Source organism: Taklimakanibacter deserti (assembly GCA_003574785.1).
This window is the reverse complement of sequence record QORU01000003.1, coordinates 393076-447564: the sequence shown is the minus strand read 5'-3', so window position 1 is coordinate 447564 and position 54489 is coordinate 393076. Positions and strand designations below refer to the sequence as shown.

Sequence of the window (54489 nt, the reverse complement as noted above, 5' to 3'; positions counted from 1 at the left end):
CTAGCAACGCCTTATCCTTTTGGTTCGCCATGATCGAAGCTTCACAACTCACATCGGCAAAATCCCTTCGGCATGGATTCTTCACCCGCCAGGGCGGCCATTCCTCGGGCCTCTTCGCTTCGCTGAACTGCGGCTTCGGATCGGGCGACGACAAGCAGGCGGTGGCCAGGAACCGCGCCGCCGCCGGCGAAAGGCTCGGGGTCGCGAACGATAAGCTGCTCACCGTATGGCAGTGGCACAGCCCCGACGTCATCGTCGCCGAAACGCCCTGGAACGTGCTCAAACCGCCCAAGGGCGATGCCATCGTCACCACGAGCCCCGGCCTTGCCATTGCCGTCCTCACCGCCGATTGCGCGCCCATTCTCTTCGCCGATGCTGAAGCGGGCGTCATCGGCGCGGCGCATGCCGGCTGGAAAGGCGCCCTTGCCGGTGTCAGCGATGCAACCATTGCCGTCATGGAAGAGAAAGGAGCGCGGCGCGAGCGCATCACCGCCGTCATCGGCCCGACGATCTCGCGAGATGCCTATGAGGTCGGCCCCGATTTCGCCACTCAGTTCATCGCCGAGGCCCGGGACAATGCGGATTTCTTCACGCCCTCGCCGCGCGCCCGCCACCACATGTTCGACCTGCCGGCCTATCTCAAGCGCCGCCTGACGCGGCAAGGTGTCGGCGAGGTCGTCGACATGGGCCTGTGCACCTATGTCGACGAAGATCGTTTCTACAGCTTCCGCCGCGCCACGCATCGCAACGAAAAAGACTATGGCCGCCAGATTTCCGCCATCGTGCTGTCGCGCTGACAATCAAGACATCGAGTGAGGGGTTATGGCACTGCATTTTGATCGCAAAGAATACCGGACGCGCATCGCCAAGGTGCGCCGTGCTCTGGAGGCAGAAGGGCTCGACGGCCTGCTGATGTTCCAGCAGGAGAGCATGTATTATCTCACGGGCTACGACACTTTCGGCTTCTGCTTCTTCCAGTGCCTCTATCTCGGCACCGACGGCAAGCTGGCGCTCCTGACCCGGGCACCCGATTTGCGCCAGGCGCAGCACACCTCCATCATCGAGGACATCCGGATCTGGACCGACGCCGCCGGCGCCAAGCCCGCCGAGCAACTGCGCGACATGCTGGCGAGCCTGGGCGCCAAGGGCAAGCGCCTCGGCATCGAGACCAATTCCTACGGCCTCACGCATTTCAACGGCAAGGCCGTCGATCAGGCGCTTTCAGGTTTCTGCACGCTTACCGAGGCGACCAACCTCGTCGATCGCATCCGGGTGGTGAAATCGGACGCCGAGCTCAGCTATGTGCGCAAGGCCGGCAAGCTTGCCGACCTCGCGCTCGAGGCCGGCATCGAGGAGACCCGCGCCGGCGCCGATGAGGGCCGTATCCTGGCGGCCCAGCAAGCGGCGATTTTCGCCGGCGGCGGCGATTACCCGGGCAATGAATTCATCATCGGTTCCGGCCGCGATGCGCTCTTGAGCCGCTACAAGGCCGGCCGCCGCAAGCTCGCGAAACGCGACCAGCTCACCCTCGAATTCGCTGGCGTCTACCGCCATTACCATGCGGCGCTGATGCGCACGATCGTCATCGGCAAGCCCGGCAAGGCGCATGAGAAGATGGATGAGGCCTGCCGCGCCGCGCTCAAGGCCTGCGAGGCGGTCCTGCGCCCCGGCAGGACCGCGGGCGAGGTGTTCGACGCTCATGCCCGCGTCATGGACGAGCATGGCCTGAAGGCGCACCGCTACAATGCTTGCGGCTATTCGCTGGGCGCCAAATTCACCCCGAGCTGGATGGACTTTCCGATGTTCTTCACCGGCAATCCGGTCAAGCTCGCGAAGAACCAGGTCTTCTTCCTGCACATGATCCTGATGGACAGCGTCACGGGCCACGCTTTCAGCCTGGGCAGGACTTACATCGTGGGCCGTGATAAAGCTGAGCCCTTGTCAAAGTATCCGTTGCGGATGATCCTGCGCTGAGGTCATGGGAGACGTTCTCACCATAGGTCCAGCCCGGTTGCGGCAAGGCACCGTCCTTGTACTAATGGTCCTGTGCCTGGTTTTGCTTGCCGCCTGCGGCGGCGGCGGGTCGAAGCCTTTCGCCAAGGGCGAAGGGACGCCAGGTCCAAGCGGCAAGACCGTGCCGCCGATCGCGCTCGTTCAAGTGACGGGATTGCCTGCGGCGAAGCTTGCCCAGTTGAAGGACGCGCTCGCCATTGCCGCCGGCAAGCGTGACATGGCGATCATCGACAGCAAGCTCGACAGCTCCACTCTCTCGCTGACCGGCAGCTTCACCATGGTTCCCGATCCCTCGGCGGTAAAGCTCGGCTACAATTGGACGCTGACCGATCCCAAGGGCACCGTGCTGCACACGATTTCGACCGAGGAAGTGGCGCCGGGGGCACCCGCGGGCGATCCGTGGCTGCAGGTCACGCCGACGGTGATCCAACGCATTGCCGCCTATACCGCCGAGAGCCTGTCGAGCCGGCTGTCACAGCTTGGCTATGCGACGGAAGTGGGCGGCATCCCGCCGCCGCTCGAGACCTATGCCAAAGCCGGCCCCGATGCCGACAAGGATATCGATTACGAGACGCTCTATGGACCAGGGAAGGGACCGACGGCCGTAGCCGAGGCCCAGCCGCCCGCGGAGGGCAAGACTGCGGCCCTGGCCGCCGCCGAAGCCGAGCCTGCAGATGACAAGGTGGTCGCGACGGCGGCCAAGCCCGTCAAGGGAGATGGCAGTGGCCGTAAGCAGATCGGCGCCGTCGTCGTCCTGCCGGTGAGCGGCGCGCCCGGCACCGGCAATGCCGATTTGACCAAAGCCATGCGCCAGACCCTGGCCGATGCCGGATGGCCGGTGCTGACGAGCCCCCGCGAGGATGCGCTCACGATTCTGGGCCATGTGAAGCTTGGACCGAAGGCGGCGAAGAGCCAGGAGGTGGCGCTGGCTTGGACGGTCAAGACGCCGGACGGCAAGACGCTTGGCACGGTGAAACAGGCCAATAAGGTGCCCGTGGGGTCGCTGGAAGGCGGTTTCGGCGACAATGCGCTCTTTGCCGCACAGGCAGCTGCCTCCGGCATCTACGACCTGGTCAAGAAATACCGCTGATTTCCTTGAGGGTTAGAGTTTTCTCGCAGCTGTGGAATGTTAAGGAAAATACACCACCTGCCCTTTGCGCCAGGCCCGACCTGTTGATATAGAGCCGCCAGAGATTTCCTGCCAAAGAGGGCCGGCCCTTCATGAAAATCATCAGCGGAAACAGCAATCGGCCGCTCGCCGAAGCCATTTCCTCTTACCTGAACCTGCCGCAGGCGAAGGCGGTGGTGAAGCGCTTCGCCGACATGGAGATCTTCGTCGAAATCCAGGAGAATGTGCGCGGCCAGGACGTGTTCATCGTCCAGTCGACGTCCTTCCCGGCCAACGACCATCTTATGGAGCTTTTGATTATCGTGGATGCGCTGCGCCGTTCTTCCGCGCGCCGCATCACCGCCGTCGTCCCCTATTTCGGCTATGCCCGCCAGGACCGCAAATCCAGTCCGCGCACGCCGATCTCCGCCAAGCTCGTCGCCAATCTGATCACCCGGGCCGGCGTCGACCGGGTGCTCACCCTCGACCTGCATGCCGGCCAGATCCAGGGCTTCTTCGACATCCCGACCGACAATCTCTTTGCCGGCCCGGTTCTGGTGCGCGATATCAAGGACCACTATGACCTGCGCAACACCGTCGTGGTGTCGCCCGATGTCGGCGGCGTGGTGCGCGCCAGGGCGCTCGCCAAGCGCATCGGCACGCCGCTCGCCATCGTCGACAAGCGTCGCGACCGTCCGGGCGAGTCGGAAGTGATGAACATCATCGGCGACGTCAAGGACCACTCCTGCATCCTGATCGACGACATCGTCGATTCAGGCGGCACCTTATGCAACGCCGCCGATGCCCTGCTGGCGCAGGGAGCGAAGGATGTCGCGGCCTATATCACCCACGGCGTCCTGTCGGGAGGCGCCGTCGCGCGCATCACCTCATCGAAGCTCAAATCGCTCGTCATCACCGACTCGATCCAGCCGACGGAAGCGGTGAAGGTCGCCCGCAATATAAGGGTGATCTCGATCGCCCCCTTGATCGGCGAGGCAATCGGGCGCACCGCGCGCGAGGAGTCGGTGTCGAGCCTGTTCGACTGAGCTGCTTCGGCCCCCATGACGATCGACATTGCCGTTGAACGCTTCCACAGCGCGCATCAGCTTCTCGGCCGGCATTTGCGGCCCTCGCCGCTGATCGAGCTGGACCGGGTCGCATCGGTGGCAGGCCATGCCATCATGGTCAAGGCCGAATGCCTACAGCCGACCGGCTCATTCAAGGTGCGGGGCGCCCTGCATGTGCTGGGAGGCCTCTCGCAGGATGAACGCCGCCGCGGCGTCATAGCCTATTCGACCGGTAATCACGCCCAGGCCGTCGCCATGGCTGCTCGCCGTTTCGGCACCTCGGCGGTCATCGTCATGTCGCCTGACGCGCCGAAGCCCAAGATCAAGACCACACGAGACCTGGGCGCCGAGATCCTGATGGCCGAGCCTTCATCGGCCGCGCGGCGCACGCTCGCCGAGCAGATCGCGCATGAACGTGGTTTGAAGCTCGTGCCGCCTTTCGATGATGCCGATGTGATCACTGGCCAAGGCACGATCGCGGTCGAGCTCACCCAGCAGATCGCGGATGCGGCAGCGGTGCTCGTGCCCATTGGCGGTGGCGGTCTGATTTCGGGCATCGCCGCGGCCCTGAAGCAGCTCAAGCCGGCGATACGGATCCTTGGCGTCGAGCCCGAGCTTGAGAATGATGCGGCACAATCTTTCCGCGCGGGGCAGCTCGTGGCGCTCCCTGGTCCGAGCGCCAGTAGCGCCGATGCGATCAAGGTCCAGAAATTGGGTGACCTGACCTTCCCTCTGATCCAGCGCCATGTCGACGACGTCGTCACGGTCACGGAAGAGCAGATCGCCCACGCCATGCGGGTGGCGCTGGCCAGCGGACGCTTATGGCTCGAACCCGCGGGCGCGGTCGCCCTTGCCGCCGCCTTGGCTTTCGGCGGGCTGGCCGACCGACGGGCGCCGCTGGTGGCGATCGGCAGCGGCGGCAATGTCGACCTGGCACGGGCCCATGCGCTCATCCAGGCCGCGTCGCAAGGAGATTGATATGGCTATGCGCTTTGCATGGCCGTGATCAAGGACCGTCTATTCGGTTCCTCACTATTCAGCAGCAACCCGGGGCCGTGCTGATTTTTTTATTGTGACCGGCTTCAGCCCCAACCCCAATGCCTTCAACACCTTGAGTACAGCTGCGAAGCTTGGATTGCCGTTCTCCGAGAACGATTTATAGAGGCCTTCTCTGGTAAGCCCGGTTTCCCTGGCCGTCTTCATCATGCCATGTGCGCGGGTGGCGGCACCGATGGCATTGGCAATGACGACATGGTCATCCAGGTTCTCTTCGAACACGATTTCGAGGAATTGGCGGATCTCTTCCGGGGTACGGAGAAATTCAGCCGCATCGTACTTTGAGAATTTCTCGGCCATAGGGTTCATCCCTTCCAGTCTTGAGCGATCTGCTTCGCCCGCTTGATATCGGCGGCCTGCGTCGATTTATCTCCACCGCACAGCAGGAAAACCGAACCGCGGCGCACGAAATAGACCGGTATCCAGGGCCATAGTGAATTCTCAGTTCGCTGACACCTTCACCAACCGGGGCGACATCACCCATATTGCCTGCTTGCAGGCGGAGAATACGGGCTGATGCGAAGCCGGGCTTGGTGATCCCGGAGGTTGTTCAACCAGTCCGCAAAGGCTTGCGATCTGAGGATTTCAACCATGAAGAATGTAAATCACAGTTCACGGCGTGTGTAAACCATATTTTACAGTATCTTCCGAGACAACCTTCTGCCAACTCGGGCATTGGCCCCCGGATAGTCCCGGGTTGCTTCTCCGGGGCTAAATCTGTATATCCGCCCGCGCGTGGACGCCGGTCACCCCTGGAGGAAGGTCCGCGCAATCCATATCCAATCGGAGTTGAGAATGTCCAAGATCATCAAGCTTAAGGCCACGGCGCGTGGCGGGGCTGGCAAGGGGGCCGCCCGGGCAGTTCGCCGTCAAGGTCTCGTCCCCGGCGTCGTTTATGGCGACAAGAAGGAGCCCCAGAATATCTCCTTCGTCTATAACGAGTTGCAGCCGCATGTGAATACCGGCCGCTTCATGTCGACCCTCGTCGACCTCGAAGTCGACGGAACGGTCGTCCGTGCCATCCCGCGCGACATCCAGTTCGAGCCGGTGCGCGACTTCATCAGCCATGTGGACTTCCTGCGTCTCGGCAAGAACGCCCGCATCCATGTCGAAGTCCCGGTCCACTTCAAGAACCACGTCGACTCGCCCGGCCTCAAGAAGGGTGGCGTGCTCAACATCGTGCGCCATGAGATCGACCTCTATTGCCCGGCCGACTTCATCCCGGACGAGATCCTGATCGATCTCACCGGCCTCGAGATCGGCCAGTCGGTCCACATGACCGCGGTGAAGCTGCCGGAGAATGTGACCTCGGCAGTTCGCGAGAAGGATTTCACGATCGCGACGATCGCCGCTCCTGCCGGGCTCAAGGAGGAAGAGGAAGAAGCCGCTGCCGCTGCTGCCGCGGGCGAAACGCCCTCCGCAGAAGTCCCGGCGACCGCCCAGAAGGCGCCTCCCGCGGCTCCGGGTGCGGCTCCTGCCGCCGGCAAGGATGCCAAGGCTGCCGCCGCGGCTCCCGCCGCCAAGGCCGGCGCTCCGGCGCCTGCCGCCAAGGGTGGCGACAAGAAGAAGTAACCCTGCGCCTCCCGTTCCCGAGGGGACGGAAAGGTTTGGGAGGGCTCAATGCTTCTTCTGGTCGGGCTCGGCAATCCCGGGTCCAAATATGCGGCCAACCGGCACAATATCGGCTTCATGGCGGTGGACGAGATCGTCCGCCGCCATGGCTTCGCAGCGTGGCGCAAGCGCTTCCAGGCCGAGACGGCGGAAGGCACGCTCGGCGGCGAGCGCGTCTTGGCGCTGAAGCCGCAGACCTACATGAATGAATCGGGCCGCGCCGTCGGCGAGGCGATGCGCTTCTACGATCTGGCGCCCGATGACGTCGTCGTTCTCCATGACGAGATCGACCTGCCGCCGGCCAAGGTCAGGCTCAAGACCGGTGGCGGCAGTGCCGGCAACAACGGCATCCGCTCGATCGATGCTCATATCGGCAATGACTATCACCGCGTGCGGCTCGGTGTCGGCAAGCTCGAGGTGAAGGGCACGGCTCATATGCATGTGCTGGGCGATTTCAGCAAAGCCGACAAGGCCTGGCTCGAACCGCTTATCACGACGATCGCCGAAAATGCCCCCCTGCTCGCGGCGCATGATTTTGCGACCTTCCAGAACCGGGTGCATCTGGCGCTCAACCCTGAGCCGGAAAAACCGAAGCCCGTCAAAAAGGAGAAAGAATAATGGGTTTCAAATGCGGCATCGTCGGCCTGCCCAATGTCGGCAAATCGACCCTGTTCAACGCCCTGACGCAGACCGCGGCGGCGCAGGCCGCGAACTATCCCTTCTGCACCATCGAGCCCAATGTCGGCGACGTCGGCGTTCCCGATGAGCGGCTCGACAAGCTCGCGGCGATCGCCAAGAGCGTGCAGATCATTCCGACGCGCCTGACCTTCGTCGACATCGCCGGGCTGGTGCGCGGCGCCTCCAAGGGCGAAGGCCTCGGCAACCAGTTCCTCGCCAATATCCGCGAGGTCGATGCCATCGCCCATGTGGTGCGCTGCTTCGAGGATGGCGATGTCACTCATGTCGAAGGCGGCGTCGACCCTATCCGCGATATCGAGACGATCGAGACCGAATTGATGCTGGCCGATCTCGACAGCCTGGAGAAGCGGACGAGCACTCTCGAAAAGCGCCTGCGCGGCGGCGACAAGGAAGCCAAGGAGCAGTTCGACCTCGTCAAGCGCGCCCTCGTGCTGCTGCAGGAGGGCAAGCCCGCGCGGCTCGTCGACAGGAAGCCCGAGGAGGAGAGAAACTTCCGCATGCTGGGCCTGTTGAGCTCGAAGCCCGTGCTCTATGTCTGCAATGTCGAGGAGGCGTCGGCCGACAAGGGTAATGAATATTCCGCGCGGGTCATCGAGCGTGCCAGGGAGGAAGGCGCCGAAGCGGTCGTCGTTTCGGCCAAGATCGAAAGCGAGATCGCAGTCCTGCCGGCGGCCGAGCAGAGGGATTATCTCGACACCATGGGCCTTACCGAACCCGGCCTCAATCGCGTGATCCGCGCCGGCTACGAGCTTCTTCATCTCGTGACCTACTTCACCGTCGGGCCGAAGGAGGCCCGCGCCTGGACCGTCACAAGGGGCACCAGGGCGCCGCAGGCAGCGGGCGTCATCCATACCGATTTCGAGAAGGGCTTCATCCGCTCCGAGACCATCGCCTATGACGACTATGTCGGTCTCAATGGCGAAGCGGGTGCGCGCGACGCCGGCAAGCTCCGGCTTGAAGGCAAGGACTATGTCGTGCAGGACGGCGACGTCCTGCATTTCCGCTTCGCCAACTAGAGGACGCGATGGCCGATCTTCTCCATTATGAGGATTTCACTGTCGGAAAGAGCACCGATCTCGGCGCCTATCGGGTGACGGCGGAAGAGATCAAGAGCTTCGCGCGCGAATTCGATCCGCAGTTCTTTCATCTTGACGAGGATCGCGCCAAATCTTCCGTCCTCGGCGGACTTTCGGCGTCGGGCTGGCACACTTGCGGCATCCTCATGCGCCTGATGGTCGACGGCTATCTCGGCCGCACCGCCGGCATGGGCTCGCCCGGCCTCGATGAGGTGAAGTGGCTGAAGCCCGTCTATGCCGGCGAGACGTTGCACGGCCGCATGACGGTTCTCGCCAAGCGCCAGTCCAAGAGCCGGCCGGAAATGGGCCTCGTCACCATGCGCTGGGAGGCGCAGTCGGCCGAGGGCGAGACCAAGATCGACATGACGGGCATCAATCTCATCAAGGTGCGCCAGCCATGATGGGTCTTTATTACGACGAGACGCATGTCGGGCAGAAATGGCAGCTCGGCTCCTATCATTTCACCCGCGAGGCGGTATTGCGTTTCGCCCGCGCCTATGATCCGCAGAGCTTCCATGTCGACGATGCTGCCGCTGCCGACAGCCATTTCGGCCGGCTTGCGGCGTCGGGCTGGCACACCGCATCGGCCTGGATGCGCTGCTATGTCGAGGCGGACGAGGCGTCGCGCAAGCAAAGGATCGCCCGCGGCGAGGTCCTGCCCGAGCACGGCCCCTCCCCCGGCATCACCAACCTCAAATGGATCAAGCCGGTCTATCCGGGCGACACCGTCACCTATTGGATGGAGATCATCGCCAAGCGCGAGATGGCGTCACGGCCGCGCTGGGGCCTCGCCACCAAGCATAGCGAAGGCTTCAACCAGGATGGCGAGCTGGTCTTCGCTTTCGACGGCAAGGTGATGATCCAGCGCAAAGGTGCTTGATCTCCGGGCTTGCCCAAATTCGGGCATCATGCTGACATGACGCTATGTCAGGCTTCGGCAGAAGTCGGAGTGTCGGATGCGCGCAGGACGGCAGGCGGTGCGGAAGGCCTTGGCGGGACTTATCCTGCTGCTCGCCTGCCTGTTCGCCCCCCTCGCCTCGGCGCAAGACGCAAAGCCCCTGAGGGGCGTGGCCCTTGCCATCGGGCAGAGCGACTATTCGAAGAGCGACGTGTCGCCTCTCGAGAATCCCAAGAACGACGCGCGTGAGATCACCAAGCTCCTGATCGACCTGGGTTTCGAGGCGAGAGCCGCCCTCGATCTCGACGCTGAGCAGCTCGAGCGCCAGATCGGCCGGTTTGCGGAAGATGCGAAGGGCGCCGATGTGGCGGTGCTCTATTATTCCGGCCACGGCGTCCAGGCCTCGGGCGAGAACTATCTCATCCCCATCGATGCGGGCTATTCCGGCCTGGCGGATCCCGAAGCGGATTTCATCTCGCTCACCCAGATCCTCAATCAGCTGCGGGCTTCCGTCCCGGTCGTCATCCTCCTGCTCGATGCCTGCCGCAACAACCCCTATGGCGCGGTCGGCCTTGCCGACACGAATGTGAAGGAGACGGACGACAATCTGGCCATGGTGCTGGGCTTCGCGTCGGCGCCGGGCACGGTCGCCTATGATGATCCAAAAAGCTCGAACAGCCCCTATGCCGCGGCCATTCTCCGGCATCTGGGCGCGCTGAAGGGCGCGTCGCTCGGCGACGTCATGACCATGATCACCGAAGAGGTCTATCTCAAGACCCGAGGCAAGCAGAGGCCCTGGGTGAATATGAGCTTGCGGCGACTGCTCTATTTCGGCGAGGCCGCGCCCACCGCCGCCACTGATGATGATGCCTTGCGCGACCAGGCGCGCCGCGAGCTGGCGCTCTCGATCGCGGCGACCCCGCAATATGTCAGGGCGGAGGTCGAGAACCTCGCACGGAGCGAATCCCTGCCGCTCGATCAGCTCTATGGCATGCTGAAGGAGCTGAAGGTCGATACGTCGGCGGGGCGCGATGAGCTGGACGAGCAATTGCGCAGGGGTGCGGAGAATCTCGGAAAGCTCTTGGCCGAGAAGGCACTGCCCTTGCGCAACGATCCGAAGCTGATCGAGCTCGCCGGGCTGGCGGACCGGGCCCAGGCGGAAGGCGCCATCGCTCTTGCAAGGGACTACCGCGGCAAGGCAGCCATGCGCGCCGATGAGCTCGACAAGACGCTCGACCGGCGCGAAGCGGAAGTGATCGCCGACCGGATCGAGCTCGCCTCGACCTATGCCGATTATGCCGCGACCGCGACCCTGGCCTTCGACTTCCGACTGGCGGGCGAGCAATACCGCAAAGCCTATGAACAGGTCGAAGGCAAGGACAATGCGCTGGCCTTCAAATACAAGCTGGCCGAAGCCGATGCCTTTGCCGACCATGGCGACTATAAGGCCGACGATGAAGCGCTCAGGCAATCTTTGGCCCTCTATGCGACGGCTCTCCTCGCCGCCGAACGCGGCAACAACCGTGACAATTGGGCTCTTGTGCAAAACAATCTCGGCAACGCCCTTACCAGACTGGGCGAACGAGAGGTCGGCACGGACTCTCTACTCAAGGCGGTAACAGTCTATGAGGCGGCGCTGACCGAATGGACCATCGACCGCAAGCCGCTCGCTTGGGCCGCAACTCAGAACAATCTCGGCACCGCATTTCAGAATCTGGGCGAGCGCGAAGCCGGCACGACCTTTCTGTCCAAGGCGGTGGCAGCTTACCAGGCAGCGCTCACCCAGCGCAGGCGAGAAAGCACGCCGTTCGATTGGGCCATGACCCAGAACAATCTTGGCAATGCCTTTGCCAGCCTGAGTGAGCATGAAACCGGTGTTGCCTCCATCAACAAGGCGGTAGCCGCCTATGAGGCGGCTCTTGCCGAATTGTCGCGCGAGCGAACGCCGCTGCCATGGGCCTTGGTCCAGTACAGTCTCGGCACGGCTTTCACTAGACGAGGTGAACGTGAAACCGGCACGGACTCTCTGCGCAAGGCGGTGACGGCCTTTGAGGCGGCCCTCACCGTGCGGACGCTTGAACGCTTGCCGTTCGATTGGGCCTTGACCCAAAGCAATCTCGGCTATGCCTTTACGAGATTGAATGAAAGGGAAAGCGGCACGACGTCCATTCGCGATGCAGTAAAAGCCTATGAGGCGGCTCTGACTGTCCTGACGCCCAAGACGGCACCTCTGAATTGGGCCACCGCGCAGAACAATCTCGGCTCGGCCTTGCGAATGATCGGCGAACAGGAAAACGACACGCGCTCTCTGCGCAAAGCGGTCGCGGCCTATGACGCGGTGCTTACCGTATGGCGACGCACTGACGTACCGCTGAAATGGGCCGCAACGCAGACCAATCTCGGCAATGTCTTGTCGATATTGGCCGAGCGTCAAGGCGACACAGCCCTTTTCTCCGAGGCGGTAGCGGCCTATCGGGCCGCTCTTACCGTTCAGACACGCAAGGATGCGCCGCTGCATTGGGCCACGACCCAGAGCAGACTGGGCTCGGCATTGCTTACGCTCGGCCTCATGAACGGTGACCGGCGAATGATTCTGGATGGACGGCAAGCGACCGAAGCCGCCTGGGATGTCTACAGATCGGCGGGGCATACGGCCTATGACGATTATTTCCGCGAGCAGCTGCGGGCCTTCGATGCTGCACTTGCGGCGCCTCCACAATGAATGACCGACGGCGAGGTTGGAGATGAGCACAGATCCCGGCATACCCGACAGAGACCAGCTGCGTCTGGCGCGCGCCCACGCCAAGCAAGTCATGGCGAGCGGCGTGCGGCGCAATGAGCTTGCCGACGACTTTCGCCACAATGGCCTCGATCCCGGATTGGCGCCGCTCGCTTTGCGCTATCTCGATTTCGAGAACTCCCTGCGTCACCGCAGAGCCGGCCGGGAGCATGTCACTTTCGGGCTGTTTCCGCTCGTCGCCGGGGCGATCTTCTTCTTGATCGTCATTGGCACCATTCCGGCGCTCGGCATCGTCAGCGTCTTGCTGGTGTTCTGGGGCATCTACCAGATCATCCTCGGGCTCGTTCATCATATGCGGGTCGACCGCGAGCTCGTCGCCGCGACCGATTTCCCCTATTCCCTGGGCGAGGTGTGGACGCCCGAGGAGCAGCTTGCCGAAGCCGCCAGGGCCAACGAAGCCAAACGCACGGTCGGCAATTTTGTGAAGTATTTCGGCTGGGGCGCAGGGGCGCTGGCGCTGGTGCCGGCCCTTCTCCTCTCCATGACGGACGCGCTCGGCGACTGGACACCCCTCTTCGCATTTGGCCTGCTTCTGCCAGGCGCTGCGGCAGCCGCGAGCTATATCGCGCTGCGCGTGCTGCCTGGCGCTTTTGCTCTCGACATGGAGGCTCCGGCGCCGCAGCCCGTGATGGCGGCGGCTGCCGACGGGCCGGTCGAAGTCTACGAGGTGCCCAAGCTTGCCGACCCTCCGGACATGACCGAGCGCGCCATCGCCACGGCCGATCTGGACGAGGCCTGGACGGTAAGCCCCCTCATGGCCGGTCCGGAAGGAACCTCTCCTGTCGACGGTGTTCTCTATGCCACCGAAGCCGGCTTCGTCTTCCTGCCGCAACTGCCTGACGAGCCGCTGTTCTCCACCGCGACGCTGCGCAAAGTCGCCCAGTCCGGAGCCGTCGACATTATCGCCAAGGCCGCCGGACCGCTGGAGCCGCTCATCGGCCTTGCCAAGGACGCCTCGAGCACCGTCGAGCGCGATTTGCCGCCGGCACAATATGCATTGCTCGCACGCACCCTGCAGCATCCCTCGCACTTCACGCTGCCATGGCTCCAGCTCGTCAAGACCACTTACGATCCATCCAAACGCCTCATGACGCTGGAACGCGAGGATGCCAAGGGAGCCCGCACTGTGTTCAACGTGCACAGGGTATCGGGCGAAGTCGCGCATGGCGCCATGATCACGCGCTTCCGGCGTGAGTATGCAAGAGCCATAACCCAGTCCGCTGAGCCGTCGCTCGCCAGGATTCGTGAGGCGCTGCTGCCCGACTATCAGCGCATTTATGGCGAGAGGGTGACGGAGCATCTTGCCGCCATCGAAACCGAGGCTCAGCACCGCGTCAGCGCCGACTTCGCGAATAATCCAAAGCCATACTTCGACGCCGTGCGCGCCGCGATGGCGCCGGTGCTCGACGCCTTTGCGCGCGTGCCGGGATTGAAGGCTCTCTATCCCGGAATTTACAGTCCCCAACAGGTCGCGGCCTAAACCGGGATCTCCACCACCGCGCGCAGGCCGCCGAGCGGGCTTTCCTCGAGCTTGATGTCGCCGCCATGCGAACGGGCGATGTCGCGGGCGATCGCAAGCCCGAGCCCGGTCCCACCCTCGTCCTGGTTGCGCGCCTCATCGAGCCGGAAGAACGGCCGGAACACGTCCTCGCGCATATTGGCCGGAATCCCCGGACCATTGTCGTCGACCGTGATGCGCAAGCGGTTGCGCCGGGTCTTCGCCACCACGGCGATCATTTCGCCGTAGCGTGCGGCATTGGCGATCAGGTTGACGATCAACCGCCGGAACGCATTGGGCCTGACCTTGGCGATGAGATCCTGCGCCACGTCGATCTTCAGCTTCGAATGCGGGCGGGCGCCGGTCTTCGCCGCGCCTTCGATGATTTCCGCGATGTTGCGCGCTTCGGCCTTCTCGCCGCCGGCGCCGCGCGCGAAGTTCATATAGGCTTCGAGCATCGTCTGCATTTCCTCGACGTCGCCCTTGAGCGCCGTCACTTTCGCATTGTCGCCGAGGAAAGCGAGCTCGAGCTTGAAGCGGGTGAGAATGGTGCGCAGGTCGTGACTGACGCCGGCCAGCATGGCGGTGCGCTGCTCGACATGGCGTTCGATGCGCTCCTTCATGTTGAGGAAGGCTTGTGCCGCCTGGCGTACTTCCGCCGCCCCGCGCGGCGCGAAGTGGCTGACATCATGGCCGAGGCCGAAGCCGCGCGCCGCATGGGCGAGCTCGAGGATCGGCTTGATCTGCTTGCGCAGGAAGATGATGGCGATGACCAGGAGGATGAGCGAGGAAATGAACATCCAGATCAGGAGCTGATTGGTGTTCGCCGCATAGGCTCGATCGTCATCGGCCAGAAAGCGGAAGATCGTGCCTTTCTCGGCTTCGACGCGGATCTCGACAAAACCCGGATTGCTGCTGCTGTCGATCCAGAAGGGTCGGCCGGTCTCGTGATCGAGATAGCGGTTGAGGCGGGTGTCGACCAATGACAGCCACGGCGCCGGCACCGGCAGCGGCAGCACCGAATCGCGCTCGACGCTGAGGCGCAGGCGCAAGCGGTCATTCGTCATCGTCTTGAGGTCTTCGATCGCCCTGGGCGTCTTGTCGGTGCGGTCATAGAGCTCGATGATCAGCGAGATTTCGCGCGCCAGGGAGCGGGCAAGGACCTTGGTCACGCTGTCCCAATGCCGGTCGAGGACGATGCCGACCATGATGCTTTGCAAAAGCACGATGGGGATCACCACGATGAGCAGCGAACGCTGATAAAGTCCGGCTGGCAGGTAACGCTCGAGCAGGCGGTTGAACCGCCAATAGAGCGTGTGCGGCTCGATCTTCTTGTCGGTCTCGGTGATGGCGCTCATGTTCCTGCACTCTCAATCGACATGGAGAGTATAGCCTGCCCCGCGCACCGTTTGCAGATAAACCGGATTGGACGGATCCTCCTCGATCTTCTGGCGCAGCCGGTTGATCTGGACGTCGACGGTACGCGCATTCTCCTCCGCGCCATCGGGGGCGAGCTCGGTGCGCGTGATCGGCCGGCCGGCGTTCTGGATGAACAGCCGCAGCAGATCGCGCTCCCGCGTCGTCAGCTTGACCACCTCACCATTGCGCCGGAGTTCGCCGCGCGCCACGTTGAACAGGCATTCGCCGAAGCGTACATCGATCCGCTGGTCGACCGGCGGCGCCGCCCGGCGCAAGAGGTTCTGTACCCTGAGCAGCAATTCCCGGGGCTCGAACGGTTTCGGCAGATAGTCGTCGCTGCCGGCCATCAGGCCGTTGATCCGGTCCTCGATTTCCGAGAGCGCCGACAGCATGAGGATGGGAACGCTCTCTTGCGAGCCGCGCAGCGCCTGCGCCAGCGCCGTCCCGCTCTCGCCCGGCATCATGACATCGAGAATGAGAAGGTCGAAAGCGAGCCCGCGCATCTTCTCGCGTGCCACCGCGGCGGTCGGCGCCACGCTGACCCTGAAGCCGTTATCCGCGAGATAGGACTGCAGCAGTTCGCGTATGCGGCGGTCGTCGTCGATCACCAATATATGCGGCTTGTTCTCGGTCATTCCCTCGCCTGCGATTTGCGGGTCCTGAGCCATTCACTGACACCTTTGCGGTTTTCCGGACTGATCAGATGATAAAGCACCTTGCGGTAGCCGGGTTCCGTCTCACCGCCCGCCTCGCTCAGCGCGCGGATGATGCGCTCCGCCTGCGGCGCCATCAAGGTGAGGCGCAGGCTTTCGCCTTCCTTGGTAAGGAACAGGAGACGCTGCCTCCGGTCGAGGTCGCCGGGACGCTGATAGACCAGGTCCTTCTCGATCAGGTCGCGCAACACCCGGCCAAGGCTCTGCTTGGTGATGCCGAGAATGCTCAAGAGCTGGGCCACCGTCATGCCCGGACTGCGGCCGACGAAATGCACCACCCGGTGATGCGCGCGCCCGAAGCCCCATTCTGAGAGGATGGCGTCGGGATCGGAGGTGAAATCGCGATAGGCAAAGAATAACAGCTCGATCAGGCTGACGATCTCCTCGTCGCTGGCATCACGGTCAGAAATTATGTCAGCCATATTGACGTATTTTCCGAAGTTTGTTACAAGTCGTCACAGTCGCAAGAAACCTTGTTGCGTCATTGTGGCCGAAAATTTGGACAGCCGTGATGACATATAGGCCGAACCGTTGCTGCGTGCAAAAATGCCCGTGGCAGCCTGAAAATTGGGAGACCAGCCATGTCGATCGTTCCTTTTGACCAGCGCGAAGGCGTTATTTGGATGAACGGCGAGTTCGTGCCGTGGAAGGATGCGAAGGTCCATGTGCTGTCGCACGGTCTCCACTATGGCAGCGGCGTCTTCGAGGGCGAGCGCGCTTATGGCGGCGAGATCTTCAAGCTGACCGAGCATACTCAGCGCCTGTTCGACTCGGCCGAGATCCTCGACATGAAAATCCCCTATACCGTGGCCGAGATCGACGCCGCCTGCCGCGAGACCTTGAAGCGGCAGGGCTTTTCCGACGCCTATGTCCGCCCGATCGCCTGGCGGGGCTCGGAGATGATGGGCGTCGCCGCCCAGAATACGAAGATCAACGTCGCCATCGCCATCTGGCAGTGGCCGGCCTATTTCGATCCGGCCCAGCTCGAAAAGGGTATCCGGCTCGACATCGCCGAATATCGCCGCCCTGATCCCATGACGGCGCCGTCGAAGGCCAAGGCCGTCGGGCTCTACATGATCTGCACGATCTCCAAGCACAAGGCAGAGCGCAAGGGTTATGCCGATGCCCTGATGCTCGACTGGCGCGGCCAGGTGGCCGAATGCACCGGCGCCAATATCTTCTTCGTCAAGAACGGTGAAATCCACACGCCGACGCCGGATTGCTTCCTTGACGGCATCACCAGGCGGACCGTCATGGGTCTCGCCCAGAAGCGCCAGATCAAGGTGGTCGAGCGCGCCATCATGCCGGACGAGCTCAAGACCTTCGACCAGTGCTTCATCGTCGGCACCGCGGCCGAGGTGACGCCGGTCGGCGAGATCGGCCCCTACAAGTTCAAGGTGGGCGATCTCACCCGCACTTTGCGCTCGGACTATCTCGACGAAGTGCAGCCGAAGAAGAAGGCAGCCTGATCATTCAATCCTTGCGGGCGCGGCCGAATTGCGCCCGCAACTCATCCTTGGCGCGCTCCAGTAACGCCTTCCGTGCCTTTGGCAGATCCTTGCCGCCGCGATTGACGTAAAAGGTCAGCATCGACATGGCCGAGCGGAAGGCGCTCGCCTTCCGCCGCTTGCTGTGCTCCGCCGAACGCTTCAATGAGGCAGCGATGCGTTTCGGATTCTTCCAGGTGAACACGCCCTTGTCGAGATCGAGCGCGTCGCTCTTCTCGGTCACCTGCTGCGACCAGCGTTTCTTGGAAGCTGTGGTCATCATCAACCTCCTCTCTCTTATGCCGTCAACCGAGGCAGGTGAGAGAGGTTCCGATTGGCGCCAAAACGTAGCTGACGCTACTTGGAAAAGCCGATCACGCTGTTGCGACCTTGTCGATGCCAGCACGCTTGGCGCGCTTGATGAAATCCTGGTCAAAGGTCACGAAAGTATCGCAGTTATTTGCCGCGGCAAGGTGAAGTGCGTCGGCAAAACCCACGCCGTTTTCTGCGTGGTCGAGAGCTTGAACAACCATTCCAAGGTCTTCGACGGATACTCTTGGCAAGCCGGCAAAGGCCCGAAGAGCCTCGCATACTTCAAGTGCCGAATATCCGTAGACACTGCGAAGCACCCATTCGCATTCGAGCACCACCGTACGACTCAAGAAGATGTCATTCTCCTCAATCAAGGCGCGCGCCTTGTCCGATTGTTTGGGATGATCCCCCGTCAGGTAACGGATGACTATATTGGTATCAACCGCGATCATGCTGGCGTTTTGCTTCCGCCAGGACTCCGGCGTTCATTTCCTCAATGGTCTTGGGCCGACCTCGGTAGGCCAGCATTCCGAATACCTTTTTCGGGTCGGTTCGCGGAACGAGGCTGGCGGCCTTGAGAAGCACACCTTCGGGGGTCTCTTCGACGACGAGCTCCGTGCCGGCATTCCATCGCCGCTTCTCACGAATAGCCTTGGGCAGAATGACCTGCCCCTTGGTGGAAACCCTTGTTTTGCGTTGTTCGGCCACCGACATCCGCCTCACTCCTGTAAGACAAAGGTAAGATAGGCCATCTGGAAGGCAACTTCAAGGGAGTTAACGATTCCCACAGGTCAGCAGCCAGAGGAGCCACAAGCCCCAAGCCATGAGCCCCACAAACACAAGCCCGAAATAGGATCCGTTGTCGTAATAGTTGCTCTCCAGCACGTAGAAATCGAAGGCTGGAAAAAAGACAATGAACAGCAGCGAGCCCCATAGGAACGGATCGCGCAACAGTCGCCGCATGTGGTGAAGCCGTTAGCCCCCCGTTACCGGCGGGAAGAAAGCGATCTCGCGCGCGCCCGCGATCGAGGCGTCGAGCGGCGCATGCGCCTGGTCGATGGCGGCGCGGATGATGCGCGGGTCGGCGAAGGCCGAGGCATAGGCGTCGTCGCGGCCTTTCAGGAAATCGATCAGTCCACTGACGGTCGTGACGTCGGCCGGGATGGCGATGTTTTCCTCCGCTTTGCCGATGATCTGGCGCATGCGGGCGAAATAAAGGAGTTTTGTCACTTGTCGTCCATCACATGGCCGATGCCGGCACGGAAATAGTCATAACCCGTATAGAGTGTCAGGGCCGCGGCGATCCACAGGCAGAACAGGCCGAATTCGCTGACATAGGGAACGATCTTGTCGCCGGCGGGTCCGGCGATGAGGAAGCCGATGGCGACCAATTGCACGGTGGTCTTCCATTTGGCGACCTTGGTCACCGGCACCGAGACGCGCAATTCCGCCAGGAACTCGCGCAGGCCCGACACCAGCACCTCGCGCGACAGGATGATGATGCCCGCCCACAGATGCGCGCCATCGATGGTGCGGTCGGCGGCGAGCACCAGCAGCACCACGGCCACCAGGACCTTGTCGGCGATCGGATCGAGCATGCGGCCCAAGGCCGATTGCTGGGCCCAGCGCCTGGCGAGATAGCCGTCGAAGAAATCGGTGATCGCCGCGGCGATGAAGAGGGCGAGCGCTGCCCAGCGCGCCACATCGCCGCCCCACAGGATGAGGCCCGCCACGACCGGCACCGCGACCAGCCGGCCGTAGGTCAGCAGATTGGGCAAGCTCAGCGCATGGCGCTGGCTTTCCTGCTGGGCCAGTTTGGTCACCGTATCGCTCATGGACCGCCCTCGTGGAAGTGATCATAGATAGCCTGGGCCAGAGCGTAATTCACCCCTTCGACCTTTGCCAGATCGGCAAGGCTGGCCCGCGCCACCGCTTTGGCCGATCCAAAAGCCTGCAATAAGGCTTTTTTGCGAGTCGGGCCAATGCCTGCGATCTCGTCAAGCGGATTGAGCGCGATCGCCTTGGCCCTTTTGGCCCTGTGGCTGCCGATGGCAAAGCGATGCGCCTCGTCCCTGAGCCGCTGGATATAGTAAAGCACCGGGTCGCGGGCCTCGATCATGAAGGAGGGCTTCTCCGGCACATAGAAATGCTCCCGGCCGGCATCCCGGTCTGGTCCCTTTGCGACACCCGCGATACAGAGATCGGCAATACCGAGATCGGCCAATACGGCGCGCGCGGCATTGAGTTGGCCCTGGCCGCCGTCGATCAGCACGAGATCGGGCCAGGCCTGCGGCTGGTCGGGATTGGTCTCATTGGCGGGCTCCCGTTCACCATGTTCCTTGAGGAGCCTCGCGAATCTGCGGGTCAGAACCTCGCGCATCATGCCGAAATCATCTCCTGGGGTCAGGTCTTCGGCCCTGATATTAAACTTGCGATATTGCGATTTGAGGAAGCCTTCCGGACCTGCCACGATCATGCCGCCGACCGCCTGGGCGCCCTGGATATGGGAGTTGTCATAGACCTCGATGCGCCGCGGCGGCTCGGCTAGGCCAAAGACCCGGGCGACGCCGGCCAAAAGCTTTGCCTGCGAGGAGGATTCGGCCAGCTTGCGGCCCATGGCCTCGCGCGCATTGGTGACGGCGTGGTCGACGAGCGCCCTCTTCTCGCCACGCTGCGGCACCGCGATCTCGACCTTGTGGCCGGCATGGGTCGCGAGCGCCTCCTCCAGCAGCTCTTTTTCTTCGATCTCCTGCGAGAGCAGGATCAAGGGCGGGATGGGCTTGTCGTCATAGAACTGCGCCAGGAACGAGCCCAGCACCTCGGCCGCCGGCAATGACTTGTCGGCGCGCGGGAAATAGGGGCGGTTGCCCCAATTCTGCCCGGCGCGGAAGAAGAACACCTGGATGCAGGTCTGCCCGCCCTCTTGCGCGAGGCCGAAAACATCGGCCTCGTCCACCACTTGCGGGTTGATGCCCTGCTCGGAGGTGACGAAGCTCATCGCCTGGATGCGGTCGCGATAGCGTGCCGCGCTCTCGAAATCGAGCTTCTCGGACGCCTCTTCCATCAGCTTGGCGAGATCGGCCTTCACCGTCTTGCTCTTGCCGTTGAGGAAGGCTTCGGCCTCTTTCACCAGCTCGCTATAGGCTTCGAGCTCGATCTCGCCCGTGCAGGGCCCCGAGCAGCGCTTGATCTGATAGAGGAGGCAAGGCCTCGTGCGGTTCTCATAGACGCTGTCGCTGCAGGATCTGAGGAGGAAGGCCTTCTGCAGCGCGTTGATGGTGCGGTTGACGGCGCCGGCCGAGGCGAAGGGCCCGAAATAGCTGCCCTTGTGCGAGCGGGCGCCGCGATGCTTGACGATCTGGACGACCGGGTGGTCCTTGCGGATCAGGATATAGGGAAAGGATTTGTCGTCGCGCAAAGAGACATTGAAGCGCGGCCGCAATTTCTTGATCAGATTGGCCTCGAGGAGCAGCGCCTCGGCTTCCGTCTCGGTGGTCACGAATTCCATATTGGCGGTGAGCGAGATCATCGCGGCGATCCGGCTGGTATGGCCGCCGAGCCTGATATAGCTCGCCACCCGGTTCTTCAGGCTGCGCGCCTTGCCGACATAGAGGACGTCGCCCTTGCCGTCGAACATCCGGTAGACGCCCGGCCGGTTCGGCAGCGTCTTCAGATGCGCACGGATGACATGGGGGCCCGGGCCCTCGCCCATGCCCTCCTCGGCCTCATCCGCGATGATGTCCTTGGGTTCGTCCATAGGGCCCAATATCGTGATTCCAGCGGGTTTCCGCAAATATCACGATAGGCCACCCGGAATTGGCAGGACGCCAACGTCAAGTTCAGGCGGCGGCCTGGCCTATCCTCACCGCATAGACATGGTCGACGAGGCCCCAATCCTTGGCCTCTTCCGCCGTCATGAAGAAGTCCCGGTCGAGGGTGCGCTCGACCTCTTCGGGACTGCGCTTGCAGTGCTTGGCATAGAGCCCGATCATGCGCTTCTTCATCTTGATGATATCCTCGGCATGGCGCTCGATGTCGGAGGCCTGGCCCTGGAAGCCGCCCGAGGGCTGATGCACCAGGATGCGGGCATTGGGCAGCGAGATGCGCCGGCCGGGTTCGCCCGCCATCAGCAGGAAGGACCCCATCGAGGCGGCGAAGCCCATGCAGACGGTCGAGACCGGACATTTGATATATTGCATCGTGTCGTAGATGGCGAAGCCGCTCGTCACCACGCCGCCCGGCGAGTTGATGTACATCGCGATTTCCTTGCCTGGGCCCTCGGCCTCGAGGAACAGCAATTGCGCGCAGATGAGTGCTGACACATTGTCGTCGATCGGGCCGTTGAGGAACACGATGCGCTCGCGCAGGAGCCTGGAGAAGATGTCGAAGGAGCGCTCGCCGCGGCTCGACTGCTCGACGACGATCGGAACGAAATTGGTCATGCCGCCCTCATCATCATGGTGGTGTTGTTGTTGTCATTGGCGGCCCGCGCCATCGCAAAACCTTCATGCACGATACGCAGATGCGTGCCGCCTCCCTCCATCGGACTGAGTTCGAAGGTGACGACCGTATCGAGCCTGTTACCCAGGTCGTCGCGTTCATCGCTGCGCCAGGAGCAGCGCAACAGCCTTTCGGGCTCGGCCTCGATGACTTTGCAGTCGACATCCTCCGGCACCAGCCAGGCGGCAGTGAGTTCAGGCTCGGTCAGCGCCCGCCACACCTTGCCCGGCTCATCATCGAGATCGCATTCGGTGACGATTGCATCATCGACCTTGGTTTCGCTGCTCATGGATTCATTCCCTTCAGAACGTCTTTCAGTTTCTCGACCCGCTCCGGCCAGAAGGCGCGGTAGCGCTCGATCCAGCTCAGAAGCGGCGCCATGCCTTTCGGCTCGGCGCGATAATAGGCAAAACGGCCTTCCCGCCTTTCGCTGACAAGCCCTGCCACCTTGAGCGCCGCCAGGTGCTGCGAGATGGCGGGCTGCGATACGGCGAAATGACCTTTGAGCTCGCTGACGCTCATCTCGCGCGCCGCGACGCGCTCGAAGACGGCGCGGCGGGTGGGGTCGGCCAGGGCCCGGAATATCTCGGTTTCGATCATGGCCATCATATAAGCGGATACTTATGCAAAAAGCAAGGCCATCACAATCCGGCGAGGTCCGTCCTTCCGCGTTGCCGCAAAGGCGTCAGGCATTAAGTTGGGAAGGACGGCCCATGGAGGATCGCATGCTGAGACAATGGACAGCCGCTTCCCTGTTTCTCATCGCCGCGACGATCGCCGCCTCGGCCCATCACGGCTGGGGCAGCTACGATTCGACCAAGAAATTCACCATCGAGGCGGCGGTCGAGATGGTGGCCTGGCAGAACCCGCATGCCCATGTGATGCTCAAATACGAGAATGCGACCTGGGAAGTGACCCTGGCGCCGATCTCGCGCATGCAGCGCCGCGGCTTGAGCGAGGAGATGCTGAAGACCGGTGCGGTCATCAAGGCGGAAGGCTATCCTTCGACCCGCCGTGAGCACGAGATGCGGGCCGAGCGCATCACCGTCGACGGCAAGGTCTATGAGATGCGCTAGAGCAAATCCCGCCAAAGTTGAAGACTTTGGCGATAAGGATTTGCTCCGACATATTGATTTGGCGCGAATCCTTTTCGGCGAAGTGATTCCACTTCGCCGGGATGCGCGCTGATGTGGGACGCATTCCTTCAGAGTGTCGAATTCTCTGCTTTGGGATTCGCCGCGCGCGGGTCCATCTGGCTCTATCCGCTCGCCAACCTGACCCATGTGGTCGGCGCGTCGATGCTGGTCGGGGCCATCCTGGTCTTCGACATCCTCCTGTTGCGCAACCGTTTCGAGATGGCGAGCAACATCTCGCGCGTGGCGCTCGGCGTCGCTGCGACCGGCCTTGCGCTTCTTCTGATCAGCGGACCGGTCATGTTCAGCGCCGAAGCGACGGCCTTCGGGCGCAATCCCATCTTCCTCGTCAAGATGGTCCTGATCATCATTGGGCTGACAAATCTGTCGCTCTATCACCGCGCCAGGCAACGCGTCCTGATGCATCCGCCGGTCCCGCCACAGGCCCGCTGGCATGCGGGAATTTCGGCGAGCGTATGGATCCTGGCCGTCATTGCCGGGCGTTCCATCGCCTATGTCTGAGGGATCGATGGCCTCCGTATTTACGTGACGGAAGAGAAAGCCGCACCAATGGCGAAAGCTTTCTCAGTGTCCTCATCCTCCGGCCTGACCTTTCAACGGGCGGACCTTCCAGAAACACGCCGCCCTGCAATTGCGACCGCTTCCTTCTGCGAGCGGCGACGATCGTCCTGAAGGCGCAAGCGGCGGGTCGTCCCCGACCTGCGGGCTCGCATGCCGATGACTTGTTCAGCCAGGAACGTCGGCATAGACCGATTCAGGCTCCCGAGTCGACGGGCATTCATGAGGTACCGTAGTGCGTGGTGAGTTGCAAACGAGCGGCATGGCCATGTCGATGCCGGCGAGACTGCGCCGCGCCTTGCGGTCTGAGCACAAGCTTGGCTTCAGAATCGAAACGCCCACGGGTTTGAGCCGTGGGCGCAACAACTGCGATCCTGGTATTTCCCAAATCTCATCGTTTGGCCCACAAGGTCAAGCGGAATTTTCGTCCCGACGGGCAAGCCTGCGAGTGACTCTTTTTCAAGTCATCACGGTCTAGGAATCCACGCTTTGCTTGAGTACCGTGGTGTCGCTGAGACAACAGTAGCCTGAGGACCAGGTTATGACCTTGCGCCGCTTCCAGTCGCTGATGACCCGGCTCACATTTTCCCGCGCTACCCCAGCCATCGCCGCAAGGTCGCCCTGATCTATCCGGTGACGGATCACGACTTGCCCGGTACCATCTTTTTCACCGAGCAGTTCCCCAAGCTCGAGCAAGGTACGCGCCAGGCGCGCTTTGACGGTCATGAAGCTGATGGCGGCCAGTGCGCCGTCGGCCTCGCGCAGGCGCGCTGCCAGCACGCTCACGAGGTAGCGGTAGATTTCGGGATGCTGCCGGGTGCATTCCTCAAAAAGGGCGTGGCTGACGAAGCTCAGCCCGCAAGCCCTGACGGCGACGACCGATGCCGACCTGGGTCGCCCGTCAATGACGGCGAGCTCGCCGGCGATCGAGCCTGGCCTGAGAATGGCCAATATCCGCTCGTCGCCCTGTGGCGAGCTTATGACGACCTTGAGCAGGCCGCGCTCGAGCCGGTAACAGCCATCGCCGGTATCTCCCGCGGCAAAGAGGACCTCCCCGGCCTCGAGGTGGCGTGGTTCCGCGCTCGCAAAAAGCAGTCTCGACAGATGTTCCGGCAGACGCGGCAATATGGCCGATCTGGCCGGCGGGGATCCTGTCACTATTGGGGCTCCTGCATCGATCCGACCGATACCCGGTCCCTGTCGCTGTTTATCGCAAGCCTGAAAGATACTCCAAATTTGTGATCCATATCATAGCGATCACCTTGGTATTCGGATAGCGTTTGAAGACAACGCGGGCGGCGGGCGTTGAAAATCTACGGACGGCGACTGGGGCGCACATGACGAATGTGCGCTCCTGTTTTTTCCATATTGGCTTTGGACACGCGCCCGGCGCAAATCGCTCAAGGGCGACTATCGCTTTATCGGGCACGGATTTCCCCTCTCGCGAGGACAGCAGCGGTCGCGATCTCGCCGCCTGTTTATGGTTATGCGATACGGGGCCGTTTAGGTGATCCACCGGGCAAGCCTTGAAGAGGTAGGAAAACCCTGCCGGTGGAGGTTGGCACTCTTGCCGGCAGGGTTCTCAGGGCGCGCGGTGGCCAACGGGGCATCCCGCGCAACACACGCTCAAAACGACACAGATCGGTTCGAGCGTTCGCCGTCAGCAGAATGCCGAGCAAGAATCGGGCCTCGAAAAGTCCCGGCGCGAAAACAGCCACCGGCTTTCCGCTGTTGCGGCCGCAAGAATTGCTACGGGAGAGCCGGAAAAGGTTCGGCGCGGCCAAAGCCGGGAACCGATCACATGACGGCGCTGGGCAACGATCACCGCTAGTACTGCTCTGATTGCTGCCTCATAGACAGTAATATAATACAGGTTTCCTCGTTGGCTTGGTGATGGGCGAAGCAGCATGTGCTCACAATTGACCGCGACTCGATTGTCCCTGTTCGACGGGGTTGACCATTTCGTCTCAGACTTTCTCGGAATCACAAGCTGTCGCCACTGGTCTGCAGTTCTGGAACTGGACAGGCGCGGTGTTTCCGATTTCGACGGCCCCGCGCTTGTGACGGGATTGTTCTCGCAAATATCAGCAAACTGGCACGCGTGCCTTGCTGAGCTTGAGCGATTTCCCTCCGTAGAGAATTGGCGTTGGTTCGATCCCAAGGTGAACATCTCTCCCCACAACGCCAGCCCTGAGGTTACGCTAGAGCGCGCTGTCACAGCCGCTGCCGTCGCTCAACGCAGACGCGACTGGTCCAATCAGATTCCTATCGCATCGGGGCTCATTGTCGGGCCAGGAGATCGAAGACGCGCGGTCGACCTGGTGCATCAGCGCGGGTCGGGCGCATTTGACTTCGTGGAACTGAAGGTCAGAAGCAACAATCCACTCTACGCCGCCATCGAAATTCTGCAGTACGGATTGGTGTGGCTCCTCAGTCGGCAGAATCGAGATATCCTGGGATATGGCGGTAAAACACTCATCATGGCCTCTGATGTGCGACTTTCGGTCCTTGCGCCATCTACCTACTATCGAGACCTCAATCTGTCCTGGCTAGCCAATGGCTTGACAGAAGGCGTGCAAGCCTTGGGCGAGGCAAATGGGGTGCTGTTGTCCTTTGGCTTTGACGCATTCCCGCAATGGTTCTCATGGCCCGGTGCCGAACCAGCTACCGTATTGTCTGCCTTGGACGCCAGGCGGCAGCGATAGGAGCGATGCGATTCCGTATTCACCGGGGCGCCACAGAGATCGGCGGCAACTGCGTTGAGGTGCAGTCTGCCGGAAAATCGCTATTCCTCGATCTGGGCTTGCCGTTGGATGCTGATGGGCCTGACAGGGAGTTGCTGCCACCTGTCGCTGGACTGGCGAATGGAAGCAACCCGGACCTTGTCGGCATCGTCCTGAGCCACCCGCACGGTGATCACTACGGATTGTTGGCAAGCTGCCACCCGTCAATTCCGGTATTCATGGGCGATGGAGCGCGCAAGCTGCTGAACGCGGCTGCGCCATTCACCACACAGGCTTTTCCTCAAAAGGTCACGATTTACCGCAACCGGGAAACGCTTGGAATTGGGCCCTTCCTCGTCACGCCCTACCTGATGGATCATTCGGGGTTCGATGCTTACTGCGTATTGGTCGAAGCCGACGGCCGACGGCTGCTCTACAGTGGCGACTTCCGCGCGCACGGTAGGAAGACTTGGGCCTTCGATTCCTTTTTGTCACAGCCACCAGATAAGGTTGATGCGTTGTTGATGGAAGGAACGGTAATTGGGCGGCAATGGGACCCCGAACCGGTAACTGAGGCCCAGCTTGAAACAAGCATCGCAGCTTCAATTTCGAGCACAAAGGGTTTAGTACTAGCCTGCTTCTCGGCGCAAAATATCGATCGCTTCGTGACTTGCTACAAGGCGACATTGCGCTCTGGCAGACAGCTTATCGTCGATGTTTACATGGCCGGTATCCTCGATGGACTAGCGCTACAGTCTTTGCCAATGCCGTCCTCAGGCACATCTGGGATCCGAGTGTTCTTGCCGAAGCGACAAAAATTGCAAATAGTCAGGGGAGGAAGGTTCGACCTTGTCGACCCGTACCGTAGTTGCCGAATCTACTCTTCCGAAATTGGAGCTTCACCAGAGCGGTGGGTAATGATGTTTCGAGGGTCGATGGTTGATGACGTTGAAAAAATCGGAGCTTTAGGCGGTGGGCGGCTCATTTGGTCGCTTTGGCCCGGCTACCTTGATCGAGGGGAGCCCGACTTGCGCAAGTGGTGCGAAAAGCATGGAATGGGTTTTGAGATTCAGCATACCTCCGGGCATGCGCATGTTTCTGATTTGGTGGAATTTGCAAATCGTATTGCTGCACGCATGGTTGTTCCCATTCATACCCTGCATCCGAACCGCTTTTCTGCCCTGTTTTCCAACGTGATAATGTGCGTCGATGGCCAGTGGTGCGATCTGAATTGAAACCTTCCGAGCTAAATCAGAGATTCGGATTTCGGTGACAGTGCATTTCCGATTTCGGCGGAGGGCTTGTCCTGGACGATCTCGAGGAATGAAACGCCATGTCAGTACTCTGGCCGAGGGTCTGGGCGTTCAATCTCGATTTGTGGGACGCCTAAGACCATAAGGCACCCAGCTAAGTATGGCCCACTTGATCTGGCGTATGGCCGTGCGGGGTATTCGCTGTCGATAGCCCCTGAGCTTCGATCGCTAGCCAGACCACGATCGCCAATGGCTGAGTTTGTATCAGTTTGTGAGCTTGCGCTCGTAAGTTTCTGTTCCGACTCAAGAAACTTTGCGTCCGTTAGCGGCGAAGAGATGCATGTGCTCGCGCGCCGCAGCGACGGGAATCCGCTCGCCCGGCTTGAGCGCGGTCTTGCCGGTCGTCTTGATGATGAGAAGATCGCCGCCGCTGTTGGGCTTCACATAGATGAGCGTTTCGCCGCCCAGCCTTTCGACGAGCGCCACCTCTGCCGTGAACAGAATCTCCCCTTCGCCCCGGCCGGCGGAGAGATGCTCGGGCCTCAAGCCAATTGTGATCCTGTCGCCGGGCCGAGCGTCCATGCCCTTCACCTCGAGAACCGTCTCGCCGAGCTCGAGCCGCGTCCCCTGCCCTGTCGACGACTTGACGACCGCCTCCAGGAAATTGATCTTCGGCGAGCCGATGAAGCTCGCGACGAAGCTGTTGGCCGGATGATCGTAGAGCTCCATCGGCGAGCCGATCTGCTCGACCCTTCCGCGATTGAGCACCACGATCCGGTCGGCGAGCGTCATCGCTTCGACCTGGTCATGGGTGACATAGATCATGCTGCGCCTGGTCATCTGATGCAGCCTCGCGATCTCGAGCCGCGTCTGGCTGCGCAGCGCGGCATCGAGATTGGAGAGCGGTTCATCGAACATATAGACCTGCGGGTCGCGCAGCATGGCGCGCCCGATGGCGACGCGCTGGCGCTGGCCGCCCGAAAGCTGCGCCGGCCTGCGCTCGAGCAGCCCGTCGAGCTGCAGCGCTTTCGCGACCTCGGCGATCTTGCCTCTCCGCGCCGGCGCCGGAACGCCTCTGACCTTGAGGCCGAAGCCCATATTCTCGGCGACCGTCATATGCGGAAAGAGCGCATAGGTCTGGAACACCAAGGCGACATTGCGCTGAGAAGGCGCCAGCTCGTTGGCACGCGCGCCATTGAGCCTGATCTCGCCGGCCGAGACGGTCTCGAGTCCGGCCACCAGGCGCAAAAGTGTGGACTTGCCGCAGCCCGAAGGACCGACAAAGACGCAGAGCTCGCCCGCCTCGATCCCGAGCGTTACATCTTCGAGAACCGGCGTGCCGCCAAAATCCTTGTAGACATGATCGAACTCAATATGCGCCATCATCGTCCTCGAACCGATACGCCATGAACAGCGTATCGTTCGGAAGATCGGCCGACGAGAGGGGGATGAAGCCGAGATTGCGGTAGAAGGACTGGGCGGCGGCGTTCTTCGGGTTCACCTGGAGATGTACGCCGGGCGAGCCGAGCCGCGCCAGCTCTTCCAGGATCGTCTGCATCAGATGGCGCCCGATGCCCTGGCCGCGCGCTTCCGTCAGGAGATCGATATGGACATGCGACGGGTAAGGATGGAGCACCGGCGGGAACTCGAGGAATGGGTGATGCAGCGCATGGCGCACCCAGTCGCTGCCCCGCCAAAGGCCTGAATCCTCGCCCGGATCGGCGTGCAGCTTCTGCAATCTCGGCAGCCAGTGGGTTTTGAGCCGCTTGTTGAAGTCCCTCGTATCGAGGGCGCCCAGGACATAGCCCGCGGGACCGCGCGGTCCCTGGAGCGTGAAGGCAAGATCGGGCTCGAGCATCACATAAGGCCCGACAAAGACCTCGCCCAGGAGGTCCGGGTCGTCCTGGAGATGGGTCGCGTCCTTGCCGGCATCGCCGGTCCTCAAGCACACGCGGTAAAGTGCCGGAAGATCGTCGGCCGTCGCGGCACGCAGGCTATAGGACTCGAGATTCATGGGTGTAATGTCCATTGGGATCACGCTGCAGGAGTTGTTGGAGGGCTTGGGCGAAACCTTGCCTATAAGTGTTCGGCAGACGATCGTGGTGCGGGAAATGCGCGTCCTTGGCGGGCTTCGTCGCCAGCCAGTCGAGATAGTGGGTGAGCGTCAGAAGCTCCTCGCGGCATTCCCACAGATAGGGCTGGAATGTGTAGAAGAGATCACGATTTCCGATCTCGGTGAGGTCGTCGAAGAGTTTTGAGACGCGCTTGAGGAAATCGTGGATCGTCGCGAGCCCCCTCTTCCAGTTCAAGGTCTCGGATGCATGAGCTTCGGCGAGAAGGCGGCGCGCGGTCGCCACGATGTCGCGCGATCGCGGCCCCGGCTGGAACGGCTGGTAGAGGAGATCGGCCAGCAGTTCGATCTGATCCTGATCGAGAAGCCGTGCCTTATCCGACGAGGCATAGCGAAACCTTGGCCGCCAGGCCCGGCATGTCGCGCTGAGCGCCGTTGTCTCGTCATAGGACACCCCGTTCAGGAACTGTCCCAGTGTATGGACGGCCGGGAAATCGGCTTCGAATTCATTGTTCGGGTTGGTGATGAAACCTGAGATCTCGGTCACGATGTCGTTTCTGCGCCCGCCCAAGGGCCCCAGATGCACACGCCGGATGTCATAGTCATTGGCATGGAAATTCTCCCAGATCACCGGCTTGCGCCGGAGCACCTGGGCTACCTCATGCAAGGATTGGGCCGTGATTTCCGCCGACACGATCTCAGGCCCCGTCCAGAAGATCTCGATGCCGGGCGCGAGCCTGGCGCCGATCTCATTGAGATAGGCCGACCGGCGCACATCGCCGCCGGCCATCCGCCCGCAATATTCGGTCGGGCAGAAGAACAGCTTGCGGTCAGGGCCGAGCCCCTTCACGAAATCATGCGCCGCGTTGGCGACATGTGTCTGTGCCGCGGCAAAGGACGGGAAAAGCCTTTGGTCTTCGGCACCCAGAACGCTCGGGACATCATCGAAGAGGAGCACGAAAAGGCGCATGCCCAAGGCGTCGAGCTGGCCGAGCTTGCGCTTGAGTGCCTCGACTTCACCCGGATCGCCGTGACGGATGTCGAGACAGGGCGAGACGGCGCCCATGAGCGCAACGCCCCGCGCCTTGGCGGCCTGGGCGAGATCGGCGAGGCTCTTCGCCTCCCTTTCGTCATAGAGCTCGCGCCACCGCGCCCTGATCTTGATGTCGTCCTTGGGCGCATAGGCGAACACATTCAAGCCTGAGGCCTTGATCCAGTCGAGCATCTCGACGCGCTGCGCCCCTGACCATGGCCGGCCGTAGAACCCCTCGATGACGCCGCTATAGAACATGCTCGCTTTCACTCCGCGACCTGGGCGACGAGACCGCGCATGACATGCCGCTGGCAGGCGAAATAGAAGATCATGATCGGTATGGTGGTGATGGTGAGGGCCGCGAAGATGAGGCTGTAATCGGTCGAGTGATAGCCCGAGAAGCGCACGATGCCGGCAGGCAGCGTGCGCTTGTCGTCGTCGCTGATGAACAGCAGCGCGAACAGGAGCTCGTTCCAGATATTGATGGCATTGAGAATGGCGACGGTGATCATCGCCGGCTTCACCATCGGCATGACCACGTACCAGAAGATCTGGAACCGGTTGGCGCCCTCGAGCAGGGCGGCCTCCTCCATCTCGCGCTTCAGCGTCTTGAAATAGCCGCCGAGCAGATAGGTGGTGAGCGCCAGCACCCAGGCGCCATTGGTGAGAATGAGGGCCCACAAGGTGTTGATGAGGCCGAGGGCGCTCAATTGCGTGAACAGAGCGATGGCGACGGCGGGCGGCGGCAGCAGGAGCCCCACCAGGAAGAGCCGCGACAGGAGGCGGCGTCCGGGAAATTCCAGCCGTGCGAAGGCATAGGCCGCCATGCTGGCAAAGAGCACGGAAAAGGTCACGGCAACCCCGCTGACGATGATGGTGTTGAGGAAAAGCGCGCCGAGCCCGCCTTCGTTCCACGCGTTCAGGAAATTTTCCCAGCGCCATTCCGCCGGCAGCCCGAAAGGCGAGCGGAAAATCTCGCGATTGGACTTGAAGGCCGAATAGACCATCCAGACCGCCGGGAAGCACATCACCGCGACGATGCCGCTGCCGAGACCGAATTGCAGCCATTCGCCGGACGATCTTGGCCTAGCGTCAATATTCGACGACATGGCCCCGCTCCGCATAACGCAGATAGACGAGCGAGATCAGGCAGACGACGATGGTGAGGATCACGGTGAGCGCGATGCCGTAGCCCAGCTGATCATTGTCGAAGGCCTGCTTCATGATCCAGGTCGCCGGCACTTCCGTCGAATTGTAGGGCTGGCCGTCGGTCATGGTGAAGAACAGGTCGAAGCCGGCGAAGCCGCCGGTGACGGCGAGCAGCACGGCGACGAGGACATTCTGCTTGAGGAGCGGCAGCGTGATCTTGAAGAAGCACCAGATGGCGCCGGCCCCTTCGAGCCGTGCTGCTTCATAGAGATGGCGCGGAATGCGCCTCAACGCTGCGAAGAACAGGATCATGTAGAGGCCGGCGAACTTCCAGCCCGAGACCAGCATGACGCAGAGGAGCGCGGTTGCGGGCTGCGACAGCCAGGGCTGCGCCCAACTGGCGAGGCCGAGATTGGTGAGCGCGGCATTGACGATGCCGGTGCGGTAGTCGAAGACGAAGGTCCACAGGACGCCCGCCGCCGACATGGAGAGGACCACGGGTGAGAAGAACAGCGCCCTCAGTGTCGCGAAGCCGGGCCGGTCGCTGTTGAGCAGCACCGCCATGAAGAGGCCGAAGCTCACCTCGAAGACGAGCGTGCCCAATATGTAGAGGCTGACATGGAGATAGGAGGCGAGGTGGATCTTGTCGCTGAAGGCGCGCTCGAAATTGGCAAAGCCGATCCAGCGCGCCTGGCCGATGCCGTCCCAGTCGGTCATCGAATAATAGATCGAAGATGCGAGCGGCCACAGGACGAAGGCCGCATATAAGACAAGTGCCGGCACGACGAAGAGTATTCCCGTCGTACCGGCCCTTATCGCTCCTGTCGCACTTTCGGAGTTCGTGGAATGGTTCCCAGAGCCGCTCCCGGTCACTGCTTGCGCATGCCTTTCACGCGGTCGTCGAGCCAGATCAGCGCGTCTTTAGGCGTCTTTTCGCCGCCCGCCACATAGGCCGCGGCCTGGTAATAGGCTTCCGCCACTTCGACCGGATAGGTCGTGTCGGGCGGCGGCACGAGCGACTGGGCGGTGTTGAGAAGATCGGCCATGGCCTTCGTCTTCGGGTCGAGCTTGGCCTTTTCCATCACGCCCTTGACCGGGCTGAAGCTGCCGGCCTCGGCCCATTTGACCTGGTTTTCGGGGGTGGTGAAGAAACGCAGGAACGTCAGCGCCTCTTGCGGATTTGCGCTCTTGGCGCCGACGGCGAAACCGGTGAGCGTGCCGATCACGCTGTCCTTCAACGGATGTGCGGGATCGATCAGCGGGGTGTTGAACTCGTCATAGTCGAAATCCTTGTCGGCGAGCTCCGCCGCCGAGGAGACGAGCCAGGAGCCGATCGGATGCATGACGGCGGCCCCCTGGAAGAAGGTGTTCATCGCCGGGTCGGCGCCCAATCCGGCGATGTCCTTGTTGAAGCCCTGGGCCTTGCGCAATTCATCGACGAGGGTCAGGGCCTTTTCGAAGTCGGGCGTGTTGAAGGGCTTATCGAGGCGGAAGGCCGCTTCGTAATCGGCGGGCGGCACGACGCGGGACGCGATATGCGATGCCCAGTTTCCGAGCGGCCATAATTCCTGATTGCCGATGACGAACGGCGTTTTGCCGGAGCCCGAGAGCTTCGTGGTCAGATCGACGAGCGCCGCCCAATCCTTGGGCGCCTCTATGCCCGCTTCCTTGAAGAGCTGCTTGTTGTACCAGATGACATTGGTGACATCGAGCGTGATGGGCACGAGATAGGGCTTGCCGTCATTGACGGCGCCCATCTGGCTTGAGAAGGCCGGCGCGATGAAGCTGTCCTTCCAGCCCGCTTCGCCCATGGCGGCGGTGAGATCCATCGCGAAGCCTTCGCGGGCATCGCGCCCGATGGGCGCACCCGCCCACTGGAAATAGATCTCGGGCGGCGATGAGCTCTTGAGCTGGGTGATGAGGCCGGTGTCGGAATAGAGATCGTCGTCATAGACGATCTGCTTGATCTTGATGCCGGGATTGGCCTTCTCGAAATCGGCGATGATCGAGTCGAGCGCCTCCTTCTGGGCGCCGCCGGTGATCGAATGGGTGATGCGGACTTCGCCGGCTTCGGCGCCATGGGTGGCGATGGCGATGCTGCCGAAGAGGAGCGAGCCCAGGGCCAAGAGTGGAAAAGCCCTGTATGCGCGCTCTTTCCTGGCCATCATCACATCCTCCGTACTGGTATGTTTTTGGCATGCTATCGGACTGCTCTGTATTAGTCCAGGGTTTTATAATGATCTTCCGGAAATATTCTGCCCTTACGATAAGTAAACTCATCATGTTGTTATACTTCACATATTCTGAATTTATCATGCAATATCACAACCTTACCGGGCCGAAATGGAGCGCTCCAAAACCATACCGGTATTGTCATCGGCATCGGATCACCTTATGGTGAGCAAGTTCCACAAACCGGTGCCAATGACTGAGACTCAGGAAATCCGCCGCCGCATGGATAATTTGACAGGCCCGCTCGGCATCCGGCTGGTCATGGCGATGACGTCCGCGATCGAGGATCGCACTTTGGGAGCCGGGCGGCCCTTGCCGCCCGAACGCGAATTCGCGCATGAGCTCGGTGTCTCGCGCTCGACCTTGCGCCAGAGCCTCGAGCAGCTGGCCAAGGACGGCTATGTGGCGACGCGTCCCGGCGCCGGCACCTTCATCGCCAACCGCATCTTCAAGCCGATCACCCGGCTCACCGGCTTCACCGATGACATGCTGAGCCGCGGCCTCAAGCCCACCTCGCGCATTCTCGAGCTCAAGGTGATGCCGGTGCCCCCCGACATCTCTTTTCGCACCGGCCTGCCCTTCGGCACGCAGATGATGATGCTCACCCGCCTGCGCCAGGTGGATGACGATGTGATGGGCCTCGACCGTTCGATCTTCCCGCTGCAGGCGGTCGGCGCCGACTATGACGGAACGGGTTCGCTCTACGCCCGCATGGATGCGATGGGCGGGCGGCCGCGGCGCATCATGCAAAGCCTCAAGGCGACCGAGGTGCCGGCGGACATTGCCGAGCATCTGGGCGTCAAGCCCGGTGCCGCCGTGCTCGCCATCCACCGCATCGGCTATGGCGCCGCCGGCAATGTGCTCGAAGATGCCATGAGCTGGTATCGCGGCGACCGCTACGAATATATCGCCGAGATCACGGAATGAGTGTCGATGAATGATGTGAGGGGTGGCACGACCGGCATGACGACGCTGACCGACGAATATTACGACAGCATCACCGCGATGCTGAAGGAGTTGGTTTCGTCACAGCGTGACAAGCTGGCCAAGGCGCAGGAATGGATAGCCGACGTGCTGGCGCAAGGCGGCCTCGTCTATGTCACCGGCAGCGGTCATTCCCACATGATCGCCGAGGAGGTGTTCTATCGCGCCGGCGGGGCCGCTCCGGTCCAGGCGATCCTCGATCCGGCACTCATGCTGCATCAGGGCGCTCATCGCTCCACCGTGCTCGAACGGCTCGAAGGCTATGCCCGGGTCGTGCTGCAGGACTATCCGATCGGCCCCAAGGACGTCGTCCTCATCGCCTCCAATTCGGGCCGCAACGCCTTTCCGATCGAGGCCGCCCTCTTCGCCCGCGAGAAAGGCGCCAGGACGATCGCCATAACCTCGAGCGATCATGCCGCCCGTGTCACCTCGCGCCACAAGAGCGGGCGCATGCTGCATGAGGTCGCCGATCTCGTCATCGACAATCACGCGCCCTATGGCGATGCCTGTTTGACCATTCCCAATTCCGACAAGCGCATGGGCTCGACCTCGACCATATCCGGCGCCTTCATCGTCAATGCGATCATGGCGGAAGCGGTGGCCAACCTGGCGCGGCGCGGCATCGATGTCGACATCTATCGCAGCGCCAATGTCGGCGGCGGCAGCGCCGATGCCGAGGAAATCGTGAAGCGCTGGCGCGCCCGTATTCGCGGGTTGTAGATAAGAGGGACGCCCTCGCGTCCCCCTGCATCGTATCGCAAATCCTACATGTCCATCGCCTGGGCGATCTCGATGGTGCCGCCTGCCTTGAGCAGCGGACAACCCTTGGCCTTCTTGTGCGCGTCATCGAGGCTCGACGCCTCGATCAGACTGTAGCCGCTTGCCGGATTGGCGCCGCCACCGTCGGCGAGCGAGCCATCCGACCTGACGGTGCTCGACTTGCCGACAGGATTGCCGCCGTCGATCACCGCGGCGCCGAGCGAACCGAACCAGGCGCCCCAGGCATTCATGACCTCCTGGATCTGGGCAGGATCCGTCGGCGGCTTTCCTCCATGATAGACAAACAGATACTTCGCCATGTGCTGCTCCTCCGCTGCTTTGGCTTGCGTCCCTCACTGTGAATTATCACCAGCATAAACCCTTGAACATGGCAGGTATTCTGATAAATTTGCGCCTTCGATTGTGAAGACTTCACAATGCCAGGCGATCGACCTTCCGAATATGCGGTGTTTCGGCGGACCCTGGAGCGGCTCGCCGAGACCGGCGTCCTTCCCGCCGCTCGAGAGCCCCTCGAGCGCAGCCTGCAAAAGATGAGCGGCATGCTCAGCGACGCCGTGCTGGCGGAAGTTCCGGCGTTCTCCAATTCAGGCAATCCCGACGTGGTGCCGGAGCTCGCGCGTCATACGTGCGAGCATATCGATGAAATCCGGCGGCTGTTTGCGGGCGGCGAAGCCCAAGGCTTCGATTTCGTCAAGGACCATGCGCATCGTCGCGCCGCACAGCGATTTCCGCTCGAGGCGATCCTGCACGCCTATCGCTGCGGCCATCGAATCCTGTCGCACTGGATGCGCGATGCCGCCCTTGCCTCAGGCTGCAGTAACCTCGAAGACGCGGTCTCCGCGGTCGCCGACTTTGCCATCGAATACACCGACACCGTCAGCTCCATCGTCACGGCCGAATATGTCGATCACACGCGCGCGCTCGCGGAAGCCGAGGGGGATCGCCGCAGCGAGCTCTTCAACATCCTCCTCAACGGCTATGATGAATCAGACGGCCGTGTCGCCCGGCTCTTGAAACGCGCTGGCTATCTCGAGCAGCGCCAGGCCTATTGCATCGCCGTCGTTCAGCCCGTCAACGCCGCCGAGATGGAGAACCCGGCACGCGCCGAGCGCATCGCCGATGCATTGTCCCAAGCGCTGGCTGCCCTGCCGGTCCGGATGCTCGTCGGGATGCGCAACAACGCTGTGGTCGCCGTGGTCTCGGCCAGACGGCGGCAATCGGGCTGGACGGCGCCGCAGGCCGACCTCGCCCTGCGCATCCACCCGATGCTTCTGGTCCTGGGCCCGGCTGTTCTTGTCGGCGTCAGCGCCGATCATCCCTCGACGTCCTTTCTCCCAAAAGCCCTGCATGAAGCGACGATCGCTCTCGATTTCGCCGACGTGGAGAACCGCGTCGTGCAATTCGCAGGCCTGCCTATACGCGGCCTGCTGGTTCATCGTGGCACCGAATATGTGAAATCCTCAGCCCCGAACTGGGTGGCGCTCCTCGTCAACGCGGATAGGGCGGCGGGCGGCGCTCTCATCCGGACTTTACGTGCCCTCGCCGACGCCGACATGAATATGCAGAAGGCCGCCCGCATCCTCGGCAAACACCCGAATACGGTCTACACCCGGATCGAGCGCATCCGGGAGCTGACCGGACTCGACGGTCAACGCTATCACGACCTGACGGAGCTGCTGCTCGGCGCCGATTGCGCGGCAGCGGATGCACGTAGCGCGTGATCAGGAAAAGTGGGCACCGGTTTTCCGTCCGATCACGCGCCAATTATAAGATTCCGAACACGTTTATCACTTCAGGTCGACCGACCTGAAGTGATCGTGATCTGTATCAATCATCTGTACAGCAGTATCATGAGCAGACGATGCGGGACGTTGCAGTCGAGCGCTAGCGCTTGCGCTTGCGCTTAGGCGCCGACGGACGCACCATCGGCATAGCCTCCAGGCTTTCCTGCACCACGCGCCACTGCATCTCGAAGCGTGATCGCCCGGCTGCGGCTTCTTGGCCGAATGAACGTTTGGCTTGGTCGAGGATCGCGTGCAGATCCTTGCCGGTGGCACCCCCATTCGCCAGATCGTACAGCGTCTTTTCTGCCCGATCGCGCAGCTTTTCCGGCAGCGCATCGGGTATCTGGGGGGCCGGTACGGGATGAACGGCGCGGGCCTTCTTCCCGAACAATTCGGGGTGCAAATATCGGCCGCGTTCCGCCTTCGGCTTGGTCTCCTCAACGGGCAAGCGGTTTGCTTCGGCCCAGGCGTCCTTGCGGACCCCGGTGACTTGCCAGCAGACTTTCACTCGGCCGGGGTCGGTCCGGATTTCGAATTCGTTGTCTTTGATCTCTTTGGAAACCATGGCGCGGGCGAACGCGCCGATCACGGTGAGCTGATAACGGAAGTCGCGGTTGAGTGCTTCGAAATACGCCGGCAGCCGCACCCGGGCCACGCCTGCGCGGTTAGTGGTCACTGTGCCGCTATAGACGTTGAGCATCTCTGGAGATTCGACAAACGAGTGCGATAAGTATTTGTTCGCTGGATCCGTCGGGTGGTCCACGGTGAAACCGCCGCCGGCCTTCTGCAGATGCCCGGTGACGCGGACCCTGCCGACAAAGAGGCCAGCGAAGCCATTGGCACTCTGGCCACGCACGGCCGCCACGTCGGGCTTGTCGCGACTGGAGCTGAAAGTGAATCCTTCGACGCCATTACCTAGCACGCTGACACCCAGCACCCCGCCGCCCGACTTGGCGGAGAAATGAAGAGAAGAGTGGCCGTAGCCTTCGCCGAAGGTGAGACCTTTGGTGGCGTCGGTGGACCCGCTGAAGCCGCTGACGCCCACGCCGACATCGCTCCTGCCGAGCACTGCCGGACCCGGACTGCCGCTGCTACCACCAAAGGTTTGGCCGAGGACACCGGCCGCTCCGGTGCCGGTCGTGCCGCGCACACCGATACCGCGAACGCTGCTTCCGATAGTGCCCGTTGCGCCGCCGACGAAACCGGTCACGCCGTTGCCGCCGGTCGTGGAAGAACCGAAGACTCCCTGCGAGCCATCGTCGGGACTGAATGTCACGCCGAGCAGTCCGGACGCGGTAATGCTGCGGGCGAGCACTCCCGGCGCACCGGGGCTTTCGCCGACTACGCCACTGTCGTTAAGACTGCGGCCGACCACGCCTGGGCCGTCTACTCCGTGTCCCTCGACGCCGGCCGGTGGATCGATCGGAATGCTGGTGCCTTGCGGCAGCACTCCGCTCGTGCCGAACACACCGCCGCCTATGTTGGAATCACCCCAAACCCCGACCGGGACCGGATTTCCGTTGATATCTTCGGGCTGCTGCCCACTGATTGCCGGATCGAATCCTTTTACTTGAGCCACGACGCCTCTCCCTTCGCTTGAAACGCATCGCCGCCCACACTCCGCCTGCGACTTAGCCGGTGGTAAAGATTCGCCGAAAGTGGCCATCGTCGAGGGGTTGCATCAATACACCTTTTTCACAGGGCGGGCTAACTCCGATAAACGTTCCGGTAAACGTCCGCTCTTGGCCCCTACGCGACATGGCAACTGTCTCCGACAATAGCCGCTTTCGCCTCGGTAGCAGACAAACGTGCGTGATCTAGGCGATCAGTCCCTGAGTCTTTCGATCTCGACGCCGACGCTGCGTGCATTGGGAATGACGTCCGGCTTCTCGATGCGCACCCGCGCCGCCATCACCCTCTTGTCGCGCAGGCACGCCGCTGCGATGAGCTCGGCCAGCGTCTCGGCGAGACCGACATGACCCGCCGCCACGATCTCCTCGACCTTCTTCACCACGATCTCATAGCTGACGACGTTCTTGATGTCGTCGCTCAACGGGTTATCGCCTTCCTTCACCGAGAGGTCGATATTGACGATGATCTTCTGGCGCGTCGTCTTTTCTTCCGGATAGATGCCGATGAGCGCGTCGACGATCAGGTCCTTGACGAAGACATGGCGCAGGCGGGCTTTGCCGCTCGCCACATGGTGCGTGATCTTGGCCTCGCCCTTCCCGCTCATCGCCTATTCCTTCACATCCATGACATCACGCGTCTGCCATAACAGATGCTGGCCGCCGTCGAGAACGATCATCTGGCCGGTCATCGCCGGCGATGACAATATGTATTTGACCGCCGCCGAGATTTCTTCCGGCGACGTCCCGCGCTTCAGAAGCGTCAGGCGGGCCTGGCGGGCGAAATCCTCCTCGTCCATGCGCACATTGGGCAGCGCCGGCCCCGGTCCGATGGCATTGACCCTGATCCTGGGCGCCAGCGCCTGGGCCAGCGTCCGGGTCACCGTCCACAGCGCCGATTTGCTGGCGGTGTAGGAGAAGAATTTGGGTGTAAGCTTCCACACCCGCTGATCGATGATGTTGATGATATTGCCTTGCGCTTCCGCCGGCACTTGCGCGGCGAAGCTCTGCGACAGGAAGACCGGGGCTCGCAGATTGGTGTCGAGATGGGCGGTCCAGCTGTCGAGCGTCACCGAGCTTGCCTCATCCGGCTCGAAGCGCGAGGCGTTGTTCACGAGGCAGGAGAGCGGCCCCAGCGCGTTCTTGGCCTCGGCGATCAGGCGCTCCGGCACATCGGCGCGGGCAAGGTCGCCCTGAACGATCACGCTCTGTCCGCCGCCCGCCTCGATCTCCGTCTTGAGCGTCTCGGCATCGGCACGCGAGGAATGGCAATGGATGGCGACCGCCCAGCCGTCGCGGGCGAGGTCGAGAGCGATGCGCCGGCCGATGCGCCGTGCCGCTCCGGTGATGAGGACGGATCGGGTCATCCGGCCGCTTGTATCAATTCCTCGAGCCGGTTCAAGGCTGTTCGCTGAGCGGCGTGCATTCGGTCTTGAGCAGGTCGGGATAGATATCGAGGCCGCGCATCAAAAGCTTGATGCGCAGGCCATAGGAGGTGATCTTGCAGTGGCTGATCGCGACCGGCACTGACGCCGCGACATAGTCGGGATAGAACAGGCCACGGCCGCTCAGGATCGACCAGGCCTCGTTGAAATTGCTGGCGCGAATGCGGAAATAGATGCTGTTCTGGTCTGTGCAGGGAAGCGCATGGCAGCCCTGGACCGAATGCTCGTTCTCATGCGGTATGATCTCCTGGGAATTCGTCAGATAGACGATCTCGTCGCGCTTGACCGTGCTGAAATAGAGGAGCGCATGGCAGATGAAGACGACCAGCGGGACGAAGACATACCAGGCGAAAACCGCCGACAGGAGCAGGAACATACCGGCGCGCGTCTTGGAGAACTGCCGGTTCTGATAGGCGTCCTCATAATAAACCGCCTTGTCCCACAGGAAGCGGTAGAGCCGCCACAGCCAGGTGACCGGCTTGAACAGGATGCGGGCGACGGGGCGGATCACATGCGCATAGATCCAGCTCAGCGCCAGCACGACCTGGAAGACGAATTTATGCAGCGCGGTCAGATTATACTGGGTGCGCCCCGTCCACGACCGCGCATGGACCTTGTCTTTCTCGTGGGACTCGTCCGCGATCTTCTTCTTGAGCGCTTCGACCTCGTCGCGCAGCGTGCTCATGTTTGCCTGATCTCGAAGACGGCCCGCTTGGGATTGTAGGCGAGCTCGAGCTTGCCGCGCTTGTCGCTGTCGAGGATCATATTGACGATGATCGGCTCGATATTCGCCTGGATGAAGCCGGGCAGGCCGCGGGCGCCGATCGCCGGGTCGTAATGCGCCTTGCAGAAGGCCTTGAGATCCGCCTCGGCGACCTCGACCTTGATGCCTTCCTGGGCATAGGTGCGGTCGATGCTGTCGAACTCGCGCCGCACGATCTTCTCGATCGAGGGAAGATCGAGCTTGTTGAAGCAGATGATGTTCTGCCGGCCGGAGAACCGGTTGAGGAATTCCGAGCGGTAGGTCTTCTCGACCTCCCTCATCGCTTCGGCATTCGCCTCTTCGACGCTGAGCTTCGGATCGAGGAAATGCGGTTGCCCGAGGTTCGTCGTCATGATGATGATCGACTCGGAGAAGGAAACCGTGCGCCCGACATTGTCGGTGAGCCGCCCGTCCGACAGGATCTGCAGGAAGACGTTGAAGACGTCGGGATGGGCCTTCTCGATCTCGTCGAACAACAGGACGCGCAGCGGGTTCTTGCGCATCGCATTGGTCAGGATGCCGCCGGCCTCGAAGCCTTCATAACCGGGGGGCGCCCCGATCAATCGCGCGACGGCGTGCTTCTCCATATATTCCGACATGTCGAAGCGGGTCAGCGCCTTCTCGTCATCGAGCAGGCTCGCCGCCAGCGCCTTGGCGATCTCGGTCTTGCCGACGCCCGAGGGCCCGAGGAACATGAAGGAAGCCTGCGGCCGGTCCTGGTTGCGGCGCCCCACGCGCGCCGTCTTGACCGCGTTCGACAGCACGCGCACGACATGGTCCTGGCCGAAGATCCGGACCTTGAGCTCCGCTTCCAGATTGCGCAGCTTCTCGCGCTCGTTCTCGTTGAGCTTGCTCACCGAGATGCCGGAGATCTGGCTGAACTCCCTGAGCACGATATCGCGCGTGAGCTCGAGATGGTCGTTGAGCTCCTTGGTCAAGGCGTCGAAGGCCGTCCGATTGGTCGCGATCTCGCTTTGGAACTTGCCGATGCGCTCACGCAGGTCGCGGACCGCGTCGGATTCGAGGCCCGCGCCCGTGGCCAGGCGCGCGAATTTGGCGATCCGGCCGGTGATCTCGCTGACCTGGCTGTCGGGCGATTGCCGCGCCTCAGCTTCCGTCTCGATCTGCTTGTCGAGTTGCTCCTCGAGCTCGATGACCGCGATCTCGCCGTCGCGCTGGCGCTTGTAGAGCGCCTTGATCTTCTCCTGGCTTTGGGTCCAGCGCGTGCCTATCTGCGCCAGCTGGGCGTCCGCCTCGGCGGCCTGCTTTTCGGTCTTCGCCGCCCGCTTCGCCGCCTCGGCTTCGGCGAGACCGGGCGGCTGGCGGTGGGCGCCGAGCCTGTAGGTGGCGAGCGCTCGGTCGAGCAGCGACACGGCGCGCTCGGGCTGGGCGCGGTTCATGCCGCCGTCGCGCGAGCGGTATTTGGAGGTGAGCTCGATCGCCGTGCGCAAGGCGCTTTCGGCGATCCTGATGCGGTGGAACTGATGCAGATGCTCTGCCCGCTCGGCGACGATCTTGAACAGCGCTTCGCCCTCGGGCTCCGCCAGGTCGACGAGCGTGAACAATTCGCGCAAATCCGAATGGCTCTTGAGGATGATGTCGAGGTCTTCGTCGCGGGCCTCGAGGATGACCTGCGCCTTCTTCGACTTGATGGCGAGGCACAGCGCGTTGATGAAATGCAGCGTGCCGATGTTGCGCGCCGCTTCGATGAAGTCGCGGGTATCCTCGACGATCAGGACCGAATCGGGTGTGCGATCGAGCGTGCCCATCATCCGCTGGAACGAATCGCGGATGCTGACGGGATCGCCGGAGGAGAACAGCGCGTCGGTGTCGAGCCAGAAGAACCGCTTGTTGACGATGTCGAAGGGCGCATCGGGGTCGCGCTTGATCGCCTGCAGTCCCATGCACAAAGCGGTGCAGCCGACGCCGCCCGGCCCCACCAGGAGGACGGAATTCGCCATGTTCCTGACCAGGATCGACGACAGCTTCTTGAGCTCGGCCTCGCGTCCGACCAGGCGGAAATTCGGCGCCTTGGCCAGATAGTCCTCGCCCCGGGTGAGGAAGCTCATGGCGGTTCGACTAATGCCGCCCGAGCTTGAATGGCGAAGGTATCGGCTCGCCGGCGGCCGGCGCGGTCGCCTTCGCTCTTTCCGGGCGTCCGACGTCGGCATTGACGGCGATCGCATCCTGCACGTCGCCCTGCACGTCCTCGGCCAGCCGTTTCAGCTCATCCAGCTTGTTGCGCATGTCGGAGAGGCCTTCGCGCGTGATATTGGTCGCCGCCCGCACCACCTCGCCATAGGCGCCCAGATCGTCGATCGCCTTGGCGAGGTCGGTATTCTGCTCCTCGATGCCCATGGCGATGCGGATGCTCTCCTTCTGCGCCACCTTGTTGGTGTTCTGCGCCATTTGATTGAGCGTGTCCTTGGCCATGGCCGAGGCCTCGCCCAAGGCGGCGGAGGACACGGCCTGGAGCACCACGCTCAAGCGGTCGGCGACGCCCGAAATGCCCTGGCTGTGCATGGTGCGCGCCCGGATCGCCTGCTGGTCGACGGCATCCTTCATCGTCTTGATGCGGATGGCGCCCGAGGTCAGGTCGGCATAGGTCGCCATCGTGTCGGCGGCGGAGGCGTCGAGCATGGTGATATGCTGCTCGATGGCCATCTTCTTCTGCTCGCGTGCCATCTTGGCGATCAGGTCTTCGCTGCCCTCGGCCGGCGGCTGCAGCGCATCCCTGCTCTTCTGGTTGCTCCCGGAAGCTTCCTTGATGCCCTCATTCATGATGGCATAGACGGTGCCCATCATATTGTTGGCATCGAACAGGTTCTCCACCTGGTCGTTCATCTGGCCGAGATGCTCGCGCACCGAGCCGACCCGCGTCTTGGCCGTGTTGACGAAATTCACGGCCGCGTCGACCAGGTCCTTCTGGCGCTGCTTGTGGTCGTCGGCGCTGATGTCGAGAAGCTCGCGCAGCTTCTTCTTCTGCTCGGCATATTCGCCGAGCTCGCTTTCGGTCGGCGTCTGCTTGTCGAGCTGGGCAAGCTCGTCCGAAAGGCCGTCCAGCGTGTCGACGACCCATTTCAGCTCCGAATTCTTGCGCGCGATCTCTATGCGGGCCTCTTCCTTGACGCCACCGAGGCCGAAGAAGCTGCGATTCTCGCCGAGGGCCGCGATATCGGAATGGATCTGCTCGACCGACGATTTGAGCTTGTCGAATTCCTGCCGCTTGGTCTCTTTGATGCGCAGGAGCTCCTCTTCGCGCTTCCTGTCGCGCAGGATCTCCTGGAACGCCTCGAGGGTCAGCCCATTCGTCCGCAAGGTATAGACCGCATCGATGATGTCGGTCAGCGGCTGCATCTTCTCGTCGAACTGGACCAGCGAGGTATTGAGGTCGTCATAGACCTGTTTCAGCTCGGCAAAGGTGCCGGTGTCAGTCAGCCGGATGATCTCCTGGGCCATTTCCTCGCGCTGGCTCTGGAGATATTCCTTGAACAGCTCGAATTCCTTGATCCGCTCGCGGTTCTCTTCCTTCGTTCCTTCGAAGGTGAGCAGTTTTGCAACTTCTGCCCGCTTCGCCTCGGGCCTGGTGTTCTCGGCGAACATCACCTTGAAGAAGGCATTGGCGGCGATATTGGCGAAGCGCGGATCGGCGCTGACTTCCCGGCGCACCGCCTTGCTTTCCGCCTGACGCTGGCGGACGGCTTCGGTGAGCACGTCTGAAACATCGGTTTTCTGCTGGAGTTTCGGCTTGGGAGCATCGGCCATGTGGTGGTGTCTCCTAGGCGGAAGGTGTCGCAGGGGCAGATATAGGGGGGAAGCCGCATGCCGTCCAGCACCACGGGCACAGAAATTTGTTTGGCGCCGGGTCTTGCGGAACCCGGCGCCGCATCACAGATATTGTTGTTTCCTGCCTTCGGTCGCTTAAGCTTTAGGCATGAGGATCACATAGTGCTTCCTCACCTTCTCGACCGTCTCCCAGGTTCCCTTGAAGCCCGGCGGGATGAGGAAGCCGTCCCCCTTCTTGAGCGTCCACTTCTTGCCCTTGTCGTTGGTGAGGACGGCCTTGCCTTCGATGAAGTGGCAGAATTCCCATTCCTTGTAGTCGATCTTCACCTTGCCGGGGCTCGATTCCCAGATGCCGGAATAGAGCCTTCCGTCCTCGCCGGTGAAATGGTTCCAGGTCTTGGTCTTATAGGGCCCCTTGATGAGCTTCTCGCCCTCTCCTTGCCCCTTCTCGACCTCGGGCGCCGATTTTCCCGCCGTCTTCATCACGATGATGTCCGCCATGATTTGCTCCTGTCATTTGGCTTGACGCTTGTAGACGATGGGCCAGTCGTCGCTGCCCTTGCCGTTGTCGCAATCCGGCCAGGCGCTGAACTCGACGAGCTTGAAGGACGTGTCGGACCACACCCACTGCCCGATCGAGCCGCAATCGCCGACGCCGCGACCCTTGTAGAAGGCGCCGAGCCTTCCCGTCTTGGGATCGAAGTCGGAATTGAACAGCTGATTGGTGCCGCTCCAGCCGTCATAATAATCGGCGAAATAGATGAGCTGCAGATCATCGCGCCGCTGGAAGAAATAGAGCTGGGTGAAGTTGTAGGCGCCGGCGAAGCAGGGCGCGACATGGAGCGCGTAGCCCCCGGGCAAACGATAGCTCTCGATGTCCGGCCGGTTGGGGACGGGCGGCTCGCAATCGAACTTTATCCGCGCCTCGATCTTGCCCCGGATCTCTTTCGGTGCTGTGAAGCTCGCCTCGCCTTCGACGCCGGGCGGGGAGGAAATCTCCGATGATTTGCCCACCCGGTCCTGCTGCTCGTCGATCCACAGCAGGATCGCCGCGAGGCCGGACAGAGAGAAGCTCTCCTTCTGCGCCTTGCCGTCGGGCGTCTCATAGGAAAGCTCGAGCTTCCGGCCTTTCTTGACCGCGGCGAAGAGCTTGTCGAGGTCCTTGCCGCCGCCAAGGCCGAAGGTGATTCCATCGGCATCGCGCAGATAGCCGTATTCCTCATGGAAGCTGAACGCCGCGCCGCCGTCGACGGAAATGGCCATTTCGCCATCGGCCTTCGGCTGCGGCACATGCTTGAGGAAGAATCGCATCGACCATTGGGACATGTCGCCTTGGGCCCGGCTGAACCTCAACTGGTAGCCGGTGCCGCCCATGACCATGCCGCCCGCCCCCGAAGCGGTCGCCGTGCAGGCGAGATCGTCATCGCAGTCGCCCGTCCAGTCGCGTACGGTTTTGACCTCGGCCACGGCCAACGCCGGAAGGAGGCCGAAAGCCATGATCAGTGTGAGCCCGCGCAGGAGCGGCTGCATCATGTGGACTCCCCCAATTCCAGCTTGCGCAGGAGGCTTTCCTTGTCGGCGACAAAATCCGAGGCGATCCACCAGTCCTCGAGACGGTCGAGCTCACGGCCGAGCGCCGGACCTGGCTTGAGGCCATGCGCCAGGAGGTCCTTGCCGGTAAGCGGGAAGCGCGGGATCGGCCACTGATCGGCAAAAGCCAGAAGGTCCTTCCATTTCTGGCTCGCGGCCGGATCTTTCGATCTGGCCCAGGCGAGCCTCACGGTATCACGCCAGGCCTCCCGCCCCAGATGGTAGAGCACCACCCGGCGCTCACGCTCGCGCAAGCGGGGCGTTGCACCGGTGTGATGGGCGATCGCTTCGAGCCTGCGCATTTCCGTATTGGTGAGGCGCAGGCGCTCGCGCAAGGCAAGCGCATCTTTCGCCATCAGGACCAGGCGCAGCAGGGCGTCGGGCTCGAGCCCGAGCGCCTGATCGATCTTCGCCATGCGCGCCAGAGGATTGAGATCGGATGCCGGCGTAAACAGCACCTTCAGCACATTGCGCGATGCCATCAGCTTGATGGTCGGGGCGGCCCGCTTCGCCTCAAGCAGCTTGAACAGCTCTTGGCGAATACGCTCAGCTGACAGGCCTTTGACCTTGGCCTTGTGCCGCACGCAGGCGGCGAGCCCGTCACGGTCGGGTGCGCCCGCGCCATAGCGGGCATGGAAGCGGAAGAAGCGCAGGATGCGCAGCGCATCTTCCTCGATGCGCTCGGCTGGCCTTCCGACAAACTTGACTCTTTTTCGCAGGATGTCCGCGTAACCCTTTGTAGGATCGTATATTTCCCCGTTCCGCGAGCAGTAGAGCGCGTTCATGGTGAAGTCGCGCCTGAGCGCATCGGCCTGCCAGTCGTCGGTGAAGGCGACGCGGGCCTTGCGGCCGAATGTTTCGACATCGACACGCAGCGTCGTCACCTCGAAGGGCTTGCCGCCGACAACCAGAGTGATGGTGCCGTGATCGATGCCGGTCGGATGGACGCCGAGGCGCGCTTTGTCTCCGGCCTGCATGATCCGCAGCGGAGCGAGCGTGGTCGCGATGTCGATATCGTTGACGGGCTCGCCCAGGAGGGCATTGCGGACGGCGCCGCCCGCGACCCGCGCCTCGCCGCCCTCAGCCTCGAGCGCGTCGAACACGCGCCGCAAGGCGCCGTCAGTGAGCCAGGCTTCGTGCTTGAGCGATGGCGCTGTCTTCATGGCGCGCGATAGAGGCGGTCGTAGAGATTCATGATCATGCCGGCCGTAGCGCCCCATATATAGCGCTCGCCATAGGGCATGGCGTAGAAATATCTCTCCTTGCCCTGCCATTGGCGGCTGTGCCGCAAATGGTTTTCACCGCTCATCAGGAAACGGAGCGGCACCTCGAATATGGCGGCGACCTCCTGTTCATGCGGTGAAAGAACGAAACCCGGCCTGACCAAAGCCACCACCGGAACGATCTCGAAGGACGTCCGCGTCCGATAGGCATCGAGGAAGCCCAAGGGCTCGATATAATTTTCATCGAGACCGGTCTCTTCCCTGGCCTCGCGCAAGGCGGCGGCGAGCGCATCCTTGTCGCCCTCATCGATCTTGCCACCCGGAAAGGCAACTTGCCCGGCATGGCTCGCGAGGCTGTCGGTGCGCTGGGTGAGGAGGACGGTGAGCTCGGGCTCATGCAGCACGATCGGAACGAGCACGGCCGCGGCGCGTATCGGAAGCTCGGGGTCGATCAGCCGGAGATCGGGATTGAGGTCGTCGTCGCTGCGCCCCACTTTGTCGGGCGCGCTGGCGAGGAGCCGTGTCGCGGCGCGCTGGCGGAACTCCGCCTCGTCGAACTTGAAATCGTTCATTGCTGGACGGCGCCGATCTCGGCTGCCCGCTGCATCGGCCAGAAGCGGCCGGAAGACCACACCCCGAACCACTCGCCCTCGACGACGCCGAGCGCCACGAGGTCATAGAAGAGTGCCCTGACGACGAGGGCCTCGAGCCGGCCGCGCACCAGGACATAGGGCTTGAGCCCCCCCGTTCCATCTTCGACCGCCACCCGCATCGGGTGCGCCGCGTCAATTGTGACAATGTCGTCCGTATTGGTCTCGAACGAAATGACCTGGTCGCGGCCCCGGCCTTCGACGCTCATCCGGATCGCCACGAAGGGGGCGTCATCGACGTGAATGCCGCATTTTTCCACCGGCGTGACGAGATAGTATTTGCCGTCCTCGTCATGGCGCAGCACGGAAGCGAAGAGCTTCATCAGTGGCTTACGGCCGATCGGCGAGTTCAGATAGTACCACAGGCCGTCCTGGGCGATGCGCATGTCGATATCGCCGCAAAACGGCGGATTCCATAAATGGACGGGCGGCAAGCCCTTCTTGCCAGAGGCCTTTTCCGCCTCCTTGAGGCCAGAAAGCGGATTGCCCGGATCGCGTGCCGGCTTGGTCATGATAAGGCCATGCTTGTTCACAAGGATTTCATTAACGGAATCGGCATTTGGCCTACCAGATTAAGTTTCGCAACTGGCTTGGCCCAAACTATAGTGAGCCCCATGGCAAGCATCAACGAAGCTGACAAGCACATTGTTTCCGAACTCGACCAGATGGCCGGCCGCCTGGAGAAGGTGCGCGAGGCCATAGGCCGGGTGATCTTCGGACAGTCCGAGGTCATCGATCTTTCCCTCACCGCCATCCTGGCCGGCGGCCACGGCCTCCTGGTGGGTGCACCGGGTCTCGCCAAGACCAAGCTCGCGACCACGCTCGGCCGCGTTCTCGGCCTCGAGGAAAAGCGCATCCAGTTCACCCCCGATCTCATGCCGGCCGACATATTGGGATCGGAAGTGCTGGATGAGAGCGAGCATGGGCGCCGGCAATTCCGTTTCGTCCCGGGCCCGGTCTTCTGCCAGTTGCTGATGGCGGACGAGATCAACCGCGCGAGCCCGCGCACCCAGTCCGCTCTGCTGCAGGCCATGCAGGAGCATCACATCACTGTTGCCGGCGTGCGTCACGACCTGCCGCGGCCCTTCCATGTGCTCGCCACCCAGAATCCGATCGAGCAGGAAGGCACCTATCCCTTGCCGGAAGCCCAGCTCGACCGCTTCCTGGTCGAGATCGACATTCCCTATCCCGCGCTCGATGCCGAACGGCGCATGCTCTTCGCCACCACCGGCACCGAGGAAGACGAAGCGCCGACGGTGCTCACCTCGGGCGAGTTGATGAAGATCCAGCATCTCGTCCGCCTGATGCCGGTCGGCGAGCAGGTCGCCGATGCCATCCTGTCGGTGGTGCGCGCCGCGCGTCCCGGCAAGGAGGCCGATGATTTCGTCAACAAGACGATCGGCTGGGGCCCGTCGCCCCGCGCCAGCCAGGCTTTGATGCTGGGCTCCCGCGCCCGCGCCTTGCTCGGCGGCCGGCTGTCGCCCTCCATCGATGACGTTCTCGCCCTTGTCGGCCCGGTGTTCCGGCATCGCATGGCGCTGACCTTCAGCGCGCGCGCCGACGGTGAGACGATCGACAGCGTTATCGACCGCCTGAAGACGCGGTTGAGCTGAAAGAGCTGGATGCAGGATAAGGCCGCACTCGCGCTCAATGACCGCGCCGAGACTTTGTCGAGCGCGCTGCCGGCGTTGCTCGTCGAGGCGCATCGCATCGCCGCGACCGTGATCATCGGTGTGCATGGTCGCAAGCGTTCGGGCCCGGGCGAGACCTTCTGGCAATATCGCCCCTACTCATTCGGCGACAACGTGCAGCAGATCGACTGGCACCGCTCGGCCCGCTCCGATCGCGTCTTCATCCGCGAGAACGAATGGGAGGCCGCCAATACCTTGTGGCTGTGGGTGTCGCCGTCCATTTCCATGACCTTCCAGTCCCATCTCGCTAATGTCGGCAAGGCCGAGCGGGCCAAGCTGCTGGCGCTCGCAGTCGCGAGCCTCGCCATTCGCGCCAATGAGCGCGTCTCGCTTTTAGGAACGAATCTCGTTCCGGCGCATTCCCGTCCTGCCTTGTTGCGGCTAGCGCAAACATTGATCGCGGCACCGGCGTCCGACGCGCTGCCGGGCGCCGTCAGGCTGCCGAAATTCTCGACGGTGCTGATGTTCGGAGATTTCCTCGAGAAGCCCGATCGTATCGCCCGCTCCTTGGGTGCGATCGCCGCCAATGGCGTCGCGGGCCATGTCGTGCAGGTCTGCGATCCGGCCGAGGAGACCTTGCCTTATTCGGGCCGCGTCCGGTTCGAGGAAATGGCGGGGCCTCTCACCTATATCGCCGGAAAGACGGAGAGCCTGCGCGAGGCCTATCAGGCGAAGTTCCAGGAACAGCGCGCACAGGTGCGCGACATTGCGCGGCGCGTCGGCTGGAGCTTTGCGGTCCATCGCACCGATGAGCCGCCGCTCAGGATCCTGCACGCCTTGCATGGGCTGATCGGCGGAGAGAAGAGCCGAGCCAACCAGGCGAGAGCTTTCTGATGCTGCAGGGCCTCACCTTCCTGACACCATGGGCCCTTGCCGGGCTCCTGGCGCTGCCGGTCATCTGGTGGCTGTTGCGCTTCACGCCACCCAAGCCGCAGCATGTCCGTTTCCCGCCCTTGCGGCTCCTGCTCGAGCTCATTCCGCGCGAGGAGCAGCCGGACAAGACGCCCTGGTGGCTGATGCTGCTGCGCCTTGCTCTTGCGAGCCTCCTGATTTTCGCGGTCGCTCATCCGTTCCTCGCGCCGAGCGATGCGCCGCGCCTCGCCGGCAACCCGCTGCTGATCGTCGTCGATGACAGCTGGGCGGCGGCGAAGGACTGGGACACGCGCCTGGCGGTCCTGCAGGACCTGGCGGCGTCGGCTCAGCAGGCGGGCGTGCCGGTCGCCGTTGCGGCCACCTCACCCACGACTCGCGGGACGGATCTGGTGCCGCAGGCGGCTCAGGATGCCTTGAGCCGGATCACCGCGCTCGAGCCCAAGGCCTTGCAACCCGATCGCCTGGGCCTCCTCGCGCGCCTGAAGCAGACTTATCGCGACGGCGGCCTCAGCGTCACCTGGCTGTCGGATGGTCTCGATCACGGCTCGGCCGGCGCATTCGCCGAAGGCCTGCTGAGCCTCGCCGGCGGCAAGGCGAGCCTCGATGTGATCGCCGCCCCAGCCGGCAACTTGCCCCTTGCCCTTGCCGCGCCGCAGGTCGAAAGCGGCCGCCTGAAGATCGCTGCTCTCCGTCCGCCCGCCGCGCCGGAAGCGAAGGTCGTCGCCCGGGCTTTGGCCGGCAATGGCCGCAGCCTTGCCGAGACCACGCTCACGCTCGGCTCCAATGCCCAGCGCGCCGAAGGGTTCATCGATCTGCCGCTAGAATTGCGCAACGAGGTCGAGCGGGTCGAATTGTCGGGCGAGCGCAGCGCCGCCGCCGTCTATCTCCTCGATGATCGCTGGCGTCGCAAGACGGTGAGCCTGATGGCGGGGAGCACGCTTGAATCGGCGCAGCCGCTGCTGTCGCCGCTCTATTATGTCTCGCGCGCGCTCGAGCCCTATACCGAGATCTCCGAGCCCAAGCAGTCGGCCGATCTCAAGAACCAGCTCGATGCCGGACTTTCCGTCCTGGCCTTGGCCGATATCGGCGTGCTGCCGCAGGACGAGCAGGATATGATCTCTGCCTGGATCGAGCGCGGCGGCCTGCTCCTGCGCTTCGCGGGCCCCCGCATGGCCGCGGCCCAGGACCCGCTCATTCCCGTCACCTTGCGCGAAGGCGGACGCGCTTTGGGGTCGGCGCTTTCTTGGGAGACACCGCAGGCACTGCAATCCTTCCCCGAATCCAGCCCCTTTGCCGGCATCACCCTCGACAGCTCCGTCCTGGTCAACCGCCAGGTGCTGGCCGAGCCCGCCGCCGATCTGACCCCCAAGGTCTGGGCGAGTCTCGCCGACGGCACGCCCCTCGTCACCGCCGAGCGCCGCGGCAAAGGCATGATCGTCCTCTTCCATGTCACCGCCAATGCCGATTGGTCGAATCTGCCGTTATCTGGCATGTTCGTAGAGATGTTGCGGCGCATACTCGATCTCGCCCCGAGCGCCGGCAGCGGCGCGAACAAGGGCACCCAGGAGGTCGCCAGCCAGGCGGCCTTCACGCCGCGTCGCGTCCTGACCGGCACCGGCGACTTCGCCGATCCTTCCCCCGATGCCCAACCGATCGCGGCGGCCCAGATCGATTCCGCGCAACCGAGCCCGGAGCATCCGGCCGGCCTCTATAATCGCGGCGGGCTTCAGCGCGCCATCAACCTCACTTTGCGCGAAAGCGATCTCAAGCCCATGGGCGCCCTTCCCTCGGCGGCAAAGCTGCGCGGCATCGAGCGCGCGCCGTCGGTGGCGCTGGCGCCTTATCTCTTCGGCCTGGCGGCGCTGCTCTTCCTGATCGACTGCATCGCCGCTTTGTGGCTTGCCGGCAGCTGGCAGAGGCTCCGGAGCCGCAGCGCCGGTGCTGCCGTCATCATTCTCCTGGCGCTTGCCGCCGTCCTGCCGCCCGACAGCGTGCGCGCCCAGGACACGGCCGCCGATCAGTTTGCCTTGCGCAACACGCTGCAAACCAGGCTCGCTTATGTGGAAACGGGCGATGCGCAGGTCGACGAGACCAGCCGGCAGGGCCTGGCCGGCCTTGGCAGCATGCTGGTCGAGCGGACCTCCGTCGAGCCCGGCGAGCCCGTCGGCGTCAATCTCGACCGCGACGAGATCGTGTTCTTTCCGCTGATCTATTGGCCGATCCTGCCCGATGCGCAGGCGCCGTCGCCGGCCGCGCTCGCCAAGCTCAACACCTACATCAAGAATGGTGGCACCATTTTCTTCGACACGCGCGAGGACGGCGCCGATCTCTCGAGCCTCATGGGCGAAGTGTCGGGCGCGACGCTCGCCTTGCGCCGCGTCGTCGAGAAGCTCGACATCCCGCCGCTCGAGCCGGTGCCGCCCGATCACGTGCTGACCAAGGCCTTCTATCTCCTGCAATCCTTCCCCGGCCGCTATGAGCGCGGCCAGCTCTGGGTCGAGACGGGGGAAGGCGGCCCATCGAGCTCCGGCAATGCCGACGGCGTCACCTCGATCATCATCGGCGCCAATGACTATGCCGCGGCCTGGGCCCTGGACGGCCGCGGACAGCCGCTCTATGCGGTATCGCCCGGCGGCGACCGCCAGCGCGAATTCGCCTATCGCACCGGCATCAATATCGTGATGTATGCCCTGACCGGCAATTACAAGGCCGACCAGGTGCATGTCCCGGCACTGCTCGAAAGGCTGGGGCAATAGCATGAACTGGGATTTCACCATCGCCCCCCTGTTGCCCTGGCCATTTCTGGCAGCGCTTTTGGCGGCAGGCCTCGTCTTCATCGTCATCACGGTGATGACGCGCGGG

At 62.5% G+C, this 54489-nt stretch carries 58 protein-coding genes and 1 pseudogene (2 of these 59 cut by a window edge); 25 read left to right on the top strand and 34 right to left on the bottom strand.

The features are described 5' to 3' along the window. From DS839_RS08315 to DS839_RS08290, 6 genes are all read left to right on the top strand, one after another. On the top strand, window positions 1–33 hold the end of the coding sequence (locus DS839_RS08315) for a class I SAM-dependent methyltransferase (RefSeq protein ID WP_368911350.1). The gene continues 1035 nt to the left of window position 1, outside the view; 33 of the gene's 1068 nt are visible here — the last part of the coding sequence; the start codon falls outside the window, past its left edge; the stop codon is at window positions 31–33. Then, the gene (pgeF, locus tag DS839_RS08310) at window positions 30–797 is read left to right on the top strand and encodes a peptidoglycan editing factor PgeF (protein WP_119269818.1); all 768 of its coding nucleotides are present in this window, start codon (window positions 30–32) and stop codon (window positions 795–797) included. The genes DS839_RS08315 and pgeF overlap by 4 nt, the downstream gene beginning before the upstream one ends. Window positions 798–822: 25 nt before the next feature. Then, complete coding sequence (locus DS839_RS08305) at window positions 823–1974, top strand: M24 family metallopeptidase (protein ID WP_119269817.1); 1152 nt, start codon at window positions 823–825, stop codon at window positions 1972–1974. A gap of 4 nt (window positions 1975–1978) precedes the next feature. After that, a complete protein-coding gene (locus tag DS839_RS08300; protein ID WP_162918383.1) occupies window positions 1979–3103 on the top strand; it encodes a hypothetical protein in 1125 nt (374 codons plus the stop codon). Window positions 3104–3234: 131 nt separating this feature from the next. Continuing rightward, a complete protein-coding gene (locus DS839_RS08295; RefSeq protein WP_119269815.1) occupies window positions 3235–4167 on the top strand; it encodes a ribose-phosphate pyrophosphokinase in 933 nt (310 codons plus the stop codon). A 15-nt stretch (window positions 4168–4182) separates the two neighbouring features. Further along, the gene (locus DS839_RS08290; protein ID WP_119269814.1) at window positions 4183–5166 is read left to right on the top strand and encodes a threonine ammonia-lyase; all 984 of its coding nucleotides are present in this window, start codon (window positions 4183–4185) and stop codon (window positions 5164–5166) included. 54 nt (window positions 5167–5220) lie between these two features. Here the strand turns inward: DS839_RS08290 and DS839_RS08285 are convergent, their stop codons facing one another. After that, the gene (locus DS839_RS08285; RefSeq protein ID WP_119269934.1) at window positions 5221–5544 is read right to left on the bottom strand and encodes an addiction module antidote protein; all 324 of its coding nucleotides are present in this window, start codon (window positions 5542–5544) and stop codon (window positions 5221–5223) included. A gap of 5 nt (window positions 5545–5549) precedes the next feature. Continuing rightward, window positions 5550–5837: pseudogene (locus DS839_RS08280) on the bottom strand (type II toxin-antitoxin system RelE/ParE family toxin). Window positions 5838–6039: 202 nt separating this feature from the next. On the opposite strand from DS839_RS08280, the gene DS839_RS08275 reads away from it, so the two are divergent. The 7 genes from DS839_RS08275 to DS839_RS08245 all read left to right on the top strand — a co-directional run bounded on the left by DS839_RS08275 (window position 6040) and on the right by DS839_RS08245 (window position 13808). After that, window positions 6040–6816 (top strand): 50S ribosomal protein L25/general stress protein Ctc, encoded by a 777-nt coding sequence (locus DS839_RS08275; RefSeq protein WP_119269813.1) that lies wholly within the window; start codon window positions 6040–6042, stop codon window positions 6814–6816. Window positions 6817–6864: 48 nt separating this feature from the next. Then, entirely contained in the window at window positions 6865–7473 is a 609-nt protein-coding gene (gene pth / locus DS839_RS08270; RefSeq protein ID WP_119269812.1) for an aminoacyl-tRNA hydrolase, read from the top strand. Next, entirely contained in the window at window positions 7473–8570 is a 1098-nt protein-coding gene (gene ychF, locus DS839_RS08265) for a redox-regulated ATPase YchF (RefSeq protein WP_119269811.1), read from the top strand. The genes pth and ychF overlap by 1 nt, the downstream gene beginning before the upstream one ends. A gap of 8 nt (window positions 8571–8578) precedes the next feature. Next, entirely contained in the window at window positions 8579–9031 is a 453-nt protein-coding gene (locus DS839_RS08260; RefSeq protein WP_119269810.1) for a MaoC family dehydratase, read from the top strand. Next, entirely contained in the window at window positions 9028–9510 is a 483-nt protein-coding gene (locus DS839_RS08255) for a MaoC family dehydratase (protein ID WP_368911345.1), read from the top strand. Before DS839_RS08260 ends, DS839_RS08255 begins: the two co-directional genes overlap by 4 nt. Window positions 9511–9586: 76 nt before the next feature. After that, entirely contained in the window at window positions 9587–12250 is a 2664-nt protein-coding gene (locus DS839_RS08250) for a caspase family protein (protein WP_119269809.1), read from the top strand. 22 nt (window positions 12251–12272) lie between these two features. After that, window positions 12273–13808, top strand: a complete 1536-nt coding sequence (locus DS839_RS08245) for a Yip1 family protein (RefSeq protein ID WP_119269808.1) — start codon at window positions 12273–12275, stop codon at window positions 13806–13808. Here DS839_RS08245 and DS839_RS08240 read toward each other — a convergent pair. Genes DS839_RS08240 through DS839_RS08230 form a run of 3 tightly spaced genes read right to left on the bottom strand, consistent with a single transcriptional unit; the run spans window position 13805 to window position 16380 of the window. Beyond that, window positions 13805–15184 carry an ATP-binding protein gene (locus DS839_RS08240; protein ID WP_119269807.1) on the bottom strand — a complete coding sequence of 460 codons (1380 nt, stop codon included), beginning with the start codon at window positions 15182–15184 and terminating at the stop codon, window positions 13805–13807. The two genes, DS839_RS08245 and DS839_RS08240, sit on opposite strands and share 4 nt — an antisense overlap. A gap of 12 nt (window positions 15185–15196) precedes the next feature. Next, entirely contained in the window at window positions 15197–15880 is a 684-nt protein-coding gene (locus DS839_RS08235) for a response regulator (RefSeq protein WP_438816503.1), read from the bottom strand. Next, window positions 15877–16380 (bottom strand): MarR family winged helix-turn-helix transcriptional regulator, encoded by a 504-nt coding sequence (locus DS839_RS08230; RefSeq protein WP_119269805.1) that lies wholly within the window; start codon window positions 16378–16380, stop codon window positions 15877–15879. The genes DS839_RS08235 and DS839_RS08230 overlap by 4 nt, the downstream gene beginning before the upstream one ends. Window positions 16381–16539: 159 nt before the next feature. Between DS839_RS08230 and DS839_RS08225 the strand changes: the two genes are divergently transcribed. Beyond that, on the top strand, window positions 16540–17427 hold the full coding sequence (locus tag DS839_RS08225; protein WP_119269804.1) for a branched-chain amino acid aminotransferase: 888 nt from the start codon (window positions 16540–16542) through the stop codon (window positions 17425–17427). A 4-nt stretch (window positions 17428–17431) separates the two neighbouring features. Here DS839_RS08225 and DS839_RS08220 read toward each other — a convergent pair whose 3' ends face one another. The 10 genes from DS839_RS08220 to DS839_RS08175 all read right to left on the bottom strand — a co-directional run bounded on the left by DS839_RS08220 (window position 17432) and on the right by DS839_RS08175 (window position 22857). Further along, complete coding sequence (locus tag DS839_RS08220; protein WP_119269932.1) at window positions 17432–17725, bottom strand: DUF3175 domain-containing protein; 294 nt, start codon at window positions 17723–17725, stop codon at window positions 17432–17434. Window positions 17726–17819: 94 nt separating this feature from the next. Then, window positions 17820–18209, bottom strand: a complete 390-nt coding sequence (locus tag DS839_RS08215; RefSeq protein ID WP_119269803.1) for a type II toxin-antitoxin system VapC family toxin — start codon at window positions 18207–18209, stop codon at window positions 17820–17822. After that, a complete protein-coding gene (locus DS839_RS08210; protein WP_119269802.1) occupies window positions 18196–18471 on the bottom strand; it encodes an AbrB/MazE/SpoVT family DNA-binding domain-containing protein in 276 nt (91 codons plus the stop codon). The genes DS839_RS08215 and DS839_RS08210 overlap by 14 nt, the downstream gene beginning before the upstream one ends. Window positions 18472–18531: 60 nt before the next feature. Then, window positions 18532–18720: a hypothetical protein gene (locus DS839_RS08205; protein WP_119269801.1), complete on the bottom strand. Its 189-nt coding sequence runs from the start codon at window positions 18718–18720 to the stop codon at window positions 18532–18534. A gap of 12 nt (window positions 18721–18732) precedes the next feature. Further along, window positions 18733–18987 (bottom strand): molybdopterin converting factor subunit 1, encoded by a 255-nt coding sequence (moaD, locus tag DS839_RS08200; RefSeq protein ID WP_119269800.1) that lies wholly within the window; start codon window positions 18985–18987, stop codon window positions 18733–18735. Next, window positions 18984–19592, bottom strand: coding sequence for a CDP-diacylglycerol--glycerol-3-phosphate 3-phosphatidyltransferase (gene pgsA, locus DS839_RS08195; protein ID WP_119269799.1), 609 nt, complete (start codon window positions 19590–19592; stop codon window positions 18984–18986). The genes moaD and pgsA overlap by 4 nt, the downstream gene beginning before the upstream one ends. Further along, window positions 19589–21514: an excinuclease ABC subunit UvrC gene (gene uvrC, locus DS839_RS08190; protein WP_119269798.1), complete on the bottom strand. Its 1926-nt coding sequence runs from the start codon at window positions 21512–21514 to the stop codon at window positions 19589–19591. The genes pgsA and uvrC overlap by 4 nt, the downstream gene beginning before the upstream one ends. An 82-nt stretch (window positions 21515–21596) precedes the next feature. After that, a complete protein-coding gene (locus DS839_RS08185; RefSeq protein WP_119269797.1) occupies window positions 21597–22199 on the bottom strand; it encodes an ATP-dependent Clp protease proteolytic subunit in 603 nt (200 codons plus the stop codon). Continuing rightward, on the bottom strand, window positions 22196–22546 hold the full coding sequence (locus DS839_RS08180; RefSeq protein WP_119269796.1) for an SRPBCC family protein: 351 nt from the start codon (window positions 22544–22546) through the stop codon (window positions 22196–22198). The genes DS839_RS08185 and DS839_RS08180 overlap by 4 nt, the downstream gene beginning before the upstream one ends. Then, window positions 22543–22857, bottom strand: a complete 315-nt coding sequence (locus tag DS839_RS08175; RefSeq protein WP_119269931.1) for an ArsR/SmtB family transcription factor — start codon at window positions 22855–22857, stop codon at window positions 22543–22545. The genes DS839_RS08180 and DS839_RS08175 overlap by 4 nt, the downstream gene beginning before the upstream one ends. 125 nt (window positions 22858–22982) lie before the next feature. Here DS839_RS08175 and DS839_RS08170 point away from each other — a divergent pair, with 125 nt between their 5' ends. Next, window positions 22983–23333: a DUF6152 family protein gene (locus DS839_RS08170; protein ID WP_119269930.1), complete on the top strand. Its 351-nt coding sequence runs from the start codon at window positions 22983–22985 to the stop codon at window positions 23331–23333. 111 nt (window positions 23334–23444) lie between these two features. After that, entirely contained in the window at window positions 23445–23912 is a 468-nt protein-coding gene (locus DS839_RS08165) for a hypothetical protein (protein WP_119269795.1), read from the top strand. Between the two features lie 531 nt (window positions 23913–24443). Here the strand turns inward: DS839_RS08165 and DS839_RS08160 are convergent. Beyond that, a complete protein-coding gene (locus tag DS839_RS08160; RefSeq protein ID WP_119269794.1) occupies window positions 24444–25127 on the bottom strand; it encodes a Crp/Fnr family transcriptional regulator in 684 nt (227 codons plus the stop codon). A gap of 749 nt (window positions 25128–25876) precedes the next feature. Between DS839_RS08160 and DS839_RS08155 the strand changes: the two genes are divergently transcribed. Together DS839_RS08155 and DS839_RS08150 are read left to right on the top strand one after the other, a co-directional pair. Further along, entirely contained in the window at window positions 25877–26674 is a 798-nt protein-coding gene (locus DS839_RS08155; protein ID WP_119269793.1) for a hypothetical protein, read from the top strand. Window positions 26675–26679: 5 nt separating this feature from the next. Beyond that, window positions 26680–27927, top strand: a complete 1248-nt coding sequence (locus DS839_RS08150; RefSeq protein ID WP_162918382.1) for an MBL fold metallo-hydrolase — start codon at window positions 26680–26682, stop codon at window positions 27925–27927. A gap of 321 nt (window positions 27928–28248) precedes the next feature. Here the strand turns inward: DS839_RS08150 and DS839_RS08145 are convergent, their stop codons facing one another. From DS839_RS08145 to DS839_RS08120, 6 genes are all read right to left on the bottom strand, one after another. Then, a complete protein-coding gene (locus DS839_RS08145) occupies window positions 28249–29331 on the bottom strand; it encodes an ABC transporter ATP-binding protein (protein ID WP_368911342.1) in 1083 nt (360 codons plus the stop codon). Continuing rightward, entirely contained in the window at window positions 29315–29959 is a 645-nt protein-coding gene (locus DS839_RS08140) for a GNAT family N-acetyltransferase (RefSeq protein WP_119269790.1), read from the bottom strand. The genes DS839_RS08145 and DS839_RS08140 overlap by 17 nt, the downstream gene beginning before the upstream one ends. Beyond that, window positions 29940–31307 carry a beta-N-acetylglucosaminidase domain-containing protein gene (locus DS839_RS08135; RefSeq protein ID WP_119269789.1) on the bottom strand — a complete coding sequence of 456 codons (1368 nt, stop codon included), beginning with the start codon at window positions 31305–31307 and terminating at the stop codon, window positions 29940–29942. Before DS839_RS08135 ends, DS839_RS08140 begins: the two co-directional genes overlap by 20 nt. Window positions 31308–31315: 8 nt before the next feature. Continuing rightward, window positions 31316–32158 (bottom strand): carbohydrate ABC transporter permease, encoded by an 843-nt coding sequence (locus DS839_RS08130; protein WP_162918381.1) that lies wholly within the window; start codon window positions 32156–32158, stop codon window positions 31316–31318. Beyond that, on the bottom strand, window positions 32142–32981 hold the full coding sequence (locus DS839_RS08125) for a carbohydrate ABC transporter permease (protein WP_119269787.1): 840 nt from the start codon (window positions 32979–32981) through the stop codon (window positions 32142–32144). The genes DS839_RS08130 and DS839_RS08125 overlap by 17 nt, the downstream gene beginning before the upstream one ends. Window positions 32982–33067: 86 nt before the next feature. Beyond that, complete coding sequence (locus tag DS839_RS08120) at window positions 33068–34366, bottom strand: ABC transporter substrate-binding protein (protein WP_119269786.1); 1299 nt, start codon at window positions 34364–34366, stop codon at window positions 33068–33070. Between the two features lie 286 nt (window positions 34367–34652). Here DS839_RS08120 and DS839_RS08115 point away from each other — a divergent pair, with 286 nt between their 5' ends. After that, window positions 34653–35357: a GntR family transcriptional regulator gene (locus tag DS839_RS08115; protein WP_162918380.1), complete on the top strand. Its 705-nt coding sequence runs from the start codon at window positions 34653–34655 to the stop codon at window positions 35355–35357. A gap of 6 nt (window positions 35358–35363) precedes the next feature. After that, the gene (locus DS839_RS08110; protein ID WP_119269784.1) at window positions 35364–36134 is read left to right on the top strand and encodes a sugar isomerase domain-containing protein; all 771 of its coding nucleotides are present in this window, start codon (window positions 35364–35366) and stop codon (window positions 36132–36134) included. A 44-nt stretch (window positions 36135–36178) separates the two neighbouring features. On the opposite strand, the gene DS839_RS08105 is transcribed toward DS839_RS08110, so the two are convergent. Beyond that, on the bottom strand, window positions 36179–36493 hold the full coding sequence (locus DS839_RS08105; RefSeq protein WP_119269783.1) for a YciI family protein: 315 nt from the start codon (window positions 36491–36493) through the stop codon (window positions 36179–36181). A gap of 117 nt (window positions 36494–36610) precedes the next feature. On the opposite strand from DS839_RS08105, the gene DS839_RS08100 reads away from it, so the two are divergent. After that, the gene (locus DS839_RS08100) at window positions 36611–37915 is read left to right on the top strand and encodes a PucR family transcriptional regulator (RefSeq protein WP_119269782.1); all 1305 of its coding nucleotides are present in this window, start codon (window positions 36611–36613) and stop codon (window positions 37913–37915) included. A gap of 163 nt (window positions 37916–38078) precedes the next feature. Here DS839_RS08100 and DS839_RS08095 read toward each other — a convergent pair whose 3' ends face one another. The 11 genes from DS839_RS08095 to DS839_RS08045 form a co-directional block, all read right to left on the bottom strand. Beyond that, a complete protein-coding gene (locus tag DS839_RS08095) occupies window positions 38079–39557 on the bottom strand; it encodes an autotransporter outer membrane beta-barrel domain-containing protein (RefSeq protein WP_162918379.1) in 1479 nt (492 codons plus the stop codon). Between the two features lie 246 nt (window positions 39558–39803). Beyond that, window positions 39804–40214 carry a dihydroneopterin aldolase gene (folB, locus tag DS839_RS08090; RefSeq protein ID WP_119269780.1) on the bottom strand — a complete coding sequence of 137 codons (411 nt, stop codon included), beginning with the start codon at window positions 40212–40214 and terminating at the stop codon, window positions 39804–39806. Between the two features lie 3 nt (window positions 40215–40217). Further along, window positions 40218–40973: an SDR family oxidoreductase gene (locus DS839_RS08085; RefSeq protein ID WP_119269779.1), complete on the bottom strand. Its 756-nt coding sequence runs from the start codon at window positions 40971–40973 to the stop codon at window positions 40218–40220. A 31-nt stretch (window positions 40974–41004) separates the two neighbouring features. After that, the gene (locus DS839_RS08080; RefSeq protein ID WP_119269778.1) at window positions 41005–41736 is read right to left on the bottom strand and encodes a hypothetical protein; all 732 of its coding nucleotides are present in this window, start codon (window positions 41734–41736) and stop codon (window positions 41005–41007) included. Beyond that, window positions 41733–43883 (bottom strand): AAA family ATPase, encoded by a 2151-nt coding sequence (locus tag DS839_RS08075; RefSeq protein WP_162918378.1) that lies wholly within the window; start codon window positions 43881–43883, stop codon window positions 41733–41735. Before DS839_RS08075 ends, DS839_RS08080 begins: the two co-directional genes overlap by 4 nt. A 10-nt stretch (window positions 43884–43893) precedes the next feature. Continuing rightward, entirely contained in the window at window positions 43894–45579 is a 1686-nt protein-coding gene (locus DS839_RS08070) for a hypothetical protein (protein ID WP_119269776.1), read from the bottom strand. 156 nt (window positions 45580–45735) lie between these two features. Then, window positions 45736–46101, bottom strand: coding sequence for a cupin domain-containing protein (locus DS839_RS08065; RefSeq protein ID WP_119269775.1), 366 nt, complete (start codon window positions 46099–46101; stop codon window positions 45736–45738). A 12-nt stretch (window positions 46102–46113) separates the two neighbouring features. Further along, on the bottom strand, window positions 46114–47133 hold the full coding sequence (locus DS839_RS08060; RefSeq protein WP_119269774.1) for a DUF1176 domain-containing protein: 1020 nt from the start codon (window positions 47131–47133) through the stop codon (window positions 46114–46116). Beyond that, window positions 47130–48353: a CCA tRNA nucleotidyltransferase gene (locus DS839_RS08055; protein ID WP_162918377.1), complete on the bottom strand. Its 1224-nt coding sequence runs from the start codon at window positions 48351–48353 to the stop codon at window positions 47130–47132. Before DS839_RS08055 ends, DS839_RS08060 begins: the two co-directional genes overlap by 4 nt. Further along, window positions 48350–48985 carry a CoA pyrophosphatase gene (locus DS839_RS08050; protein ID WP_119269929.1) on the bottom strand — a complete coding sequence of 212 codons (636 nt, stop codon included), beginning with the start codon at window positions 48983–48985 and terminating at the stop codon, window positions 48350–48352. Before DS839_RS08050 ends, DS839_RS08055 begins: the two co-directional genes overlap by 4 nt. Beyond that, window positions 48982–49575 (bottom strand): DUF1285 domain-containing protein, encoded by a 594-nt coding sequence (locus tag DS839_RS08045; RefSeq protein WP_119269928.1) that lies wholly within the window; start codon window positions 49573–49575, stop codon window positions 48982–48984. The genes DS839_RS08050 and DS839_RS08045 overlap by 4 nt, the downstream gene beginning before the upstream one ends. Before the next feature lie 102 nt (window positions 49576–49677). On the opposite strand from DS839_RS08045, the gene DS839_RS08040 reads away from it, so the two are divergent. The 4 genes in view from DS839_RS08040 to DS839_RS08025 are tightly spaced (at most 9 nt apart) and all read left to right on the top strand, a layout consistent with a single transcriptional unit that may run on beyond the window. Then, on the top strand, window positions 49678–50676 hold the full coding sequence (locus DS839_RS08040; protein WP_119269772.1) for an AAA family ATPase: 999 nt from the start codon (window positions 49678–49680) through the stop codon (window positions 50674–50676). A gap of 9 nt (window positions 50677–50685) precedes the next feature. Continuing rightward, on the top strand, window positions 50686–51588 hold the full coding sequence (locus DS839_RS08035; protein ID WP_119269771.1) for a DUF58 domain-containing protein: 903 nt from the start codon (window positions 50686–50688) through the stop codon (window positions 51586–51588). Further along, window positions 51588–54383 (top strand): DUF4159 domain-containing protein, encoded by a 2796-nt coding sequence (locus tag DS839_RS08030; protein WP_119269770.1) that lies wholly within the window; start codon window positions 51588–51590, stop codon window positions 54381–54383. Before DS839_RS08035 ends, DS839_RS08030 begins: the two co-directional genes overlap by 1 nt. A gap of 1 nt (window position 54384) precedes the next feature. Beyond that, window positions 54385–54489, top strand: partial view of a hypothetical protein gene (locus DS839_RS08025; RefSeq protein WP_119269769.1) — the 5' end (the start) only. 1959 nt of this gene lie beyond the right edge of the window; 105 of the gene's 2064 nt are visible here — the first part of the coding sequence; it begins with the start codon at window positions 54385–54387; the stop codon falls past the right edge of the window.

Excerpts from the sequence above, each read along its gene's own strand:
- DS839_RS08115 (WP_162918380.1), top strand. The coding sequence starts at position 34,653 with ATGGATAATTTGACAGGCCCGCTCGGCATCCGGCTGGTCATGGCGATG.
- DS839_RS08305 (WP_119269817.1), top strand. The coding sequence starts at position 823 with ATGGCACTGCATTTTGATCGCAAAGAATACCGGACGCGCATCGCCAAG.
- DS839_RS08285 (WP_119269934.1), bottom strand. The coding sequence starts at position 5,544 with ATGGCCGAGAAATTCTCAAAGTACGATGCGGCTGAATTTCTCCGTACC.
- DS839_RS08070 (WP_119269776.1), bottom strand. The coding sequence starts at position 45,579 with ATGGCCGATGCTCCCAAGCCGAAACTCCAGCAGAAAACCGATGTTTCA.
- DS839_RS08135 (WP_119269789.1), bottom strand. The coding sequence starts at position 31,307 with ATGTTCTATAGCGGCGTCATCGAGGGGTTCTACGGCCGGCCATGGTCA.
- DS839_RS08105 (WP_119269783.1), bottom strand. The coding sequence starts at position 36,493 with ATGGCGAAGTATCTGTTTGTCTATCATGGAGGAAAGCCGCCGACGGAT.
- ychF (WP_119269811.1), top strand. The coding sequence starts at position 7,473 with ATGGGTTTCAAATGCGGCATCGTCGGCCTGCCCAATGTCGGCAAATCG.
- DS839_RS08065 (WP_119269775.1), bottom strand. The coding sequence starts at position 46,101 with ATGGCGGACATCATCGTGATGAAGACGGCGGGAAAATCGGCGCCCGAG.
- DS839_RS08050 (WP_119269929.1), bottom strand. The coding sequence starts at position 48,985 with ATGAACGATTTCAAGTTCGACGAGGCGGAGTTCCGCCAGCGCGCCGCG.
- DS839_RS08085 (WP_119269779.1), bottom strand. The coding sequence starts at position 40,973 with ATGACCCGATCCGTCCTCATCACCGGAGCGGCACGGCGCATCGGCCGG.
- DS839_RS08145 (WP_368911342.1), bottom strand. The coding sequence starts at position 29,331 with ATGATGGCGCATATTGAGTTCGATCATGTCTACAAGGATTTTGGCGGC.
- DS839_RS08075 (WP_162918378.1), bottom strand. The coding sequence starts at position 43,883 with ATGAGCTTCCTCACCCGGGGCGAGGACTATCTGGCCAAGGCGCCGAAT.
- DS839_RS08245 (WP_119269808.1), top strand. The coding sequence starts at position 12,273 with ATGAGCACAGATCCCGGCATACCCGACAGAGACCAGCTGCGTCTGGCG.
- DS839_RS08170 (WP_119269930.1), top strand. The coding sequence starts at position 22,983 with ATGCTGAGACAATGGACAGCCGCTTCCCTGTTTCTCATCGCCGCGACG.
- DS839_RS08210 (WP_119269802.1), bottom strand. The coding sequence starts at position 18,471 with ATGTCGGTGGCCGAACAACGCAAAACAAGGGTTTCCACCAAGGGGCAG.
- DS839_RS08040 (WP_119269772.1), top strand. The coding sequence starts at position 49,678 with ATGGCAAGCATCAACGAAGCTGACAAGCACATTGTTTCCGAACTCGAC.
- DS839_RS08035 (WP_119269771.1), top strand. The coding sequence starts at position 50,686 with ATGCAGGATAAGGCCGCACTCGCGCTCAATGACCGCGCCGAGACTTTG.
- pgeF (WP_119269818.1), top strand. The coding sequence starts at position 30 with ATGATCGAAGCTTCACAACTCACATCGGCAAAATCCCTTCGGCATGGA.
- DS839_RS08255 (WP_368911345.1), top strand. The coding sequence starts at position 9,028 with ATGATGGGTCTTTATTACGACGAGACGCATGTCGGGCAGAAATGGCAG.
- DS839_RS08130 (WP_162918381.1), bottom strand. The coding sequence starts at position 32,158 with ATGTCGTCGAATATTGACGCTAGGCCAAGATCGTCCGGCGAATGGCTG.
- DS839_RS08225 (WP_119269804.1), top strand. The coding sequence starts at position 16,540 with ATGTCGATCGTTCCTTTTGACCAGCGCGAAGGCGTTATTTGGATGAAC.
- DS839_RS08205 (WP_119269801.1), bottom strand. The coding sequence starts at position 18,720 with ATGCGGCGACTGTTGCGCGATCCGTTCCTATGGGGCTCGCTGCTGTTC.
- DS839_RS08220 (WP_119269932.1), bottom strand. The coding sequence starts at position 17,725 with ATGACCACAGCTTCCAAGAAACGCTGGTCGCAGCAGGTGACCGAGAAG.
- DS839_RS08295 (WP_119269815.1), top strand. The coding sequence starts at position 3,235 with ATGAAAATCATCAGCGGAAACAGCAATCGGCCGCTCGCCGAAGCCATT.
- pgsA (WP_119269799.1), bottom strand. The coding sequence starts at position 19,592 with ATGAGCGATACGGTGACCAAACTGGCCCAGCAGGAAAGCCAGCGCCAT.
- DS839_RS08290 (WP_119269814.1), top strand. The coding sequence starts at position 4,183 with ATGACGATCGACATTGCCGTTGAACGCTTCCACAGCGCGCATCAGCTT.
- DS839_RS08215 (WP_119269803.1), bottom strand. The coding sequence starts at position 18,209 with ATGATCGCGGTTGATACCAATATAGTCATCCGTTACCTGACGGGGGAT.
- DS839_RS08235 (WP_438816503.1), bottom strand. The coding sequence starts at position 15,880 with ATGACCGAGAACAAGCCGCATATATTGGTGATCGACGACGACCGCCGC.
- DS839_RS08045 (WP_119269928.1), bottom strand. The coding sequence starts at position 49,575 with ATGACCAAGCCGGCACGCGATCCGGGCAATCCGCTTTCTGGCCTCAAG.
- DS839_RS08230 (WP_119269805.1), bottom strand. The coding sequence starts at position 16,380 with ATGGCTGACATAATTTCTGACCGTGATGCCAGCGACGAGGAGATCGTC.
- folB (WP_119269780.1), bottom strand. The coding sequence starts at position 40,214 with ATGAGCGGGAAGGGCGAGGCCAAGATCACGCACCATGTGGCGAGCGGC.
- pth (WP_119269812.1), top strand. The coding sequence starts at position 6,865 with ATGCTTCTTCTGGTCGGGCTCGGCAATCCCGGGTCCAAATATGCGGCC.
- DS839_RS08120 (WP_119269786.1), bottom strand. The coding sequence starts at position 34,366 with ATGATGGCCAGGAAAGAGCGCGCATACAGGGCTTTTCCACTCTTGGCC.
- DS839_RS08240 (WP_119269807.1), bottom strand. The coding sequence starts at position 15,184 with ATGAGCGCCATCACCGAGACCGACAAGAAGATCGAGCCGCACACGCTC.
- DS839_RS08155 (WP_119269793.1), top strand. The coding sequence starts at position 25,877 with ATGTGCTCACAATTGACCGCGACTCGATTGTCCCTGTTCGACGGGGTT.
- DS839_RS08030 (WP_119269770.1), top strand. The coding sequence starts at position 51,588 with ATGCTGCAGGGCCTCACCTTCCTGACACCATGGGCCCTTGCCGGGCTC.
- DS839_RS08185 (WP_119269797.1), bottom strand. The coding sequence starts at position 22,199 with ATGACCAATTTCGTTCCGATCGTCGTCGAGCAGTCGAGCCGCGGCGAG.
- DS839_RS08260 (WP_119269810.1), top strand. The coding sequence starts at position 8,579 with ATGGCCGATCTTCTCCATTATGAGGATTTCACTGTCGGAAAGAGCACC.
- DS839_RS08100 (WP_119269782.1), top strand. The coding sequence starts at position 36,611 with ATGCCAGGCGATCGACCTTCCGAATATGCGGTGTTTCGGCGGACCCTG.
- DS839_RS08055 (WP_162918377.1), bottom strand. The coding sequence starts at position 48,353 with ATGAAGACAGCGCCATCGCTCAAGCACGAAGCCTGGCTCACTGACGGC.
- DS839_RS08080 (WP_119269778.1), bottom strand. The coding sequence starts at position 41,736 with ATGAGCACGCTGCGCGACGAGGTCGAAGCGCTCAAGAAGAAGATCGCG.
- DS839_RS08180 (WP_119269796.1), bottom strand. The coding sequence starts at position 22,546 with ATGAGCAGCGAAACCAAGGTCGATGATGCAATCGTCACCGAATGCGAT.
- DS839_RS08150 (WP_162918382.1), top strand. The coding sequence starts at position 26,680 with ATGCGATTCCGTATTCACCGGGGCGCCACAGAGATCGGCGGCAACTGC.
- DS839_RS08250 (WP_119269809.1), top strand. The coding sequence starts at position 9,587 with ATGCGCGCAGGACGGCAGGCGGTGCGGAAGGCCTTGGCGGGACTTATC.
- uvrC (WP_119269798.1), bottom strand. The coding sequence starts at position 21,514 with ATGGACGAACCCAAGGACATCATCGCGGATGAGGCCGAGGAGGGCATG.
- DS839_RS08275 (WP_119269813.1), top strand. The coding sequence starts at position 6,040 with ATGTCCAAGATCATCAAGCTTAAGGCCACGGCGCGTGGCGGGGCTGGC.
- DS839_RS08165 (WP_119269795.1), top strand. The coding sequence starts at position 23,445 with ATGTGGGACGCATTCCTTCAGAGTGTCGAATTCTCTGCTTTGGGATTC.
- DS839_RS08060 (WP_119269774.1), bottom strand. The coding sequence starts at position 47,133 with ATGATGCAGCCGCTCCTGCGCGGGCTCACACTGATCATGGCTTTCGGC.
- DS839_RS08300 (WP_162918383.1), top strand. The coding sequence starts at position 1,979 with ATGGGAGACGTTCTCACCATAGGTCCAGCCCGGTTGCGGCAAGGCACC.
- DS839_RS08110 (WP_119269784.1), top strand. The coding sequence starts at position 35,364 with ATGAATGATGTGAGGGGTGGCACGACCGGCATGACGACGCTGACCGAC.
- DS839_RS08175 (WP_119269931.1), bottom strand. The coding sequence starts at position 22,857 with ATGATCGAAACCGAGATATTCCGGGCCCTGGCCGACCCCACCCGCCGC.
- DS839_RS08140 (WP_119269790.1), bottom strand. The coding sequence starts at position 29,959 with ATGAATCTCGAGTCCTATAGCCTGCGTGCCGCGACGGCCGACGATCTT.